This is a genomic window from Trinickia fusca (genome assembly GCF_003628145.1).
GTDB classification, from domain to species: Bacteria; Pseudomonadota; Gammaproteobacteria; order Burkholderiales; family Burkholderiaceae; genus Trinickia; species Trinickia fusca.
The window spans coordinates 1-56,630 of record NZ_RBZV01000013.1 but is presented as its reverse complement, the minus strand read 5'-3'; the positions used below and the strand labels follow the sequence as shown (position 1 = coordinate 56,630).

Sequence of the window (56,630 nt, the reverse complement as noted above, 5' to 3'; positions counted from 1 at the left end):
GAACAGCCTTCGACGGCCAACATCTATTCCAGATCGCCGGAGATCGCATCCAGAAGATCGATCCGCAGACCGGCCGCGTGCTCGCGACGATTCCGACGCCTGCAAGCGGTAGCTCGGGGCTCGCATGGGCGGAAGGAGCGCTCTGGGTGGGCCAATATCAGGACCGGAAGATCCATCAAATCGACCCGCAGAGCGGCGCGATTCTTCGCACGATCGAGTCCAATCGCTTCGTCACCGGCGTGACCTGGGTCGACGGAGAGCTCTGGCACGGCACGTGGGAAGGTGAGGAAAGCGAGCTCAGGCACATCGATCCCCGCACGGGAGAGGTGCTGGAGAGCCTTGCGATGCCGTCTGGTGTTGGCGTCTCGGGGCTTGAGTCCAATGGTGCCGATCAATTCTTCTGCGGTGGCGGGAACAGCGGGAAGGTAAGAGCGGTCCGTCGACCCACACGGGGCGACGCGGGCGGCGACGCCGAGATCCAGGTCAATTCCGCCACCGATTGAACGCAGCTTGTCTTATTCGTCTCGTACAGTGGTTTAGCTACAAGTAGGTAGATGTTGGTTGGCCGTTCTACTAACAGGAGCCTTGTCATGTCGATCGAAAAAGTTCTCTACCGTGCTAACGCCCACGTCACGGGTGGCCGCGATGGACGCGCCGTTGTACCCGAGAGCAAGCTTGATCTGAAGCTGACCACGCCGCGCGACCTCGGCGGCGCTGGTGGTGACGGTACGAACCCCGAGCAGTTGTTCGCCGCGGGTTACAGCGCGTGCTTCATCGGCGCGATGAAGTTCGTCGCGGCCCGCGACAAGATCGCCATGCCGGCTGACGCGTCGATTGACGGCACCGTGGGCATCGGTCCGATCCCGAACGGCTTCGGCATCGAAGTCGAGTTGAAGATCTCGCTGCCGGGCATGGATCGCGCCGCCGCGGAGTCGCTAGTCGAGAAGGCGCACATCGTGTGCCCGTACTCGAACGCCACGCGCAACAACATCGACGTGAAGCTCACGCTCGTTTGACGGCGCATAGATAGCACGTGAACGGTGGTCGGGCTCCGGGCATCTTTGCCGGCAGTGCTGCTCACCGCCACCGAACGCCGCACTGGCGACGCGATCAGGCGTCGGTGCGGCGTTTTGCTTTCCAGCAAAGAGCGCATGCGCCACCGCGACGACGCCAAATGCGCACCCCAAATCCCGCTTGTATGCATTCGTGCTATGTTTTGCGGCATCGGCAGCATCATGCGTCGATCAGATAGCAACGTCGCCGCATCGCCCCCGTTTTCCCGCCAGAGAGAGGAAAAACCGATGACCGCTTCCGCCGCCGTGATGGCCATCCTCGTTGCTTTGCTGCTCGGCGCGATGATTCCGGGGCCCAGCTTCGTGCTCGTCGCGCGCAATTCCATCAGCCTTTCGCGTACCGCTGGGCTCGCCACCGCGCTTGGGATGGGCGCAGGCGGCATCCTCTTCGGCAGCCTCGCGCTGGCCGGCCTTTATACGCTGCTGCAAGCGGTCGAATGGCTCTATATCGCGTTGAAGCTCGCAGGTGGTGCGTATCTCGTCTACATGGCCTCGAAAATCTGGCGCGGCGCGGCTCAACCAATGACGGCCGACGTCGACATGCAAGCGCGTTCGTTCAATGCGCGCAAGTCGTTCTGGATCGGGCTCAGCACCCAGCTCAGCAATCCGAAGACGGCGATCTGGTACGGCAGCATCTTCGCCGCGCTGCTGCCTCAACACCCTCCGCTGTGGTGCTACTTCGTGCTGCCGCCGCTCGTGTTCGCCGTCGAAGCCGGGTGGTACACGGTCGTCGCGCTGTGCTTTTCGAGCCGGCGCCCGCGCGAGCTGTACCTGCGCGCCAAAAAATGGGTCGACCGCGTGGCCGCTACCGCCATCGCTGCGCTCGGGCTGCGGCTCATCTTCGCGGCGAACAAAGTCGGCGTCTGAGTGCGCGTTCGTCAGCCGACGTACCACACACCCTTCCCGCCATCTTCCGACTTGAGGTAAAGTCGCGCGCGCCGCTTCATGCGGCGCCGATCGATCGTGCGCGGACCACACCGCAACGCAACGCGATTGACCGTTGCCGCTCGCTCTGAATTGCCCGGCCGCCCATGCGCGCCGCCGGTGACGAGGGCGCTGACCCCCGGGAGAAACCGTGCCCATGCAGGCCGCTTTGTTGAAGATGTCGTTGTACGTGTCGCTCGTGCTGCTCATGCCGGGACCGACCAATACGTTGCTGTTGTCGTCGGGGCTCAAGGTCGGCGTGCGCCGCACGCTGCCGCTACTCGTCGCTGAAGCGCTCGGTTATCTCGTCTCGATCGCGGTCTGGGGCTTCTTCCTGTGCGCGCTGGCAGCGGGCCGGCCCTGGCTGTACGCGGCGATCAAGCTGCTGAGCTCGGCCTACATTCTGTGGCTCGCGATCAAGATGTGGGCCACGAGCCGCTCACCGCAACAGCTTGCCGCGGGGCCCGTCGGCTTTCGCGATTTGTTCGTGGCGACGCTGACGAACCCGAAGGCGCTACTGTTCGCGAGCACGCTGTTTCCGCTCGAAGCCTTCACCTCGGCTGCGCAGTACGCGCGTACCGCTGCCGTTTTTCTCGCTGTGCTGGTACCGATCGGCATCGTCTGGGCCAGCCTCGGCAAGCTGATGAGCGGCGGCCGTACGGCGTCCACCGCGCGCACGCGCACGTTGCTGCGCCTGGCGTCGCTCGTGCTCGTAGCCTTCTCGGGCTTGCTCGTCTATTCGGTTCTGAGCCGCTGAGCCACTTGAGCGGCGGCGCGGGTATCAGGCTCCAAAGCCTGGCACATTGACGCCGAAGCTTTGCAGCAGCAATACCGTGTTGAGCACGACGACGGCTACCGTGCCGCCGATTGCCGCGACGCTCATGAGGGGGCCGTTGACGAACGGTCCCATGATGTCGCGTCGGCATGTGAATATGACGAGCGCGATCATCGGCACGGGCAGCGCGAAGCTCAGCACGATCTGGCTGTAGACGAGCGCATCGTTGGCATTGACGCCGAGCGCGACGACGATGAACGCCGGCACCATCGTCGCGAGGCGCCGCACGCCGACCGGGATTCGGAAACCGACGAACCCTTGCATCACCATCTGCCCGGCCATCGTGCCGACGACGGAGCTCGAGATGCCCGACGCCAACAGCGAGATCAGGAAGATGCCGGCCGCCCCCGCGCCGAGCAACGGCGTCAAGCTGCGATAGGCAGTGTCGATCGTGGCGATGTCGGCATGTGCAGGGTGAAACGCGCCGCTGGCCATCACGATCATCGCCATGTTCACGAGACCGGCGAGTGAGAGCGCGACCACGACCTCGATGTTCGAGAAGCGCAGCAGCTTGCGGCGGCCCTCGTCGTTGCGCGCCGGCGAGCGATGTTGCGTGAGCCCCGAGTGCAGATAGATCGCATGCGGCATGACCGTTGCGCCGAGTATGCCGACGGCCACGGTCAGCGCGCCCGAATCGGGCAGCGTCGGCACGAGGCTGCCGTAAGTGACGTCGCTCCACGAGACGTCGACGATCGCAAGCTCGGCGACATACGCGAGCGCAATGACTGCGATGAGCCCGCCGATGATGAGCTCGAGTGGCCGAAAGCCGCGCCTTTCGGCGATCAGAATCGCATAGGTGACGAGGCCGGTGATCACCATGCCTGCGAGCAGCGGCAAGTGGAACAGCAGCGCCAGGGCGAGCGCGCCGCCGAGGAATTCGGCGAGATCGGTCGCCATCGCAGCCACTTCGCTGACGGCCCACATGGCGTAGACGACCGGCGCCGGAAACTGCTCGCGGCTCAATTCGGCGAGATTGCGCCGCGTGACGATACCGAGCTTGGCCGACAGCGCCTGAAACAGCATCGCGATCGCATTGGCTGCGACGACGACCCAGAGCAACGCATAGCCGTACTTCGATCCCGCTTGCAGATTGGTGGCGAAATTGCCGGGGTCCATGTACGCGATCGATGCGACGACCGCAGGGCCCGCGAACAGCAACGCCGAGCGCAGGCTGGCACCGCGACCCGCGAACGCACTGCTACCGCTACCGTTTCCCGCGAGCGCATCGCCGATCGCCCGTGTCGTGCGCTCGCTCATCCCTAACTGCATTTGCGCGGTCGTCATCGCGTCCCCCTTGCTGCTTTGTCCCTATGGCAAGCATGGTGACGGGCTGCGCGAAAAAAGAACAATTGAACGTTCTGATCGTGTCGATAACTATCCGTCTGCCAAAGGGGCGCGGCGCGGGGTACGGGCCGCGCCGCGGTTTGGTTACGTCGAATCGAACCGAGCCGTGCCGGCCCGTGCCGGCCCGCACCGACTAGGCGCTGGTAGGCTTGGCCAGCGTGTGGCAGGTTGCGCGCTGCGGATCGTCGGCGGGCAGCTTCGCGCAGACACCGTCGAGTTGCGCGAGCACATGCTTGACGGCCGCGTCATGCTGCTTGCCACGGTTCCAGTCGCTCAGGCGCGTCACGAGCCGCTCGATGTTGGCGCGATTGCGGCCATAGAACGCATCGTGCGTGGCGCTGACCTCGGTCAGCACCGCGCTGGCCGCCTGCTGCACGCGTGCCTCGTCCTGTGGCGCGAGCTCGACGACGTTGCTGAAGTAGCTGACGCTCCAGCGCAGCCGTGTGGCCGGCCCGACCGATGCGTCATAGGCACGCTTGTACCAGTCGAGCGCCGAGTCCGAGTCGCCGCGCGCCTTGGCGTTGGCTCCGAGTTCCGACATCACGTAGTAGGGCGTGACCGAGCGTGTGAGCTCCGCGTGCAGCATACGGTCGGAGTCGTTGATGAGACCCGCGGCGGTCAGCGCATCGGCCGCTGCGTCGACGACTGCCAAGCGCTCGTAGCCGTTCGTCGTGACCGTGTTCGCGACCGTGGCCTGCTCGCGCACGGCATTGAGCAGCGCGGGCGGCAGCGGCGCGCCTTTCGGCGCATCGAGACGCGCCAGCGTCACGCGGCCGTGCAGCGCGCTCAGGCGATCGGTCGTCGACAGCGTCGCGTCGGCGGCGAGGGCGGTCAGCGCGCTATCGCTGGCATCGACGAGACGGCGGCGCTCCGGGGTATCCGCCGCGCTCAGGTAGCGGACGATGTCGTTCGCATAGGCGACCAGCACGTCGAAGTTCGCCCGGGCGCGGCCACGATCGGCGAGTACGGCTTCGACAGCCTGGGTCGCGGCGGCCTTGTCGATCGGCTCGCTGCGCGGTTCGGTTGCCGCGGCCGCGACGGCCTTGAGTTCGAAGCGCAGCGCCTCGTCGTCGGCATGGTCGGCGCGCGCATGGCGAGCCAGCGTTTGCAGTGTGCGTGCGACTTTCTCGTTGGCGACGGGCTGCGGCTCGGCTGGGTCCCACGCGTAATCGGCCAGCATGCGCCATTCGTCGTGTCCCAGATGCGCGCCATCCTTCAAGGCTGCGGCAAGCGTCTGCTTGACCGGATGCGCGGCATTCATGCCCAGTGAAAGCGCCTGCAAATAGCGCGCGGCATCGACTTCGCCGGGCAGCCGGGTGATTTCGGTGCCGTCGGGGCTAAATAGAATCATGGTCGGATAGCCGCGCACCTTGAACCTCTCGCTGAGCTTCTGCGCGCTTTCGCTATCGCCATCCAAATAAACGGGGATGAAAAACGACGCTCGCTCCTTGAACGCCTGCTGATTGAAGATCGTCGCCTTCACCTGGTTGCAAGGGGGGCACCACACTGCGCCCCAGTATAGAAACAGCGGTTTGTGCTGCGTCTTGGCCAACGCGAATGCGGCATCGACATCGCCCTGCTGCCATGCGATGCCCGGCGGCAGCGCATGGGCGGGTGCGGGAGGAGCCGGCGATGCCCACACCGAAGCGGTGAGCGCGAGGGCACCGATCATACCGACGAGACGAGAATTCATGACTTCCCTTTTTTTCGAAGATGAATGCGGAATGCGAATTCGACGCTGCGAGCGACGTGAGCGGCAAAAGTCGAATGCCAAATGCCGCGAACTTCGGTAAGACGGGGAAGCAGTATCGGCGAATACGCTGAAATGAAAATGCGGAAAATCGCCGGCCACGGGTTTTTGATTCTAGAAAGCCGTGTGTGCCGCTTCAACCCGACATTAATTGCAGTTTATTACGGGCCGAATAGCGGCGTCGTGAGCAGGGATATCAGTAGCCTGCGTGGCGCAGCGGCTCAGGCCGCTTGCATGGCGCGCCGGTACGCGAGCGGCGACGCGCCGACGGCGGCGCGAAAGCGATGGCCGAAGTGACTCGCGTTCGCATAGCCGCAGCGCGCGGCAATGTCCTCGACCGACAGCGCGGTCGTCCGCAGCAGCGCCCGTGCGCGCTCGGCACGCTGTGCGGCGATCCAGGCGTGCGGCGGCAGGCCGAACGAGGTGCGGAACATGCGCGAGAGATGGAATTCCGACAGGCACGCGACGTCGGCCAGATCGCCCAGCGTCAGCGAGCTGTCCAGATGCGCATCGACATAGTCGCGCAGGCGCCGTCGCGTCGCGGGGGCCAGGCCTCCTTTGACGAGGACGTCGCCGCGGCGCACGCCCTGGCTGCGCAACAGCAGGCTCAGCATCTCGTGGGCCGTCTCGTTCGCGCGCAGCTTGTCGTCGGGGGCATCCCATTGTTGCGCGGCCAGCTTGCCGCAAAGCTCGGCCAGCTGCGCATCTTCGAAATAGGTGCGATCGGCGAGCGTGAGTTCGCGCGGCTCGCGATCGAGTTCATAGACGGCGCGACGCGTGAAATGCTCGGGCAGGAAGTACAGATGCAGAAAGTGCATGTGCCCGCGCACCCACCAGCGCGATTCGTGGTCGCCCGGCAGCGTGCACAGCCGCTGCGGTGCGCCATATTGGCCCGGCAGCTTTTGCCGCTCGGTCCGATGGCCGCCGTCCAGATAGCACGAGAACGTGTGATGACCCGGCTGATCGTAGGCCGTTTCTTCCTCGATGATGTCGCGCCGCCACACGGCCGCAGCCAGATGGTCGCCGAGCCACGCGAAGCGCTCGAGCGTCGCATTGGCTTGCGCCAGCGTACGGCCGACCGAATGCAGGCCGAACGGCGTGTCGTCGTCGGCAGCTGCGGCTTCGGCAAGGCTCTCGGGGGCGAACGGGCTGGCGGTCACGGGACAGGCAAGCAATGGCGATCGTTGAGGAGCTTCGAGTATAGGGGCGATATGCGTTTTGCGTTTGGTGCGCCCCAACAAAACCGCAAACGTAGACAAGTGCAGCCACTCCGTGTGCGGCAAAGTCGGAGCCGTGATTGTTCGTTGACCGATTGACCGGATATTTGCCATGAACCTCTTGCTTTATTTCACGACCGTGCTGATCTGGGGCACGACGTGGCTCGCCATCAAGTGGCAGGTCGGCGTGGTGGCGCTGCCCGTCTCGATTGCGCTGCGCTTCATCTTTGCCGCGCTCGCGCTGCTCGTCGTGCTGCGCATCGCGCGGCGCCCGATGCGTCCGCCGCGCGCGGCCTGGCCGCTGCTTGTCGCACAAGGTCTGGCGCTCTTTTGCTGCAACTTCCTGTGCTTCTACTATGCGGAGAGCATCGTGCCGAGCGGGCTCGTCGCGGTCGTATTCTCGACGGCGCCGCTGTTCAATGCCGTGAACGGGCGCCTGTTTCTAGGCCGTACGCTGCAGCCGAGTGCGATCGCGGGGGCGGTGCTGGGTCTCGCCGGCATCCTGTTCTTGTTTGCGCCGGAGATGCTCCGACACTCGGCGGACCGCACCATGTGGCTGGGCCTGGCGGTCGCGCTGGTCGGCACGATGTGCTTTTCGGCCGGCAACCTGCTCTCGAGCCGTATGCAAGCGATGGGCCTGCATCCGATGGTCACCAACTTCTGGGCGATGGCGATCGGCGCGAGCGTGCTGACGGTCGGAAGTCTCGCCGCGGGGCTCTCGTTCAAGCCCGAGCTGACCGTGCGCTACCTCGGGGCGCTCGCCTATCTGGCGGTACCGGGCTCGGTGATCGGCTTTACGACCTACCTGATGCTGGTCGGCCGGATGGGGCCGGAGCGCGCGGCTTACTGCACGGTGCTGTTCCCGTTCGTGGCGCTGGCCGCGTCGACGGTGTTTGAGGGGTATCAGTGGTCGACGCCTGCCGTCGTCGGACTGCTGCTCGTCGTGGCCGGCAATCTGGTCGCCTTCAACGTTCTGCGCCGTTTGCCATGGCTGACGGGGCGCCGCGCCGGGCGCGCGCTCGAATAACAGTCTGCCGCTCCGTCGGGCGGGATGAGCGTCTGCGACAGCGCTCGTCCTATCTTTCCCTGTCTGCGCCCGGTCCGGCGACGTGCGCCGCTAGCCTAGCCGCTTCTCAACGCTAGCCGGCGCTCGTCGCGAGCGCGGCGGGAATGTCGCGTCATGAAAGCAAGCCGCGCTCGACGCCGCGGCGCCACGCTGCCTGGCGGCTACGACCGCCTGCTGCTGTTCGGCGGTGGCATCGTGTTGTCCGTCTCGCTCATTGCTGCTGGGGCAGTCTCGATCGCGCATCGTTTCGACCGCGGCGTCGACGAATGGCGCGCCAAGTTCCTGATGGAGCGCGACTTCGTGAAGTCGAAGGTCGAGCGCAGTCAGGCACGCCTGAGGCAGGTCGTCGAAGCCTACGAGGCACTGTGCGACCTGCACCAGCAAGACCCGGTGCCCGTCGAACGCTATCGGCAGCTGCTCGAGCAGCAAAACGGCGTCGTCGTCACCGACAACGACATCACGGCAGAGCCGTTCACGATTCTCTCCACGCTGACCCGAGCCGAAGACCGGCCGCGGCTGGCCGATTTGCTGCGGCTGATTCGCGAGATTCCGTCGGGCTCGCTGCTGTATCTGCCCGGTGTGACGCACGATGCGCAAGGGCGTCACACCGGAGCCTCTGTCGCCGGGTTTCTGTACACCGATGATCGCCGCTTCTTCGCCACCTGGCCGCCGCGCGGCGCTACGCTCGATGCGGCGCGCAACGTCGGCACCGGTGCCCTGATCGAGCGCTACGTGGCGAACGTCGATGCCGAGTTGCGCAAGCAAGGTGACGAGCCGCTGCGCGAGCAGCGCGTGTTCTGGGTCTCGCTCTACGATTCCGATGTCTACGGCGTGTCCGTCAAGCACTACGCGGCGCCGATCTATCGTGGCAAGGAGCGGATTGCCGTGCTCGTGGTGACGGTGCCGTCGGCCCAGTTCCCGCGGCTCTTTCATCCTGCGGTCAAAGATCCCGATTTTTTCGTCGTCTCACGCGACAGACGCCATGTGCTGGGGCTCGACCCGTCCAATCCGCGCGCCGCGCGCTGGACGCAGGTCGCGAGCACGGGTCTCTTCGATGCGGCCGACGAACGCGTGCAGCTGATTCGCCGTGGCCGAGAGTTCTTCGTCATGCAGCGTATCGTGGGGCCCAGTTGGGTGGCGGTCCATGCGTTCGACTGGCGCACGATCGTCGCGAACCTCGGCGAGTCGGTGTCGCTCACGGTCACGCTGGTTGGTGTCCTGCTGATTGTGCAGTGGACTTTCGTCATCCTGATCGACCGGCTCGTGCTCAAGCCACTGCGTGCGCGTGCCCGGCAGGTCTTCGAAAGCGAAGCGTTCAATCGCACCGTGCTCGCTACTGCCCCCGTGGGGCTGACCGTCTTCGATCCGGCCACGCAACGCGTCGTCATGCAGAACGGCATCGCACGCGCCATGCTGTCGGCCTCGCCCGACGAGGTCGGCCTCTATCGCCGTCTGCTCGAAGGCCGCCGGCGCGGGTGCCGTGACAAACGGCGAAGCGCGAGCCGCCGCCGCGGCTCGGGGATGCTGCCACGCCAGGTGCTCACGGACGACGTATCGGTCGCAACGCCCGACGGCCGCCGACGCACGCTCTCGGTGGCGTTCGCGCATGCGCGCTATCGGCAGCAACGCGTGGTGCTGTTCAGCCTGACCGACATCAGCCGGCAGAAGGAGACGATGCGCTTGTTGCGCCGGGCCCGGCAGACGGCCGACGACGCCAACCGCGCCAAGTCGATGCTCGTTGCGACGATCAGCCACGAGATCCGCACGCCGCTGTCCGGCGCACTCGGCAACCTCGAGCTGCTGTCCGCGGAGCCGCTCGCGCCCGCGCAGGCGGCGCGCGTCGATACCGTCAGGCGTGCGTTCGATACGGTGCTGATGCTCGTCGACGACGTGCTCGATTTGACCAAGGTCGAGGTGCGTGAGCTGCGCTTGCAGATCGCGCCGTTCCGGCTCGACGAGGTCATCGAGCGTTGCGCCCAGACATTCGCACCCGCGATCACGGCGAAAGGGGTGCGCTTCGTCTGCGCGATCGACCCGCGTCTGGCCGGCTGGTGGCGTGGTGACCATCATCGCGTGGCGCAGGTGCTGGCGAACCTCGTCGGCAATGCGTGCAAGTTCACGCGACGCGGCGCGATCGTCGTGCGTGCGGCGCTGTCGACGGACGACGCGCGCGAAGTCGTCGAGATTGCCGTCGAGGACACGGGCATCGGCATCGCGGCGCATTGCCAGGCACACATCTTCGAGCCGTTCGAGCAGGCTGACGGGTCGATCGCGCGGCGCTTCGGCGGCAGCGGGCTGGGGCTCTCGCTGTGCCGGCGGCTCGTAGAACTGATGGGCGGCCGCGTCGGCGTGCGCAGCATGGAAGGGCGGGGCTCCACGCTGACGGTGCGATTGCCGCTCGAGCGTGCAGGCAAGGCCGCCGACGACGAATGCGTCCCGTCGCCCCCGGCGTTCGATACGATCGTCGTCGCCTGCGAACATGAGGCGTGGCACACGGCCATGCTGGCGTGGGCGCACAGCCGATTTCCCGCGACGACGATCGTCGATGGCCTCGTCGAGCAGCCGGTCATTGCGCCGAAGGCGCGCACCGTGGCGCTGTTCGGCGCGCATGACGACGTGCTGCCGTCGGCTTGGCAGACCTGGCGTGCGACATGCATCGACGCGCTGGTGGTGTCCGAGCGTGGACCGCTGCATCCGCAGCGTCGCGGCGAGGCGTGGCACGTCACCGCGTTTTCGGTGGATAAGCTCGCGCTTGCGTTGACCGCATGCGGCGTCGCCGAAGCGCTGCCCGGCGCGCCGACACCGCGCCGCTTGCCACAGGCGCAGCCCGAGCATCGCCGTGCGCGCATTCTCGTCGTCGACGACGATCCGGTGAATCGCGCTTTGCTCGCGCATCAACTCGAGGCGCTCGGCTATGCGCACGTCGATTGCGCGAGCGATGGGCTCGAGGCATTGAATGTATTGATTCGCAATCCTTATGACCTCGTCGTGGCCGATCTGTGCATGCCGGTGATGGATGGCGCAGCGCTGGTGGCGGCGTTGCGCGAACAGGGCATCGGTGTGCCGGTGCTGGCGAACACGGCCGCCTCGTGCGATGCCAGCCAAGCGAAGCGTGAGGGATTCGTCGAGGTACTGCGCAAGCCCGTATCCATCGAGCGTTTGCGCCTGGCGCTCGAAGCTCTGTTCGGCAGCGTGCCGCCACGCGTGGCAGACGACGTATCGGTGACCGATGCCATGCGCGCGGCATTCGCGGCAAGCTGGCGTGCCGATGCGGTCGCTTTGCAGCAGGCTATCGGGCAGGCTGATGCCGACGCACTCGAGCGATGCCTGCATCGCGTGAAAGGAGCGCTGCTCGTGCTCGGCGAACGCGAAGCGAGCCAATGCTGCGAGGACTGGCGAATTCATCTGGGGAAGCATGGCTTCGCCGATGCCGGGCAATGGCTGGCATCGCTGCAAGCGCTGCTCGCGCACCTTACGGGCGGGGCGCCACCGCCACCTGCCGCTGCCTGATCGGGCACCGAATTTGCGCGCGCTATGTTACTCGCGCATCGCACGCTGGCGGATCGCGGCTAGCGCATTGCGTCGAGGCCGCGCAGACTACCGATCGGTACCGTCGCTCGCGCGACCGAGACAATCGTGCGAGACGCCTTCTCGGAGGAGCAAGCCATGAGTGCACAAAACGAACTCCAGGCAACCGTCGATGCGCTCGCGCAAGCAGGCAAGGGTTTGCTCGCGGCCGATGAAAGCGGCCCGACGATCGCCAAGCGATTCAAGACTATCGGTGTCGAATCGACTGAAGAAAACCGACGGGCATGGCGCACGCTGCTGCTGTCGACACCAGGCCTCGGCGAATTCATCAGTGGCGTGATTTTGTACGAAGAAACGCTGGGCCAGCAAGCCGACGATGGTGAACCGCTACCGCAGCTCGCGGCACACCAAGGCATCGTGCCGGGCATCAAGGTCGACACAGGCAAGATTCCGCTTGCACACGCGAGCGGCGATGAAATCACGCAGGGGCTCGATGGGCTCGCCAAGCGCCTCGAAGGCTATAAAGCGCAAGGCGCGCGCTTTGCAAAGTGGCGCGCCGTCTACAACGTCAGCGACACGCTGCCAAGCCGCCTGGCGATCGAGGCGAATGCCGAATCGCTCGCGCGCTATGCGGCGATCTGCCAGGAAGCGGGCGTCGTGCCGATCGTCGAGCCCGAAGTGCTGATGGACGGCGATCACTCGCTCACGCGTTGCGCGGTCGTGACCGAAGCCGTGCTGCACGAAGTCTTTCACGCGCTGAACCGCCATGCCGTGGTACTCGAGCACATGTTGCTCAAGCCGAGCATGGTGATCGCCGGCAAGGGACACGCGCTGCACGCGAGCGTCGAGCAGGTCGCGGCACATACCGTCGCGGTACTCGGGCGCACGGTGCCTCCGGCTGTCGCGGGCATCTTCTTCCTGTCGGGAGGCCAGACGCCTGAAGAGGCTACCGCGAACCTCGATGCCATCAATCGCACGGGGCGTCGGCCCTGGCCGCTCAGCTTTTCGTATGGCCGCGCGTTGCAGGAGTCGCCGCTCGACACATGGTGCGGCCAGCCGCAGAACGTACGAGAGGCACAGCTTGCGCTGCTCAAGCGTGCGCGACTCAATGCGGCCGCTTCGTTGGGATGCTACGACGCGAACGAAGAAATAGTCTGATGTATCAAGGCGCCAGGCTCATATGAGAGCCTGCTGCCCGATCAAGGCAATACTCCAAAACACCGATAAAGAGCTCAGGTGTGCTTGCCGATAAAGCTGTCGTACGCCGTATCGGTCTTAGCACGTCAACGTGAGAATCTGGAGTCATAGTGAAAATCGGGCAGCGCCTCGCGATTAGTTTCGCAGTTCTTATTTGTCTTATCTTTGCGATGTGCGTAGTGGCCGTCGTCAACATGTCGCGGATGGCGGCGGGCAGTGCCTGGCTCGTTTCGCATGACTGGGCCGCCGACAAGCAGGTGACGCGCGCGATCGACAACGAGCGCGGCAGCGTCGCACGCATCTTCCAGATCGCCTCCGATCCCTCGCCGGAGCGCATGCACGAAGCACACGATCGTCTGCGCGAGAACCAGACCGAATACAACGACGCGCTGAACAAGCTCGCGCCGTTCATGACCCAGCCGCAGGGGCAGGCCGTGCTGGCCGATGCGCGTGCGTCCGGCGCCGAGTACGACGCGGCGGCCGCCAAGGTCATCGAGCTGGCCGACGGCGGCAATCGCGACGAAGCGGCCAAGGTCGCTTACGGCGATGCGTACGTCAAGCTGCACAGCTTTGCGGACAAGCTGCGTGCCCTGAGCGATTACGAAGCGAAGCAGGCCGGCGTGACCGTCGACGACAATGACCACCTTGCCTCGTTTTCCCGCGGCGTGATGATCGGCGCCACGCTGCTCGCGGTGCTGGCCGGTACCGCGCTTGCCTGGACCGTGACACGCCGCATTACGAAGCCGCTCGCCAGCGCGGTGTCGGTGGCCAATCGCGTGGCGTCGGGCGATCTGACGGCCGAGCTGCGGGCCGACGGGCGTGACGAAATCGCCGAGCTGCTCAATGCGCTCAATCGTATGACGCAAAACCTCGCGGGCGTGCTGCGCGATGTCGCCGAAGTGTCGTCCGCGGTCACGATGGCCTCGCGCGAGATCGCGACGGGCAACCTTGACCTGTCGCGCCGGACCGAAGAGCAGGCCGCGGCGCTTCAGGAAACGGCCGCGAGCATGGAGCAGATCACGGGCACGGTGCACAACAATGCCGGCAACGCGAATCAGGCCAACGACATGGCCGCCCGCGTCTCGCGTGACGTGGGGGCCGGCACGAACGCGGTGCAGGAGATCGTCGTCACGATGCAAGGCATCGCCGACAGCTCGAAGGACGTCGAAGGCATCATCACCACGATCGAGAGCATCGCATTCCAGACCAACATCCTCGCGCTCAATGCGGCCGTCGAAGCGGCGCGTGCAGGTGAGCAGGGTCGCGGCTTCGCGGTGGTGGCCGGTGAGGTGCGGACGCTCGCGCAGCGTTCGGCCACGGCCGCGCGTGAGATTCGCGATCTGATTTCGGCGTCGGTGTCGCGCATCGGCGTGGGGGCCGATCTCGTGCGCAGGACGGGCGACACGATGGCTGCCATTCGTGATGACGTCGTGCGGGTGAGCGGTGTCATCGCCGAAATCGCGGGCGCGTCGGACGAGCAGAGCAAGGGCATCAGCCAGGTCAGCATCGCCGTGACGCAGATGGATCAGGTCACGCAAAAGAACGCGGCGCTCGTCGAAGAGGCCGCCGCCGCTGCGCAGTCGTTGTCGGAGCAGGCCACGCGCCTCCAGCAGACGCTGAGCCGCTTCAGGCTTGCGGGCGCGGCGATGGCTTGAGTGATGGATCGCGCGCGGCGGTGATGAAGCCGCGCGTCGCTACAGACGTAAAAAAGGGCGCGGCATTCGTAAGAGTGCCGCGCCCAACTTTTGACCGGGTCAGGCCGGGGCCGCTCTGGGATAGGGCGGCTGGGCCTGGTCAAACAACAGCTTGTTAGTTCGTTAGTGCATCGCCATCTGCACGACCTTGACGATGACGAGTCCGACTGCGATCACGAGATAGCCGCGCAGTGCCCCCATCCATACGCGCGTCGCCAGCGTGACATTCGGCGCTTCGAGCTCTTCGAGCGGCGGCATGCGCCAGTGGGTGCGCAGCTTGGCGCGCTTGGCCGCGTCGAGACCATCGTTCGATGCGGTGTGTTCGCGCGTGGCGCGGCGGCGCAATTCGGTGGCCGCATAGCCGGCCGCGAACACCGCGATGCCCCCTACGAGGATCTTGACGATGGCAGCGCCCGAGATGTCCGGGTAGACCGTGGCTGCGGTCAGAATGATCGACAGCACGACGAGCACGGCGATCACAGCGCCCGTGAACAGATTGAGCCGCTTCGAATTGACCCACGGCCCGAGCACAGCCTTGTCGTTGCACAGCAGGAGCAGGAATACCGTCGCGCTCGGCAGCAGCACGCCCGCGAGCGTCTGCACGGCTTCGGTCAACAGGCCCAGCGGGCTGCCAGGCATCAGCACGAGTCCGGCGGCCAGCGCGATGATCGCGAAGTACACGAGGTAGAAGCCCTTTGCATCGAGCACGCCGCGATGCAGCGAGTGACGGATGCGGAACACGTCGCCGATCGCATAGGCCGTCGACAGCGAGACCGCAGCCGCGCCGATGATCGACGCATCGAGCAGCGCCACGGCGAAGATCGTCGCCGACGTCTGGCCCACGTACTTGTGCAGCCCGGCGATGATGCCGCCTGCATCGGTGAAGTTGCCGAACTCCGGACGGCCTGCGAACAGCGCGGCCGAGAACGCCATCATCGCGACGCCGCCGATGATCACGAACACGATGCCGATCCACAGGTCGGCCTTTTCGTACTTCATGAAGCGCGGCGTGATGCGCTTGTCGACGACATAGCTTTGCTGGAAGAACAGCTGCCACGGCGCGACGGTCGTGCCGACGATGCCGATCACGAGCAGCATCACGTCGGAGAGCTTCGAGTTCTTCGGCCAGGTCGGCACGAAGAAGTCGCGAGCGATCGCGTGCACGGGCGGGTGGATCGAGACGAGCACCGGCACGAGCAGCAGGCTCAGCAGACACAGCACGATGGCGAACCGCTCGAAACGCCGGAAATTGCCGGTACTCACCGCAGCCATCGTCAGGACGGCGGCGATGCAGACACCGAGCACCTTCGAGACGCCCAGGTAGTCGAGCGCGAACGTGATGCCGATGAACTCGGTGACGATCGTCAGCGCATTGAGCAGGAACAGGTCGATGACGCTGAACGCCCCCCAGAACTTGCCGAAGCGTTCGAAGATCAGGCGGGCGTGGCCCACACCGGTCACCGCACCGAGACGCAGGACCATTTCCTGATTGACGTACAGCACCGGAATGAGCAGCGCGAGCGTCCAGAGGAGCGTCGTGCCGTAGTTCTGGCCGGCCTGCGTGTAGGTGCCGAATGCGCCGGCATCGTTGTCGCCGACCATCACGATGAGGCCGGGGCCGAGGATCGCGAGCAGCGTGCGCAGGCGCGCCATCCAATTGCCGCGCGGCGCCGTATCGTGATGCGCGATCGTGCCGAAGGCGCCTTGAATATCGCCGACATGGGCTTCGTCGAGCACGGCGGTGCGTGCCTGGGCGAGGTTTGCTGGTGTGGTTGACATGTTCTAGTTGTCCTGGTGATGCTTGATGCCTCGTACGACCTGCCTGCTATGCGCGCAAGCGCAGCGCGACAGGCCGTACGGGTGATCGATTCGGCGTCTTCAGCGCGTGAATGCGGCGAGGGCCGTGCGCAGCGCGGCAACGAGACGAGCGGCAAGCGGCGTATGCGTGCGGTGCGAGACCATGACGTTGTATTGCGCGCGAGCGTCGTCGACGTGGGGCAGCGATGAAACGAGCAGAGCGAATTGCATGGCGATTTCCTTGTGCGTTGGCGAAGCGAAAAATTCCGAGAGCGGGCGCCTGAGGGGCCTTGGCTCGTCGGTTTCGGTTCGCATCAGGCCGATTGATCGGCGTGACGCAAAGGAACGCATGCGGCCTTGGTGTCAGGCGAAGTGGACCGGCCGTGGCGTGCGGGCACGCCAGGTCGGAGATCGACTAGGGTCGGGGTCGGACACGGCGAGCTCCTTTTCGTTTTCGCATCGGGATTCGCGTACAAAGCGCAGCCCAATGGGTTTTGACGCGCGTCGCCCAGCCTGCCGGGCGTGCTGGACGCAAGGCATGCAAAGCGGCGCGAACGAGCGGCGTCGCAAGCCCGAAGGCTCGCAACGCCAGACCATTCGGACGAACGTGAGCACGGTGGCGCACGTGTCTAAACGGCGGCCATTCGAAGAGATGCGCGGGAGGTGCTACAGAAGAAATACTGCGACGCGCACCGTCTGCCTGATTGGCGAGACGGCGGCTATGGGGAAATCAGCTCGGACGTCTTGCGACTCAGGCAGAAAAACTGTTCGAAGGTCGACTACTGCAACTGTCCAAGGCATATGCCCCATTTGTGGAATTGGCTGAATTCTAGTTGCCCGCTTCAATACGAGTCAACACTAATTTGAGATGCTGTGGCGCTTTCCTCCACGAAGTGCGCGCTGGGCACCGTTTCGGTATGCAAAACGTCGCGGCATTGGGTTGTGGCATGGGTCACAAGTTCGCGGCGGGATCGAAGTGACGAATTTCCTCTTGTCTGATGAAAGGTGGCAGGCATAGAATCCGCGCTGGTTTCAATCGACGGAGTCCTTCTTGGACACACCTTCTTGTAGTCGACCTTCGATGCCGGTTCGTGCCGGCACCCACTTCGCAATCGCGCGTTAGCGACCGGTTTCCTTTCCGCCGCCGACCCGCATTGCCGGGTCAGCGCGCTTCCCTTTGCAGGCTCAACGGGCCTGCCTAGTCCAGCCCGCTCCCAAGACAGACGACCGCCTGCGCGCATGGTTTGCCGCGTGTGTGCGCGTCGCCCTTGAACGTTGTCCGCCTGCAGGCGGACTCAACGGGAGTTGCATCATGCATATCGAACGCTTTCTGCGCGAATCGCGCGTCTATTTGTTCGCGCCGCTTGCCGCGACGCGGACGTACCTCACATCCGATACGGAGCTCACGTTGCACGTGCCAGCCGACGCGTCGCGCGTGTCGCGCACCGATCGGGCTGCTTCGCGCGGCATGATCGAGGCTGAACGGGCACCCGCGCCATAACGGCAGCAAGCGGGCGAAGAAACGCGGCGCTTACCCTACGGGTCAAGTGCGTGAGCCGTCCGCGATGACCGAACGACCGAATCGACGAGCGTGCGCATGCGCTTCCAGTGTGAGCCCTCCCAGAAGATGCGCCGGCAGACGTCGCACGTGACGAACTGCGCCTGCCGCTCCAGCACGCCTTCGGGCACACGGCCGATCACGTCGCTTTTGTCGATGCGTCGCAGCGGTACGTTGCACGACAGGCAGAGCCGGAACGGATGTGCACTGCGTGCGAGATCGAGCCGGTCGAACAGCTCGCGCAATTGCACTTCTGGCTTGAGCGCGCGCACATAGCAGCCGTGCGTGATCGTGCGGCGCTTGAGCAACTCGCGATCGCGTGTCAGCACGATGCGGCCTTCGGCCGAGGCGAGTGCTTCGATTGCCTCGTCGGCGAAGTGGTTGTCATACAGCGTGTCGAAGCCGGCCAGCCGCAGCAGATTGGCGAGGCCACCGAGATGGGCGTCGGCGACGAACCGTATCGCGCGCAGCGGCTCGGCCCGCACACGCAGCAGCGGCGTCACGTCGAGCGTCTCGAACTTCGGGTAGACGGCCACGCGGTCGCCGTCCTCGAGGACGCGATCGAATCCCACCGATTCACCGTTCACGAGGATCAACTCGACTTCGGTGTGCGGCACGCCGAGCGCTTCGATCATGTGCTTGGCCGTGGCGGCGCGGGCGCACACGCAGCTGAACGCGCGCCGGCGCAGCGGCCGGGCGAGAAAATCGTTGAGCTCCTCGTAGAAGCGGAAAGTCGCGGTAACGGGCTGCATCGCTGCAGTATCGCACCGCGGCGCGCGATGCGTTCAGGACCCGTTTGCGCGGTGCCCGGCGAGCTTCGCGCATCCGTGCTCTACTCCACAGTTCTTGCGAACCGGACAGGAGCGATCGATGGATATCGGCTTTATCGGCCTCGGCGGCATGGGCCACGCGATGGCGGAAAACATTCTGAAGGCAGGACACCAGGTGCGCGTGTGGAATCGCACGCGCGAACGCGCGGAGCCGCTGGCGGCGTTCGGTGCCACGATCGTCGACGAGCCGGCTGGCGCGTTCTCGGGCGATGCCGTGCTGTCGATGCTGGCTGACGATGCGGCCGCGCGCGAGGTGTTCGATGCGGCGCTGCTCGAGCACGCGCCGCGCGATCTCGTGCATGTGAACCTGGCCACGGTGTCGGTCGCCCTGGCCGAGACGCTCGCGCACGAACATGCAGTACGCGGCATCCACTATGTGGCTGCGCCCGTGATGGGGCGCCCCGACGTGGCGGCTGCGGGCAAGCTCACGGTCATCGCGGCGGGCTCGGCCGAAGCGATCGACCGCGTCCAGCCGATCTTCGATGTGATCGGCCAGAAGACCTGGCGCATCGGTTCGCTGCCGCAGCACGCGAACGTCGTGAAGCTGGCGGCGAATTTCACGCTGGCCGCCGCGGTGGAGACGATGGGCGAGGCGTCCGCGCTACTGGCCGGGCACGGCGTCGCGATGGCGGATTTTCTCGATGTCATCACGTCGAGTGTTTTTCCGGGCCCGGTGTACTCGGGCTACGGCCGGATGATTGCCGAAGGGCGCTACGAACCGGCGATGTTCAAGGCTCGGCTCGGCCTCAAGGATGTGCGGCTCGCGCTGGCGGCCGCCGACGCGTGCTCGACGCCGCTGCCCGTGGCTAGCGTCGTGCGCGACAGCCTGCTCGAGGCGATGGCGCACGGCGACGGTGACAAGGATTTCGCCGTACTCGGCAAGGTGGCGGCGCGACGCGCAGGCCGGGAGTGATGGCGGGCGCTGGCAGGGTGGGATGCGGCAATACGAGTGTGCCCGACGGGGGCTGCCGATCGGGCGCATAATCCATGCTTCATCCCGCCACGCCACGAAAGAACAGGAGAACTGAAGTTTATGAGTCTGCACACCTGGTGGCTGTTCGTTGCCACTGTCTTTGTCGTTTGCGCGATTCCCGGCCCCAACATGCTGGTCGTGATGACCCATAGCGCGCGGCACGGCCTGCGCTGTGCAACGGCCACGATGGCGGGCTGTCTGTCGGCCGTCGTGCTGATGCTGTGCGTTTCGGCAGCGGGCCTCGGCGTGTTCCTGAAAGCATGGCCGACGATGTTCGATGCGTTGCGCCTGATCGGTGCCGCGTATCTCGTCTACCTCGGCGTGAAATCGTGGCGGGCGAACGTTCAGGACGCGGCACCCGAGGCATCGGACGAAGCGGCCGGTGGTCTCAAGGTCGTGCGCTCCCCGTGGGCGCTCTATCGCAACGGTTTTCTCGTTGGGAGCAGCAACCCGAAGGCGATCCTCTTCGCGGCCGCGCTGCTGCCGCAGTTCCTCAACGCGGCCGAGCCGACGTTGCCGCAGTTCGGCATCCTCGTTTCGACGTTCGCGGTGATCGAAGTCAGTTGGTATCTGGTCTACGCGGGTTTTGGCGCGCGCATCGGCGCAACGCTCAAGAGCGAGCGCGTGGCTCGCGCGTTCAACCGCCTGACGGGCGGCGTATTCGTCGGCTTTGGCGCGATGATGGCGCTCGTGCGGCACTGACGCGACTTCTTGTCCGATCAGCCTGAAATGACGAGGGCGGCACGGCATGACCGGCCGCCCTCGCTGTTTTGCGATACCTCAATACGCCTGCTATCTCCTGCTTATTCGTCGTGCGCCCCCGGCAGCAGGCCGAGCACAAATGCACTGGCCGCGAACGCGAGCGCGACGCCGCACACGCCGCTCCACCCGTACCAGGCCCAGCCCATACCTGCCAGCGACGCCCCTAGTGCGCCACCCACGAAAAAGATCCCGACGAACAAACCGTTGAGCCGGCCACGCGCGGCTGGATTCATCAGGTTGATGGCGCGCCGGCCCAGCGTTTGATCGGTGACGACTCCCGCGTCCAGCGTGGCCGCGCTCGCGACGAGCAGCCCGAGGGCGAGCACGCGGTGCGCATGCGCGTCGAAGCCGAACCAGTCCGCGCCTGCCATGCCGGCGGCGAGCAGGGCCGCCAGCATGCTCGCATGACCGAGCCGCAACGCGGCCGGCCCCTGTTGGCGATCGCCGCAATAGCCAGCCAAGGGCGTGACGACGACGCCGGCTGCACCAGCCAGTGCAAACCATGCGAGGTCATAGAAGCTGAACCCGAACGGCGCCTGAGCCAGCCGCAAACCGATCGCCGTCCAGAATGCGCTGAACGCGCCCATCGCCAGCGCGGCCGACAGCGAGCGCCGTTGCAGCACGCGCTCGGTGCGGAGCAGTGTCGCTAGCGAACGCAGTAGTGTCGAGTAGCGCGTGTGCACGAGCGGAACGCGGCGCGGCAGCTGCGCGGCGAGCACGCAGGCGAGCAGGGCATTGGCTGTGGCTGCAATACCGTAGAACGCGCGCCAGCCGATCGAGCCGGCCACGAGGCTGGCGAGCGGACGCGACAGCAGGATGCCGAGCATGAGCCCGCTCATCACGTTGCCGACCGCGCTGCCGCGGCGCGCTTCGGGTGCCATCGACGCGGCCATCGGCACGAGCATCTGGATCACGCTCGAACTCGCGCCGGCCAGGAAGACGGCCGCGAGGAACAGCATCCCGGAGTGCGCGAGCATCGCGATCGCGAGCAGGGCCGAGCAAGCGGCGAGCGTGCGGACGACGAGCCGTCGGTTCTCGATCAGATCGGTGAGCGGCACCAGCAGGACGAGGCCAAGCGCGTAGCCGAGCTGCGGCAGCATGGCGATCAGGCCCGTGAGACCGGGCGGCAGCGCCAGAGCGTGGCTGATCGGTCCGGTCAACGGCTGGGCCGCGAACAGGTTCATGACGATCACGCCGATCGAGGTGGCGAACAAGATCGTGAGCGGCGTCGTCAGCGGGCGCGCCGGCTCGGCGGCCGCCGCGGTGGCGTGGGTCAGTTCGGCAGGGTGATTCATCAAGCATGTCCATAAGCGTGGCGGAACACTCATCGTAGGGTTTGGACATCTATGCGACAATTGAAATATGTCTATATTGATTATGCGAGATTGTTTTGAATACGCGTGATTTGCAGGCGTTCGTGGCGGTGATCGACAGCGGCTCGATGGTGCGTGCGGCAGCCAAGCTCCATTTGACGCAGCCGGGGTTGACTCGTCGTGTGCAGAACCTCGAGACGGCACTCGGCGTGCCGCTGCTCGACCGGCAAAGCAAGCCGCTGAAGCCGACGGGCACGGGCAAGGAGGTGTATGCGCTCGCGCGCGCGGTGCTGCGCTCGGTCGACGATTTGATGGCCGTCGCCGCGCCCGACAGCGAACCGGCCGGCGAACTCAAGATCGGCGTGCCGCCGTTTTTGTCCGATTTGGCGCTTGAAGCGCCGATCGATCGGCTGCGCGCGGCGTTCCCGAATCTCACGCTGCGCGTGACGGCGGGTTGGTCGCCGGCGCTGCTCGAGCGCGCGCTGCGCGCCGAAGTCGACGCGTCGGTGGTGATGATGCCGGCGTCCTTCACGCTGCCCGATGGGGTGGCGGGGACGCTACTGGCCGTGCAGCGAACGCTGATCGTCGCGCCTCGCACGTTCGATCTGCCCGGTGTCGAGCGTGGCAAGCAGGCGGTGACGCGCCTCACGTTCGAGCAACTGTCGCGCTATCCGTGGGTGCTCAACCAGGATGGCTGCGGCATGCGCTCGGCGCTGGCACGCGCGCTACAGACGGCCGGCTTGCCGTTCGAGGTGGCCGTCGAGGCGTTCGGCTCCGAGTTGCAGCTTTCGCTCGTCGCGCGCGGTGTCGGTCTTGGCGTCGTCACGCCGGGCGCGCTCGAGCGCAGTGCGCATCGTGACTCGTTGCGGATCGTCGAGGTGCCGCAATTCGCGGGCGGGCTCAACGTATGGCTCGTGCACGGAACGTTGCCTGGGCGGCTCATGCGGCCGATCGCCATGCTGCGCGACGCGTTGGTCGACGTGCTCGCGCGGGAGGAAAGGTAAGGTAAGGTAAGGCGGGAAAGGGCGGGTTACCAGCGCCGGGCCGCCGGGCGGGACCCTGGTAGCGCGTGACGAGCGCACGCCGCGCCAGGCGCGGCGGCGTGCGCTCGCAGTCTCAGTAAGCGAAATACGGTCCGGCGCCGCCCGGCGTGCTCTGCTGCTCGATAGCCGCGTAGACGTTGCGGCCATAGAAGAAGGGCAAGCCCCAATCGAACACCGTCGAGCCGACGAACGCGGGACCGGCCAGCAGCGGCATCGCCGCATCGCCGGCCGAGCTTTGCGCGAGGGCGCTCGCATTGCCGACGCTGAACGTGACCGCGCTCGTCGTGCCGTTCACGCCGAAGTTGGTGGCGTCCAATTGCTCGGTCGACGACGGACAGTAGTACGAACTATTCGGGCTCGCGCACGTCGGGATCTGCGTCGTGGCGAAGAACAGGCCGGTCGAGCCGCTGTCGATGATGCTGTTCGTATAGCTCGTGCCGTTCTGCGTCGTCGTGAACACGCCTTTGCGTGGATCGACGCCGATCACCTGCGCGTTGCCGAGTGCATTGTTGGCCGCCGTGCCGATGCCGAAGATCAACTCTCCGCTGGCCGTTTGCGCGCCGCCGCTCGGCACGGACGGCAGGCTCACGATCACGCCGTTGTTGTCGGTGCTGAAATACGGCACGGGGTTGGCCACTTGCAGCGTCTCGGCCACGGCAATCGACGTACAGGTTCCCGCGCACGTGTAGTAGGTGCCCGCGATGGGCTGTTGTGCGCAGGCCGCACCGCAGTCGTGCTTGAACACGCCGATGCCGAGGATGCCGTTCGCGGCGAGCAGGCTCGGTGTATTGCGGGCCACCCCTGTGTTGGCGCAGCCTGCGGGAATGCTCGAGTAGTTCGGATCGATGACCTGAACCGGTAGCGAGTGCGCAGTCTCGCCCGCGATCTTCACGTCGGCTGTCCGCACGGCGCCCCACGTGTAGCCGTCGAAGAACTGCATGCACTCGGCCAACGGATTGCCGCTGCCGTCGGTTTCCTGCGGAAGGGGGACCGACGCCGGCAATTGCGAGGCGAATACACGCAGGCCCCACGAGCCCGTATCGACGAGTACATGGTCGATGGTCTGGCAATTGGCCGTGCCTGGCGTGCACACCGTGATGCTGACGAATGGCATGTTGGGTGTGCCCGACACCCCGCCATCGACGACGATGGCCGCGGTGTTGGCTATCGGCGCGACCGAGTTGGTCGTCGAGTTAGTCGTATTGCTGGTGGTGTTGGTGGTAGACGCCGGCGCGGCCGAGCCGCCTCCACCTCCGCCGCCACAGGCCGCGAGAAGGATCGCGCTCAAGCAGAAGAGGGTGGCCGAGGCGACGCGAGAGAAGTGACGCATGCTTCGTTCCCCTTTATTGAATGACGCTGACGTCGACGCCGGCCGGCACCGCCGACGGCAGGTACGCGTGGCCGGCAAACGCGCGCAGATGGCCGGCCGAATAAACGACGAGGTCGCTGTCGGCGACGGCGAGCGGGTTGGCGCGGCGGATGAGGTTCGCGTTCACGTAGCGGTCGAACGCCGCGCCCAGTGTGGCCTTGAGGTCGGGCAATGTCGGCCCGTTCCAGGCCACGCCGAACACGATGCCGGTCTGCGCGACGTATTCGCGCACGACCGTGCCCGAGGGGAGTTCGATCGTATGGACGGTGTAGGCGGCTTGCACGGCGCTGACATGTCGTATGGCGCGCATGTTGGATTCGTCTTGCGAGACGGAGGCGGCGGTTTGCCCTAGCGTTGCATGAGCTTGCGGCGCGAGGCACGCCGCACCGAGCAATGCCATAGCAATGCCCGTATAAAGACTCGGTTTCACGGCAGATTTCCTTGCAATCAAAAGCGCAGACGAAACACGTCGGCGCACAACGGAAGACGCATGTCGGCGCACGGTTCAAACGGCACCAGGCTGCGACCCCTGCGAGCTACAGCCGCGTCTACGGAGCAAGGACGCGCGAACTTTAGCGGCGCCACCGGCTGAAAGGCATGAAAGAAGAGGGGAATGCCAAACGTTTGCGTACAAGGTCGAACGAATGATTGGCTATAGACCGTTCGACATATGCAAGGAAAGCGTTGATTATTGGCGCTAGGCGCGCGGTTTCGACGTTTTATTGCGTTTGAAACGAACGACGGCATAGCGCATTGGCAGAGCGCGAAAAAAATCTTTGCAAAGGATCGGAAAATCGCCTTATTTTTAATTATTCGCTGAACATCGGCATGCGAACAGGCGTTTAATACAAAAATTCGGAGTCCGATGAAATTTTTCGTTGCGACCCTTCAGCTTCATTTGACACGTGTGGCCCGCAGCGAGGTTTGACGAAACGATGAAGACGGATTGGCATGGAAAGGAGCCGCGTCCAACGGCGGTGAAGGCAACGCAGCGCGCTGTGGCGCACTCCGCTGTCCGCAAGCAGGTTCTCGTGGCCGACCCTGATGACGAAGCGCTCACGGAACTAGTGAATCTGCTCGACAGCCTGGGCTACGAAACGATTGCCGTACACAGTGTCGAGCAAGCACTGGAATTCGCGCAGCAGCATTTGCCCGACGCAGTGCTTGTCGAGATCGCCGCGCAGCAGCTAGAGGGGCTAGAGGGCCTCGATGCAGCGCGACCGCTTCGCGAGCTCGCGGGCGGCAGCCCGTTGCTGTTGATTGCGCTGACGGGCTGGGGCCAGCCGCAGTATCGGCAGATGGCGCTTGCGGCCGGCTTCGATGTGCATCTCGTGAAGCCTATCGGCGTCGATCAGCTCAGCTTTTTGCTGTCGATGACGTTGGTGTGACAGTGATATTTGTTGCGGGAAGGCAACGTGATGGACGCTGTTGCTTGGTCTTGTTGCGTTGCACCAAGTCGTTTGCTAAAGTCCGAAGCGTCTCCTCCATGTCTCCTCTGATATGGATTCAGCCCGCCTCACAAGGCGGGCTTTTTTTTCGCAATAAAAAAGCCGGCTGATGCACCGGCTTTGTTGTGACCAATGCTGGGCAGAGCCAGTCAGCGTTGCAAGCCCGTGTCTTCGGCCGCGCCGATCGCGAGGTTCATGCACTGGATGGCCGCGCCCGAGGCGCCCTTGCCGAGGTTGTCGAGCCGCGCGACGGTCACGAAGCGCTCCTCATTGCCGAACACGAACAGGTCGACGCGGTTCGTCTCGTTGTTGGCCTGCACGTCGAAGAAACCGGCGTCGAGGTTCTGCTCCGCATCGAACGGCATCACGCGCACGAACGCTTCGCCCGCGTAGTACTCGGCATACAGCGCTTGCACGTCGCGCGGCGTCACGCGCTTGGCAAGCTGGTTCGGCGAGAAGTAGGTCGTGACGGCCAAGCCCTTGTAGAAGCTGCCGACGATCGGCGTGAATACCGGCGCGTGTGCGAGGCCCGTATGCGCGGCCATCTCCGGCAAGTGCTTGTGCGCAAGCGCGAGCGCGTAGGGGCGTGGGCTGTCCAACTTGGCATCGCGTGTGGCGGCTTCGTAGTCGGCGATCATCTTCTTGCCGCCGCCGCTATAGCCCGTGATGGAGTAGCAATGCGCGGCGAAGTCGGGCGCCACGACACCGGCTTCCACGAGCGGACGCATCCCCAGTACGAACGCGGACGCATGGCAGCCCGGCACCGCGATGCGCTTGGCCGTGCGCAGCCGTTCGCGCTGCGCGCGCGCGAGTTCGGGTAGGCCGTAGGCCCAGTCGGGGCTCGTGCGGAATGCGGTGCTCGCATCGATGAGGACTGTCTTGTCGTTCTCGACGAGGCTCGCCGATTCGCGCGAGGCGACATCGGGCAGGCACAGGAACGTGACGTCGGAGGCATTGATGAGCTTACGCCGCTCGTCGAGGTCCTTGCGCTTGGCTTCGTCGATCCGCAGGATCTCGACGTCGGCTCGTCGCGACAGGTATTCATAAATCTTCAGGCCCGTTGTGCCTTCCTGTCCGTCGACGAAAACTTTCGTGCTCATTTCGATCTCGCTGGGTTACTCGGATTGACAAATGGCGCGCGCAGGGCGCCGAAACCGTGATTTTACGGCTTTCGTGAGAGATGACGAGAAAATTGCGGTGCGTCGCAGCAAGTTGCCGTGAAAAGCGAGCGTGTACAGCCCACCGTGAGCAGCCCGCCGCGGTCGTCAACGACCGTATTCGACCGTCAGCTTGGCCGAGCCGAGCGCCGTCGTTTGGATTTCGTGGTCGAACATCACCGGCGGGCGGTCCGGCGCAAGCCGCAAGTCGGTCGTGCCGAGCGCGTAGACGGTGATCACATAGCGATGCGGTTTGCCGGGCGGCGGGCAGGGGCCGCCATAGCCGTCGGCGTCGTAGTCGTTGCGCGCCTCGAATGCATGGATGCGTTTCAGAAAGCCCGAAGCGCTGGCGTTCTCGGGCAGTTGCGTGACGCTGGCGGGGATGCCAGCCACAGCCCAATGCCACCAGCCTTTGCCCGGCGCGTCGGGATCGAACATCGTCACGGCGAAGCTCCTGGTGCCCGGTGGCGGATTCCTCCACGATAGCTGCGGCGAGCGGTTGCCGCCCGTGCAGCCGTCCTTGTCGTAGACCTGCTGCGCGTCGACCCGGCCGCCTTGCAGGCTCGTGCTCGTGACCGTGAACGACTGTGCCGCCGCCTGCGCGGCGAGCGTGGCCAGGCATGCCGCCATTGCGGCTTGGCGTGCCGGACGCCGCTTGAAAGCCGAAGATGCCGATGTCACAGCCGAGCCGTGCTTGTGCATGAGCCGGTTCCTTGTCGATGAAAACAGGAAGAGCGCGCCGCCGCTGTCGCAATTAGCCTTTCAGCCGGCTGTCCGACGCTATGATCGAGTCTAGCATTGCAATTTTTTGTGCGGTCGGGTTGGATATCGCGTGGCGTACGCCCATAGGCGAGCGAGGCGAGGCATAGTGTGGGGCGTTCGAGGCTATCGGCGGGGAAGGTCGAGCGATACAAGTATGGATAAATCAATGTCGGTTTGCGCGAACGAACTTTCAGGAAAGGAGTTGTCTGCCTGTTCCCCGGCCATGAGCAACGGTCGCCGAATTCGTGTCGTCATTGCCGACGACCATCCCGTGATCCTGCTCGGCGCGCAGCATGCGCTCGCGCAGTTTCCCGACGTCGAGGTCGTCGCGCAGGCGCGCCAGTCGACGGAGCTCGTCGATGTGCTGACCCGCGTGCCGTGCGACGTGCTCGTGACCGATCTGGCCATGCCAGGTGGCCGCTACGGCGACGGCCTGCCGCTCGTCGGCTATATCCGGCGTCACTTTCCGGCGCTGGGGATCGTCGTGCTGACGATGCTTGAAAATGCGGCGCTGCTGAAGCGTCTGAAGGACATAGGCGTGATTGGCGTCGTCAATAAGTCCGACGATCTCGCCCATATCGGGCTGGCGATCCGCTATGTGACGCAAGGGGTGGAGTATGCGAGCCCGGCTGTGCGTGCGGTGTTCGACATGCTGCGCGCCAACGCGGGCGGCCGGGTCGATGACATGCTGCTGTCGCCGCGCGAGATCGAGGTCGTGCGGCTGTTCGTATCCGGGCTGACGGTCAAGGAGATTGCGGTCCATTTGAATCGCAGCATCAAGACGATCAGTTCGCAGAAGACGCGCGCGCTGCAGAAGCTGGGGCTCGAGCGCGACTCACAACTGTTTCAGTACGCGCAGAGCGCAGGGCTCATGAATCTCTCGTCGGCAGAGGGGGCGGTGCCGGCAGGGGGCAGCGGCGAGCCGTGAGTGAGGCAGCGCGCCGCGACGCGCGTTGAGCTTATGTCTGAAAAAAACAAAGCCGCTCGTCCCAGGACAAGCGGCTTTTTTGTCGATTCATAGCGGATCGGGCAGCCCGTTTCGCGCGGGCCCGCCGTCATTGACCGACCTACTGCGTTACTGCGGCGTAGCCGTAGCCCCACCGTGTGCGGCCGACCATTCTGCCGGCGCGTGCAGGAACTTCTCGACTTCGTCGAGCGTCTTCGTATCGAAGTAGCCCGAGGCCTTGGCTACGCGCAGCACATCCCACCACGTCGCGAGCGCGTGCAGGTCGACGTCGATGTCTTTGAGCACCGACACGCTTTCCTTGAAGATGTTGTAGTGAAACAGCACGAAGCAGTGGTTCACGTGCGCGCCCGCCGTGCGCAGCGCATTGATGAAGTTGATCTTGCTGCGGCTGTCGGTGGTCAAGTCCTCGACGAGCAGCACGCGCGAACCTTCCTCGAGATGGCCTTCGATCTGCGCGTTGCGGCCAAAGCCCTTCGGCTTCTTGCGCACGTATTGCATCGGTACCATCAGGCGATCGGCGATCCAGGCCGCAAACGGGATGCCGGCCGTTTCGCCACCGGCGACGGCGTCGATCTGCTCGTAGCCGACGTCGCGCAGGATCGTCGTTTCGGCCATCTCCATGAGGCCACGACGCACGCGCGGATACGAAATGAGCTTGCGGCAGTCGATATAGACCGGGCTTGCCCAGCCGGAGGTGAAGATGAACGGCTTCTCGGCGTTGAAGTGCACCGCCTGCACTTCGAGCAGCATCTTGGCGGTGATATCGGAGATCGTTTGGCGATCGAAGCCTGTCATGGGCAAATCCTTCGGTGATAAGCGGGAGGCGGGCGGGAGCGCCCGTGGTGCAGGCACGGGGGCTGCACGCGTAACGAAGTATTTTACCCGAGTTGGCCGGCCGGCCGGCGGTCACTGAGCGTGGGGCTACGATGATGCGGTTGACGGCGTGGCCCGCATGGCAAGAGCCGCGAGCCTTCTATTTCGAGCCAGGCCGTGGCGGAGCAAAAGTTCTAGCAGCGTCACGAACTGGCTTCCCTGCGGTTGAGTGGGCCGTTCCGTTGCGATGGCGTGCCGCAAGCTTGAAACGTAGGTGACCGGGTACTGCGCCTGTTCGATCGCCGGCAAGCCTTGGTAGTGCTCGATGCACTCGACGAAAAAGCGCGTGTGTTTGCCGGTCGTTGCATACTCAGGGCCGGATCGTGCGATGGCCTGTCTACGCCAGGTTTCTTCCTGGTCGAAGGCTTCCTGCCACGCGGCATGTCGTTCGTTGACGGTAAATGCGCCACCTTCGTCGTAGGCAATGATCAGGAGTTGATGGCGCGTCATCCCTTTGAACGGGTTCTCGGCCAGACCGTGAGCAAAGGCTGTGGCTTGTTTCGCCGAGGCTGCGGACTGTGGAGCGTCGGATTTCGGAGCCTCAGCGTCGTGTTCCGGCCGATTGGAACGCCAGGGCGTGCCCATGATTTGATTGGCGAGCGCGCGGGCCTTCCGCGCGAGCGCTTGGCGATCGAGGCTGGCGTCTCGCGAGTCCGCGCGCAAGGTGGCTTCACTCAATCTCTGCGCCAGCGTCGAAATGGTGACCTCACGGTTGCCGGTGGTGGCGGATGGGGGAGTGATTTCGGCTGCGTCAAGACCCGAGTCGGTCTGAACTCGGGGCAAGCTTGGGGTATGTGCGCCGATGTGGTAGCTGCTGATTCGAAGTCCCACGGTGACTTCATGTAGAGCAATCACGAGTGTCGTTCTCCATAACGCGGTGTGGATCGGCAGAACTGTCCCGTGATGCTGTGATGGCGGTTGATATCGCGGAGGACTCCCCCCGGAAATTCGGACTAACGTAGGCTGGGCAGAGAAGCGATAGCCGGCCAGCAAGTGGTGATCGATAGCGCGCTGTCCCGCGGGAGCGGCGCCCGGTCGGACAAGCACAGATATGCTGGTGTAAGGCAACAAAGATTAGGGGGTGTACACTAGCACCCCCGCAAAACGCTCACGCGCCGTCTCGCTACCCGCGAAGACGCCGCAGCGCGCCCACACGGCGTGAAAAAAGGCTGCTGCAGTCGACACTTATCTGACATCTGACTAGCCAGGAGCGGCCCCGGCGCGAGCGTGCCGGCCCAAATTCATTACGTCTCGCAGGTCAATCATGGACGAACAACTGAAGCAAAGCGCCCTCGCGTATCACCAGAATCCGAAGCCCGGCAAGATCTCGGTCACGCCGACCAAGCCCCTGTCGAACCAGCTCGATCTCTCGCTCGCGTACTCGCCTGGCGTCGCCGCCGCGTGCGAAGCGATCCACGCCGACCCGCTCGACGCGCAGAAGTACACCTCGCGCGGCAACCTCGTCGGCGTCATCACGAACGGCACGGCCGTGCTCGGTCTCGGCAACATCGGCCCGCTCGCAGCCAAGCCCGTGATGGAAGGCAAGGGCTGCCTGTTCAAGAAGTTCGCCGGCATCGACGTCTTCGATATTGAGTTGTCCGAATCGGATCCCGACAAGCTCGTCGACGCCATCGCGATGCTCGAGCCGACGCTCGGCGGGATCAACCTCGAGGACATCAAGGCGCCCGAGTGCTTCTACATCGAGCAGAAGCTGCGCGAGCGCATGAAGATTCCGGTCTTCCACGACGACCAGCACGGCACCGCGATCATCGCCTCGGCCGCGATCCTGAACGGCCTGAAGGTCGTCGGCAAGGATCTGGCAAGCGTCAAGCTCGTGTGCTCGGGCGCCGGCGCGGCGGCCATCGCGTGTCTCGACTTGCTGGTCAAGCTCGGTCTGTCGAAGCAAAACGTGCTCGTCGCCGACTCCAAGGGTGTCATCTATGAAGGCCGCGGCAATCTCGATCCGTCGAAGCAGCGCTACGCCGCCGTGACCGACGCGCGCACGCTCGGCGATGCGATCAAGGGCGCCGACGTGTTCCTCGGCTGCTCGAGCGCGGGCGTGCTCAAGCCCGAGATGGTCAAGGAGATGGGTACCAAGCCGCTGATTCTCGCGCTCGCGAACCCCGAGCCCGAGATCCGCCCCGAGGACGCCAAGGCCGCACGCCCCGACGCGATCATCGCCACGGGCCGTTCCGATTACCCAAACCAGGTCAACAACGTCCTGTGCTTCCCGTTCATCTTCCGCGGCGCGCTCGACGTCGGCGCGACGACGATCACCGAGGAGATGAAGCTCGCCTGCGTGCGCGCGATCGCCGAGCTGGCCGAGGAAACCGATCAGGGCGATGAAGTGGCGAAGGCGTACGAAGGTCACTCGCTCGAATTCGGTCCCGACTACCTGATTCCGAAGCCGTTCGATCCGCGTCTGATCATGAAGATCGCGCCGGCCGTCGCGCAAGCGGCAATGGACTCCGGCGTGGCGACGCGCCCGATCCAGGACATGGACGCCTACCGCGAGCAGCTCGGCGCCACGGTCTATCGCACGGGCATGGTCATGCGCCCGGTGTTCGCCGCGGCGAAGGGCAAGGCCGCGCGCATCGTGTTCGCCGAGGGCGAGGACGAGCGCGTGCTGCGCGCCGCGCAGTTCGTGCTGACGGAGCGCATCGCCAAGCCGATCATCATCGGGCGTCCGGCCGTCGTCGAAATGCGTCTGAAGAAGATGGGCTCGAAGCTCAAGTGCGGTGTCGACTTCGAAATCGTGAACCCCGAGGACGATCCGCGCTTCCAACAGTGCTGGCAGGCGTATCACGAGATCGGTGCGCGCGACGGCGTGACGCCCGAGGTCGCCAAGGCCGCGATGCGCAAGTCGAACACGCTGATCGGTGCGATGCTCGTGCACCTGGGCGATGCCGACGGCCTGATCTGCGGCATGATCGACTCGTACCACAGCCATCTGAAGTACATCGATCAAGTGCTGGGCCGTGCGCACGATGCCGACCACTTCGCCGCGATGAACCTGCTGATGCTGCCGGGTCGCAACCTCTTCATCTGCGACACGTATGTCAACGAGGTGCCGAGCGCCGAGCAGCTCGCCGAAATGGCGATCCTCGCGGCGCGCGAAATCGAGCGTTTCGGCATCGTGCCGAAGATCGCCTTGCTGTCGAACTCGAACTTCGGCAGTGCGCCGACGTCCTCGTCGCAACGCATGGCCGCCGCACGCAAGCTGATCGCCGAGCGTGCCCCCGAGCTCGAAGTCGACGGTGAAATGCATGGCGATGCCGCGTTGTCGGAGGCAATCCGCAAGCAGTCTTTCCCAGGCACCACGCTCACGGGTGAGGCGAACCTGCTGTTGATGCCGAACGTCGAGGCGGCCAACATCACCTACAACCTGCTGAAGATGGTCGGCGGCGAAGGGGTGACGGTCGGGCCGTTCCTGCTCGGTGCGGCCAAGCCGGTGCATATCCTCACGCCGGCGGCTACGGTGCGACGCATCATCAACATGACGGCCGTCGCAGCGGCCAACGTGGGCGCCTGATCGTGCACGCGTAGCCATGCGTGCCGCGCATCGGCACGACCCACCGAAAGGCGGCTGTCCGTAAAGGGCAGCCGCCTTTTTTATCTGGGCTGCCGACCGTTGGTGGCAACTTCAGAAATCGTCACATTGATATGAGTAACTATCATTGGACGTTGTTTCGTTGCGGCTCTTACATTATGAGTTCTGCATAAAAATGCAGACCCATATTAAAAGCAGAGGGGGTAACTCTGCTCAATAAAAACAATGAGCCGCGAGATGGAATACATCCCTTCGATAAGAAAAGCATTCGTACTGCTAAGTCTAGTTGGCTTGTCGTCGATCACTGCGAATTCCGTCTGTGCCCAGGCCATTCCTTCCGGGGCAAGTTCGGTCAATCCGCCCCCTGCTGAAGTCGCGAGCGCACCGAGCGCCGCCAGTGCTGCGGGTGCGGTCAAAGAGAAAGAGCTCGCCCACAATGGGACGATCGGCCTCGAAAAAGTCGTTGTGACGGGCTCCCGTATTCCCCGCTCGGAAAAAGAAGGGGCGACGAGCGTTACCGTCATTACCGCCAAGGACATCGAGGCGAAGGGGTACAGAAACGTCTTCGATGCCATCGCTCAGCAGACTCAGAATACCGGCTTTACGCAAGGGGCCGATTTTGGCAATACCTTTACGCCGGCCGCGAATACGATCAGCTTGCGAGGGTTGGGACCGAACCATACGCTGGTATTGGTCGATGGGCGCCGCGTCGCCGATTATCCGGTTCCATACGATGGGAACGTCAACTTCGTCAATCTCGCGAATATTCCTTCCGAGATGATCGATCGGATCGAGATCCTGAATGGGCCAGGGTCGGCCGTTTACGGCTCGGACGCCATCGCGGGTGTCGTCAACATCATCATGAAGAAGCACATCGACGGCCTCGAGTTCAATGTGAAGGGCGGCACGACCGAACGCGGCGGCGGCGCCAATGCCCGTGTGCAGATTTCGGGCGGCAAAGAGATCGGCAACCTGAGCACGGTGTTCGGCATCGAGCTCAGCAAGACCAATCCGATTTGGGCCAGCCAGCGCGACTTCATGTCGTCGTCGACGCTCGAGGGCGAGGTGCCGACCACCATCTGGTCGCGCCAAAATCTCGACTCGGGGCAATACCTCGGTGCACCCGGCGCCTGCGGTGCCCTCACCGGCATCGGCGCATTCGGCGGGACGGTTTCGACCGTCAATAAGCAGGCTGGCTCCTACTGCGGTAGCGGCAAGGCACAGCCCGACTTCTGGACCGTGCAAACGAACAACACGAGCGAGAACCTCTACGGCGGCCTCGAATATCGCCTGAACGACAAGACGACGCTGTTCGGTTCGGTCTCGGCGGCATGGGATCAGACGCAGAACAACACACGCGGGCCGAGCTGGACCTCCGCGAAGGCGACGACGGGTTTCTTCTTCGATCAGACGACCGGCGCCAACGAGCAGTGGATGAAGCGCTTTGCGCCGGAGGAGATTGGCGGCGCGTCGACGTGGAACAAGGAATGGAACGACGCGTTCGGCAATATCACGGTCGGCGTGCGCGGGGCGATCGGCAACAGCAGCTGGAACTACGAAGCGGCTTATAACGCGTCGGGCTACCAGAGCCGTCAGACCACGCCGCGTCTGCTCTCGAGCATCGATACGTATTATCTCGGGCCGCAACTCGGCCTCACGGCGGGCGGAACGCCGATCTACGCACCGAACCCGGACCGCTTCGCCACGCCGCTCACACCGGGGCAGTTCGCGTCGATGTATGGCGAATCGGCGAGCCAGGACAACTCGTGGACGCAGAATGTGACCCTCAGCGCCAACGGCGATCTGTTCAAGCTGCCGGCCGGCATGCTCAAGGCGGCAGGGACGCTCGAATTCGGCACCCAGGGCTTCAGCAATTCGCCTGATCCGTTGATCAATCAAGGCGCGTACTACAACTCGAGCGATGCAGAACACGCGAGTGGTTCGCGCAAACGCTACGCCGCCGCGCTGGAATTCGACGTGCCGATCATCCGGCAGCTCAATGCCACGCTGGCGGGCCGCTACGACGATTACGCGTTCAGCGGGAAAAACGAAGCGCAGTTCACCTACAACGCGGGGCTCGAATTCCGGCCGGTGAATACCTTTCTGGCGCGCGGCTACTATGGCACGAGCTTTCGCGCGCCGGACATGAACTACCTCTTTCAGGGGCAGACGAAAGGCTACTATCCGAGCACGACGGACTATTACCGATGCAATCAGGCCGGCGAGCCGATCGGCAACTGCGAGTTTGCAAACGTCTCGCCGGGCGCCAACTACATTCAATCCGGCAACGATACCCTGAAGCCCGAGAAAGGCACCTCGTGGGGTTACGGTTTCGTCTTCTCGCCGACACCGGATCTCGATTTTTCGGCGGACTACTACAACATCCGCATCGACAATCTCGTGACGGTGATCGACCCGGACAATCTGCTGCGAACGGAGTCGGCATGCCGCACGGGGCAGCTCAACATCAACTCGCCCGATTGCCAGGATGCGCTGCGCCGCGTGGTGCGTAATCCCCTCACCGCGGTGCTGGACCCCGGCGCGATCAACGTGCTTCTGGTCAATCCGATCAACGCGGCCATGGAGCGCACGAGCGGCTTCGACCTGGGCGGGAAGTGGCGTTGGCGCACGCATGGATACGGCACGTTCCTCTGGACGCTGAATTACACGAAAGTCCTGAGCCACAAGTATCAGCAATTCGCGAATGGTCCCACGCAGGATTTGCTGCACTCGTTGCAGAATCCCACGGGCAATCCCGAGTTCCCCGACAAGCTGGCGGTGAGTCTGACCTGGTCGATTCCCAAATGGACCTCGACGCTTCAGGTCGAGCGCTACGGCAAGGTGCCGAACGCGGAACAGACGGCGTATCTCTCGCCGACCGCGCTGGCGAACCTGAGCGTGTCGCATGAGTTCACGAAGAACGCGTCGTTGACGCTGATCGTCAATAACTTGATGAACACGATCAAGCACGACGACTCGGGTGGCTGGCCATACTACGATGTCGGCTATTACATGCCGTATGGACGCACGTGGTGGCTGGAGTTCGATTACCGCTTCCGCTGAAGCGACACGGCCGACGTTGACGGATCGGCATCGGCTCAGACATAAATGGACCTCTCGAGAGCAAAACATAATGAAGACTCGGTCTCGCATGCTCGCACTGGCGACGCTGCTCACCGTATCGGCGGCCGGTTTTGCCGCCGCAGCACCCGGAACATCCGCTACACCGGCTACGCCCGCCGCATCGGGCGTCCACTTGCCGCCCGGCATCGCGTGGCAGCAGGGGGACGTGGATGCCGCGTTCGCGTTGGCGAAGGCATCCAATAAGCCGTTGCTGTTGTACTGGGGGGCCGTCTGGTGTCCGCCCTGCAACCAGGTGAAAGCGACGATCTTCAGCCGTCAGGCGTTCAAGGATCGCTCCTCGTTTTTTGTGCCGGTTTATCTGGACGGCGACACCGAGAGCGCGCAGAAGCTCGGCGAACGATTCAAGGTGCGCGGCTATCCGACGATGATCCTGTTCACGCCCGACGGCACGGAAATCACGCGGCTGCCGGGTGAAGTGGATATCGACCGATACATGCAGGCGTTGTCGTTGGGCTTGAACGCGGCACATCCATTCAAGCAGACATTGGCGGCAGCGCTGCAGGGCAACGCGCAGCTCAAGCGCGATGAGTGGCGCATGCTGGCCGACTACTCGTGGGACACCGACGGCGATCTGCCTGTGCCAGGCGACCGGATCGCTACGACGTTGCAGACGCTGTCCGCTCACGCGAAGGCCGACCATGCCGGCGCCGAGGCGTTGCGTCTTGAACTGAAGGCGATCGAGTCGGCGGCCTCGAACGATCCCAAGCAAAGCGGGACGCTCGACAAGGCCAGTGCGCTGGCCGCTCTTCATCAGGTGTTGCAGGATGCGAAGCTGAGTCGCGACAACTTCGACATACTCGTCGCGAATCCGGCTGACGTTACCGCTTACCTGGGCGGCCAAGGCTCGCCGGAGCGTGCTCGTTTGGCCAAGACGTGGACCGACGCGCTCGCGCGCCTGGCCACGGACGCCTCGCTGTCGACGACGGATCGACTCTCGGCCGTGCAAGGCCGCGTGGATCTGGCGCGGCTCGATGGACCGAAGGGGGCGCCGCTTGCCAAGCCGCTCATCGATGAAGTTCGCCGGCAGACGGCCGCCGCCGACAAGGCGACGACCAACGTGTATGAGCGGCAGTCGGTGGTCAGCGAAGCCGCGGACTTGCTGACCGACGCAGGGCTTATCGACGAATCCGATGCGTTGGTGAAGGCATCGCTGGCTCGGTCGCCTGCACCTTACTACCTGATGTCGAGGCTCGCGTTGAATGCGAAGGCGCGCGGCGACAAGGCGGGGGCACTTGCCTGGTACAAGCAGGCTTATGACGCGTCGAGCGGCCCGGCCACCCGGCTGCGTTGGGGGGCCGCCTATATCGGCGGTGTGATCGAATTGTCGCCGGACGACACGGCACGCGTGCAAGGCATCGCGACGAGTCTGCTGACCCAGGTCGGCCAGACGCCCAACGCGTTTTATGGTTCCAATCGCGGCGCGCTGGCGAGGGTCGTCGCGCGGCTCGCGCAATGGAACAAGGGCGGCGCGCACGAAGCGACGGTGAAGGAAGTGGCCAAGCAGTTCGAGCAAACGTGCGCCAAGCTGCCGGCCGGCGATCCGCAGGTGGCGACGTGCAAGGGGTTGATTCAGCCGCTCAAGGCTTGAACGCGCACGGCCGCGCATCGGCCCGATAAAGCAAAAGGCGGCTGTCCTCACAGACAGCCGCCTTTTTTTCAACTCGGCCACCGCCCTAGGACGGTGACCTTTACGCCTTCGACGCTACAAGCCTGACGCCTCAGGCCGCATGCCGCGTCGCACCGCCCGGCGTGCGCCAGCGCGCCAGCAGATCGTTCCACTTCACGCGCACGGCCTTGAGGTTGTTCTCCTTCACGTGGCCGTAGCCGCGAATGCCGTCGGGCAGCGTCGCGAGTTCGATCGCAAGCGCGAGGTTCTCGGCCTTGAGCCCCTTGATCAGCTCATGCACGAGCGCTTCGTACTCGTTGATCAGCGCCCGCTCGGTGCGACGCTCCTCGGTCTTGCCGAACACATCGAGTGCCGTGCCGCGCAGGAACTTCAGCTTCGCGAGCAGCTTGAACGCCGTCAGCATCTGCGGACCGTACTGCTTCTTCACGAGATGGCCCTTGGAGTCCTTCTTCGCGAGCAGCGGCGGCGCGAGATGGAAGTTCAGCTTCCAGTCGCCTTCGAACTGCGATTGCAGCTTGGCGAGGAAGGCCGGATCCGTCTGCAGACGGGCGACTTCGTACTCGTCCTTGTACGCCATCAGCTTGTGCAGGTTGCGCGCCACGGCCTCCGTGAGCGACTCCTGCGCCGCATCGCGATCGAGGGCGCGTTCGGCAGCGCGCACTTGCTCGACGAGCGTCTGATAGCGCTGCGCGTATTGCACGTTCTGATAGGCGGTCAGGGACTCGACCCGCTTGGCGATCAGTGCGTCGACCGACTTCTTCGTATGCAGCGAAATCACTGCGGCGCCTGCACCGTCCTGGCCTGCTTGCGCGGCGGCCGGGGTGGCGGCACGACGGACGCTGGCCGGATCGTGCGCTGCGCGGCGGCCCCATTCGAACGCGGCGAGGTTCTTCTCGACCTGCACGGCGTTGAGCTCGATCGCGCGCGTGAGCGAGCGGTACGACAGCGGCAGCCAGCCGCGTTGCCACGCGTAACCGAGCACGAACGGGTTCGTGTAGATCGCGTCGCCGAGCAGGGCCGTGGCGAACAGGTTCGCGTCGATGAGGTCGACGTGCTCGCCGGCCGCTGCGCGGACGTCGTTCTCCGTGCTCGAGCCCGGGAACGTCCAGTTGGGATTCTTGATGAACTCGGCCGTCGGCGTCTTCGAGCTGTTCACGACCACGCGCGTCTGGCCGAACTTCATGCGCGAGGTGCACTCGTCGCTGGCCGTCACGATCGCGTCGCAGCCGATCACGAGATTCGCTTCGCCCATCGCAATACGCGTCGCGTGAATCTCGGTCGGCGCATTGCCGATCTGCACGTGGCTCATGACCGCGCCGCCCTTTTGCGCGAGGCCCGTCACGTCGAGCACCGTCACGCCCTTTTGCTCGAGGTGCGCAGCCATGCCGAGCAGCGCGCCAATCGTCACGACGCCGGTGCCGCCTACGCCCGTCACGAGCACGCCATACGGGCGGGTGATCTCGGGCAGTTGCGGTTCGGGAATCGGCGGCAGGTCCGCCTCGGCCTTGGCGCCGACTGCCTTGGGCTTGCGCAACTGGCCGCCTTCGACGGTGACGAAGCTCGGGCAGAAGCCCTTCAGGCACGAGAAGTCCTTGTTGCAGCTCGACTGATTGATCTGACGCTTCGTGCCGAACTCGGTTTCGAGCGGCTCGACCGACAGGCAGTTCGACTGCACGGAGCAATCACCGCAGCCCTCGCAGACGGCGTCGTTGATGACGACGCGCCGTGCCGGGTCGGGGAATTCGCCCTTCTTGCGGCGGCGGCGCTTCTCGGTCGCGCAGGTCTGGTCGTAGATGAGGATCGTCGTGCCTTCGATCTCGCGCAGCTGGCGCTGGATATCGTCGAGCTGATCCCGGTGATGCACGGTCACGCCCGGTGCGAGCAGCGTCGTGCCTGCGTACTTCTGCGGCTCGTCGGTGACGATGACGATCTTCTTCGCGCCTTCCGATGCCAGTTGATGCGTGATCTGCGGGACCGTCAGCACGCCGTCGACAGGCTGGCCGCCCGTCATGGCGACCGCATCGTTATAGAGAATCTTGTAGGTGATGTTGACCTTCGCCGCGATGGCGGCGCGGATCGCGAGCAGGCCCGAGTGGAAGTAGGTGCCGTCGCCGAGGTTCGCGAACACATGCTTTTCGTTCGTGAACGGCGCCTGGCCCGTCCAGGGCACGCCTTCGCCGCCCATCTGGCTGAACGTGCTCGTGTTGCGGTCCATCCAGGTCGTCATGTAGTGACAGCCGATGCCGGCCAGCGCACGCGAGCCGTCGGGCACGTTCGTCGACGTGTTGTGCGGGCAGCCCGAGCAGAACCAGGGCTTGCGCTCGGCCGTGATGCGCGGCTTGGCGAGCGCCTTTTCCTTCGCTTCGATGATGGCGATACGCGCCGCGATGCGCTCGCGCACGTCCGAGGGCAGGTCGAATTTCTCGAGCCGCGTCGCGATCGCCTTCGCGATCAGCGCCGGCGACAGCTCGTAATGCGCGGGCAGCAGCCAGTTGCCCATCGGCACCGACCATTCGCCGCCGGCGCCGTCCTTTTCGTCGAACTTGCCGAATACGCGCGGGCGCTGGCCGTCGGGCCAGTTGTACAGCTCTTCCTTGATGGCGTATTCGAGGATCTGACGCTTTTCCTCGACGACGAGAATTTCGTCGAGCCCCTGCGCGAACGCGTGCGCACCTTGCGCTTCGAGCGGCCAGACGCAGCCGACCTTGTAGAGGCGGATGCCGATGCGCGAGCAGGTTTCGTCGTCGAGGCCGAGGTCGGCGAGCGCCTGGCGCACGTCGAGGTAGGCCTTGCCGGCCGTCATGATGCCGAAGCGCGCATGCGGCGAGTCGATCTCGACGCGGTCGAGCTTGTTCGCGCGCACATAGGCGAGCGCCGCATACCACTTGTAGTCGAGCAGCCGGGCTTCTTGCACGAGCGGCGGGTCGGGCCAGCGGATGTTCAGACCGCCCTCGGGCAGGACGAAGTCGGTCGGCAGCACGATTTCCGTGCGATGCGGATCGATGTCGACGGAGGCCGACGATTCGACCACGTCGGTCACGCACTTCATCGCGACCCACAGGCCCGAGTAGCGGCTCATCGCCCAGCCGTGCAGACCGAAGTCGAGGTATTCCTGCACGTTCGAGGGGAACAGCACCGGCACGCCCGATGCCTTGAAGACGTGCTCGGACTGGTGCGCGAGCGTCGAGGACTTGCAGGCGTGGTCGTCGCCGGCCAGCACGAGGACGCCGCCGTGCTGCGCCGTGCCGGCCGAGTTGGCGTGCTTGATGACGTCGATGCTGCGGTCGACACCGGGCCCTTTGCCGTACCACATCGAAAACACCCCGTCGTACTTGGCGTCGGGGTACAGATTCACTTGCTGGCTGCCCCAGACCGCAGTCGCGGCGAGGTCTTCGTTGATACCGGGCTGGAAGACGACCCCATGCGAAGCCAAATGCTTCTTCGCTTTCCACAGTGAGAGGTCGAGGCCGCCGAGCGGCGAGCCACGGTAGCCGGACACGAAGCCGGCCGTATTGAGCCCTGCAGCCTTATCGCGCTCCTGCTGAAGCATCGGCAGACGGACCAGCGCCTGGATGCCGCTCATATAAGCGCGGCCGCGTTCGAGGGTGTATTTGTCGTCGAGCGTGACGGAAGACAACGCGGCTTCGAGCGAGGCTCGCTGGCCAGCGTCTAGCGGGGCATTCATTGTATGGACTCCTCCAACCCTGTTTGGGATCACCAAAGCTACCGAGCATCGGCATCTTTTGAATACGTCAGCCGGGGCCGCCATATTGACGGTATTTGGGCGATGGTAGCACTGGTAGAAACCCGTCGCAGCCAGTAAAAAAATGCTGTGCTGTGATACAGGGCCAGCTATTCCAACTGCTGGGAGGCTTACAAAATGTCAGCTGATTGCGATTTGTAGTCAGACGGTTGCGATCTGTAACGCGCGTAACGTCATGTGTGAAAGCTGGAACATGACCCGCTCGTGGGGTCTAATCGGTAACTCGTCTGACAAGCGAGCCGTTGTCAGTGGTTTGCATCCGCGATCCACGCAGTAGATGCAGTTGTTGAAAGGAGCCCGAATGAATACACGACACGTCCAGAGTTTCCTCATGGTGTCCACCGCATTCTTCGCGATGAACCTGCCGGTCCGTTCGGCAGACGCCAGTACCCTTGCGGCCGCGGTGTCGCACACGACTCGTCTGGAGTCGGTGGGCGTAGGCGGCGAGCCCGCTGCGCCGGACACGCCGGCCGCAGACGAACGAAAGCTGCGCGCGCGCCGTTGATCGGGCCGCGCTAATTGAAAAAAGGGCGAAGCGCTGGTGAGGCGCTTCGCCCTTCGTCTTTCTGAGGCGGCGTTGATTACTTGTCCTGGACGACGCCGCGGCGGATCTGATCGAGCTCGATCGATTCGAACAGCGCCTTGAAGTTGCCTTCGCCGAAGCCCTGGTTACCCTTGCGCTGGATGATCTCGAAGAAGATCGGTCCGATCTGGTTCTCGGTGAAGATCTGCAGCAGCAGGTCGTCCTTGGCGCCGTCGATGAGGATCTTGCGTTTCTTCAGCTCCTCGAGCGACTCGCCATGGTCCGGCACGCGGCGATCGACGAGTTCGTAGTAGGTGTCGATCGTATCGAGCAGCTTGATCTCGGACGCACGCAGACCGTCGACGGTCGCGTAGATGTCGTCCGAGCCCAGCGCGATGTGCTGAATGCCTTCGCCATGGTAGGCGTCGAGGTATTCCTGGATCTGGCCGGGCGTGTCCGAGCCTTCCTCGTTGATCGGGATGCGGATCTTGCCGCACGGCGAGGTCATCGCCTTCGACTTCACGCCCGTCACCTTGCCTTCGATGTCGAAGTAGCGGACTTCGCGGAAATTGAACAGGCGCTCGTAGAACCCGGCCCATTCCTGCATGCGGCCGCGGTGCACGTTGTGCGTGAGGTGGTCGATATAGGTGAGGCCATGGCCGACCGGGTGCTGATCGGCGCCTTCGATGGGCACGAAGTCGACGTCATAGATGTCGATGTCGCCGATGCTGCCCGGCGCCGCGCCGTTCTTGCCGCGCCAGCGGTCCACGAAATAGATCAGCGAATCACCGATGCCCTTGATGGCCGGGATGTTGAGCTCCATCGGGCCCGTCTTGTTGTCGAAGCCCCAGGCGCCGAGTTCGAGCGCGTGCTTGTAGGCCTTCGCGGCATCCTGCACGCGAAACGCGATCGCACAGATCGACGGGCCGTGCAGGCGGGTGAAGCGCTGCGCGAACGAATCGACTTCGCCGTTGACGATAAAGTTGATGCCGCCCTGGCGATAGAGCGTCACGTCCTTGTGACGATGGCGCGCGATGGCGGTAAAGCCCATGCGCTCGAAGAGCTTGCCGAGCGCCTTCGGGTCCGGTGCCGTGTATTCGATGAATTCGAAGCCGTCGGTGCCGACGGGGTTGTCCCAGCCTTGAAACTGCATGCTTGTCTCCTGAATGGACCCGTTGTGCTCGGCGCCTGCCGGCCTTGGGAATAAGCGCAAGTGTATAGCCGCGACGTTGATAAAAACTTGCGAAGTGGGCCGCGGCTACATACGATGGCGCAATTTACTGCCAACGACTGCCGCTTTGGAGTGAGAAAATGGCCGAGATCGAACTGGACGCCGTAGACCGCCGCATTCTCGCGATCCTTCAGGAGAACGGACGCCTGTCGAATCAGGAAATCGCCGAGCGTGTGAATTTGTCGCCGAGCCCATGCCTGCGGCGTATCCGGCGGCTCGAGGAGAGCGGTGTGATCCGGGGCTACGTGGCTTTGCTCGACGCGCAAAAGCTCGGGCTCGGGCTGTTGGCCTACGTCAACGTGCGCCTTGAAAAGCGCGGCGGCGCGACGGGACGAGCCGGCACGACGCACGCGGAGCTGTTTCGCGCCGCCGTGCAGTCATGGCCTGAAGTCGTCGCGTGCCACGCGATGACGGGTGAAATGGATTACCTGCTGCGCGTGCAGGTCGAGGATATGGTGCACTTCTCGCGCTTCGTGCAGGACCAACTGCTGCACCATCCGTCGGTGATCGACGTGAAGACGAGCTTCGCGCTCGAGAGCTTCAAGGAGACGACGGCGTTGCCGATCCTTTGAGTGGTGCCGCTCAGGCAGCCACCTCAGCGCCCATCATTGCCTCGACCAACTGCGTCGTGCGGCGCACCTGGCGCTTGATGGCGTAATCGAACACGGCCGCCTGTTCCTGCAACATCTCGGCGATGATGCTGGTCTGGTCGGCTGGCGGCAGCGTCAGGTACGCATCGGCGTTGCCATACGCGTATTCGATCTTCATGCCGGCCTTCTTCGCGATGTGCATCATCGTCGTATTGCGCGACAGGCAGTACATATACAGCGTCGTCACGTGCGTATTGCGGCTGCGGATCGCGGCGCGTTCGAACAACTTCGAGCCGATGCCCATGCCGCGCGAGCGCTCGAGCACCGAGACGCCGAACTCGGCCGTGCGCTTGTCGCCCTCGGCCGGCAGATAGGCCAGGTGACCGACACCGGCGAGCTCGAGCTCATGATCGAAGACGCCGAACACCGTGTCGCGCGTGAAGTCGATCGAGCGAACGTAGTTCTCGATGACGGCGTTGCGCACAACTTGACCGAAACGCAGCAGGCGATCGTCGTCGCCGAGCGCGAGAAAATGCTCGAGCAGTTGATCGCGGTCGATGGCGGTCAATTCCCGCACGAGAACGGAAGTGCGGCCGAGATCCTCATCGACCATGGCGGCGGCGTGGGGGCGGTGCGTGTTCATCGTTGGGTTCTCCTGTTCGTCCTGCGTGCTCTGTTGCAGCGCAGTGCAATTTTAGCCGAAGCGCATGTTTGACTATAGGGAAAACCCGAATCGATGCTGGAGTGCGGCCTCTATTGATCGCTTGAATATCGATCAACCTATTGATAGGTAAGGGTTTGTTGGTGGTGTTGCACCGGTGCAACCATAGCCTGAGGCACACCTTGCTGTAGGTGTGTCATGCTGCATTGCGGCATTGATCAGGTGTCGGTGCGCAGTCCGTGTTCGAGCACGGCGACCACTTGGTCGGCGAAGTCCCGATAGCTGAGCGGGCCGCCAGGCTTGAGCCACGTGAAGGTCCAGTTGATCATCCCGAAGACCATCATGGTGAGCGCGGTCTGGCTCTCCTTGGCCGCGCGCTCGGGATAGGCGCGTGCGAGCTGCCGCGCAAAGGCCGCGACGATATCGCGCTGCCGATCGAGAATGACCTCGCGCTGCGTTTCGACGAGGTACTTCACGTCGTTGAGCAGCGCGACGTGCCGGCTGTGCGAGGTCTCGTATTCGGCGAGGAACGCGCGCACGAGCTCCGCGAACGTCTCGCGCTCGGACAGGCCGCGCCGCTGACTCGAGCCTTCGACCTCGGCGATGATCAGCATCAGCCGCTTCGTGTAGCGGTCGAGCAGGTCGAACAGGATCGCTTCCTTGCTCTCGTAGTAGTGGTAAAGACGCGCCTTGGAGGTGCCGCTTGCCGCGGCGAGCTCGGCCATCGACGTGCTGGGATAGCTCGTCTGGGCGAATTTGGCGGCAGCCAGATCGAGAATCTGCTCGCGCTGCGTTTCGTGATCGGGTGCTCGTGTACGGGCCATGACAAATTAAAAAGCGCGCGCCGGGCCGCGCTTGACGTTCGCCTCGGTGGCGCGAATTTGCAGCGTGCGCCAGCTGCCGTAGCCGTCCGGCTCGCCGCTCAGTTCGACGAGCCCGGCCGCTGCCGCTTGCCGGCACCGCCAAAAGGCGATCGTGTCGCTAACCAGAAAGCCGACATCGGCCACCATGAGCTCGCCGGCCACGCGCGCCGCGTTGCGCCACTCCGTGCTCGCATGTTCGGCCACGAGCGCGTCGAGCTCGGCGAAGGTGCCGCGCTTGAACGTGTTGTCGCGCCAGGCACGCGTTTCGGCATTGACCTGCTTGACTTCCTGCCACTCGAGCGCCAGCCGACCGATGCGCAGCACCGAGATCGGCGCCGCATCGGCGAGCTTGGCGAGCAGTACCTCGGGCGCGAACATGCCGACCGCCGTGGCACTGTCCGCGCGCGCCGAAGCGCGGGCCTCGGGCGGCAGATCGTCGGACGAAAGCCGGACTTCGTTGAGGCGCTGCGGCTCGTTGCGCAGGTGATAGGCCACACGGCGCAACATCAGTTGATTGGCCGCGCTCTGGCCATGCCAGATGACGACGGGCGCATCGGAGTCGACGAGCGCTTCGAGGCGGGCGGCCTCGTCTTCGAGTTCGCGGGCGAAGTCGATGTCCGAGTCGCCAAGGACGTTCTGCCAGAACGTCGCGCGTACGCTCGGTAGTTCGTCTGCGCCGCGCAGCGGGCCGACGGCCAGATCGTCGCGAAGCTCGACCACCTGATCGGGGCGTTTGGCTCGCGCGAGGGCCTCGCGCAAGGAGTCGGCGGCGGCGCCGCCAGGCGTGATGTGTTGGGTGCTCATCGGTTTGCCGCTGTCGCGGATCGCGTCCTGCGTCTTGCGTCTTGCGTCGTCAATGGATACGCCCGACAACGCGCGTGCTTGGCTCGCGCGTTGCGGACGTTACGCGGGCGCTAGTTTACGCGAAACATGCGGCTCGCCGGCTTATCGCTCGTCGTAACTGACGACGACACGATCGCTGACGGGGTGGCACTGGCACGTCAGCACGAAGCCGTCGCGGATTTCCTGTTCTTCGAGCGTGTAGTTCTTCTCCATGCGCACTTCGCCTTCGACCACCTTCGCGCGGCAGGTGCAGCACACGCCGCCCTTGCATGCATAAGGCAGCGCGAGGCCCGCGCGCAGGCCGACGTCGAGCAGGCTCACGCCTTGATAGGGCAGACGCAGCTTGCGGCGCTTGCCGTCGAGGACGATCTCGAGGTCGGCGGCTGGCGCCGACTCATCGATTTCGACGGCAGGCGCGCCCGCTTGCGGCAGCGGCGTGCCGAAACGCTCGACGTGAATCTTCTCGCTGGCCACGCCTGCTGCGCGCAGCGCTGCCTCGGCGGCGTCCATCATCGGCGCGGGGCCGCAGATGAACGCTTCGTCGATGCCGGCGGCCGGCACGAGCGTATCGAGGAACGCTGCGCATTTCGGCTGATCGAGCACGCCATTGAAGAGCTCGACGTCCTGCAGGTCGTCCGACAGCACGTGATACAGCACGAACCGGTCCATGTAGCGGTTCTTCAGGTCCTCGAGCTCTTCCGCGAACATGATCGCGTCGACGCTGCGGTTGCCGTAGATCAGCGTGAACGTGCTGCGCGGCTCGACGTCGAGCGTCGTCTTGATGATGGCGAGCACGGGCGTGATGCCCGAGCCGCCCGCGAACGCGACGTACTGCTGGCCTTGTTCGGCGTTCAGATGCGTGAAGAACCGCCCGTCGGGCGTCATCACCTCGATCATGTGGCCCGGCTGGAGCGTATCGAACGCGAAGTTCGAGAAGCGCCCGCCGCGCACGCGCTTGATGCCGATCCGCAGTTCGCCGTCGCGGTCGTAATCGGTCACGCCGATGCAGATCGAATACGAACGGCGTGTCTCGACGCCCTCGATATGCGTCTTGAGCGTGACGAACTGACCTTGCGTGAAGCGATACTGCTCGCGCAGCTCCATTGGCACTTCGAACGAGACGGAGACTGCGTCTGCGGTTTCGGGCCGCACGTCGCGGATGCGCAACGAGTGAAATTGCGGGGTGGCCATATCAGTAGGGTTTGAAATAGTCGAAGGGTTCGCGACAGTCGATGCAGCGATAGAGCGCCTTGCATGCCGTCGAGCCGAATTGCGCGAGGCGTTCGGTGTGCGCCGAGCCGCAGCGCGGGCAGGCCGGCGCCGCAACGGGACGCGGCACGAAGCGGATGGGCTGCACGTTGCCGTTTGATGCTGGCGATGCGCTCGCGCAGCGTCCGCTGGGCGGCGCAATGCCGTAGGCGCGCAGCTTCTCGCGGGCCTCGTCGGTGATCCAGTCGGTCGTCCAGGCCGGCGCGAGGACGGTCTCGATGCGATACGGCGAGAGCTCGGCATCGTCGAGCGCGCGGGCGATGTCCTCGGCGATCTGCGACATCGCCGGGCATCCCGAGTAGGTCGGCGTGATGACGACTTCGAGCGCGCCGTCCGTCGCACGGTTGACGGCGCGCAAGATGCCGAGCTCGCGAATCGATACGACGGGGATCTCGGGGTCCGGCACCGCCTCGAGCACCGACCAGGCGCGAGTCAGCGTCTCGTCGGCGCTTAGTGGGTGAGCTGCGAGGGCGTTCATCGTCTGACAGTTCGTTGTCGGTAATGGTCGCGGCGCCCGCCGCACGATGTCGGCGGGCATGGCCTTACCAGGTCGCGCCCGGATGCTGACGCGCCAGGCTTTGCATTTCGGCGAGCAGGAAGCCCATATGCTCGGAGTGTTCGCCGTGCTTGCCGGTGCTGACGTGCTTGACGGGCTCGGGCAGCGAGAGCGTCGCTTCGGCGAGCGCTTCCTTCACATCGTCCAGCCAGGCCGCTTCGAAATCGGCGGCACGCACACCGAGGCCCGCTTGCACAACGGCATCTTCGACGGCATCGGCCGCGAAGAACTCACGCGTGTAGGGCAGCAGATAGTCGAGCGCGGCTTGAGCCCGGCGATGCGACTCGTCGGTGCCGTCACCGAAGCGCACCAGCCACTCGCGCGCGTGGTGCCAGTGGTAGCGCGTCTCCTTGATCGATTTCGAGGCGATTGCCGCGAGCTGCGTATCTTGCGACGTCTCGAGCGCTGTCCAGACGTGCGCCATCAGCGCCGCGTAGAGGAAGTTGCGCACGATCGTCACCGCGTAGTCGAGGTTGGTCTGCGCGGTGCCGCAGAGCGGCCCGTAATGCGGCAGCTCGGCGAGCGTGTAGTTGGCGAATTCGCGTTCGGTGCGGAAGTACGCGTAGTCGTCTTCGGTCTTCTTGGTGCCGGTCAGCGTTTCCTCGAGCGTCGCCGCGTGCGTGTAGAGCAGCCGTGCCTGACCGATCAGATCGAGGCTCATGTTGGCGAGCGCGATGTCCTCTTCGAGCACGGGGCCGTGGCCGCACCATTGCGCATTGCGCTGACCGAGGATCAGCGCGCTGTCGGCCAGGCGCAGCACGTAGGCGAGATGTTCGGGCGTGGTCGTCATGACGGGCTTACATGTGGTTGACTGCGTCGGGCAGCGTGTAGAACGTCGGGTGGCGGTAGATCTTGTCGCCGGCCGGCTCGAACAGCTCGGCCTTCTCGTTGGGATCGGAGGCGGTGATCGCCGACGACGGCACGACCCAAATGCTCACGCCTTCCTGACGGCGCGTGTAGACGTCGCGCGCCATGCGCAGCGCCATCGACGCGTCGGCTGCGTGCAGGCTGCCGCAGTGCTTGTGGTCGAGGCCTTGCTTGCTGCGCACGAACACTTCCCAGATCGGCCATTCCTTGTTCATCGAATCTCTCCTGAATACCTTGCGAAAGCGCGGATGCCGCGGGCAATCACGCGGCTTGTTGCTGCGCGCGCTGGCGCTGTTTTTCGGTGTGGGCAAGGGCGGCTTCGCGCACCCATGCGCCGTTGTCGTAGGCTTTGACCCGCGTGGCGAGGCGCTCCTTGTTGCAGGGGCCGTCGCCGTTGACGACGCGCCAGAACTCTTCCCAGTCGATCACGCCGTAATCGTGATGGCCGCGCGCCTCGTTCCACTTGAGATCGGGGTCCGGCAGCGTGACGCCGAGCACTTTGGCCTGCTCGACCGTCGCATCGACGAATTTCTGCCGCAGGTCGTCGTTCGTAATGCGCTTGATGCCCCACTTGGCCGACTGATTGCTGTGCACGGAGTCCTTGTCGCTCGGGCCGAACATCATCAGCACGGGCCACCACCAGCGGTTCACGGCCTGCTGCACCATCGCGCGCTGCGCTTCGGAGCCTTGCATCATCGCCAGCAGCGCGTCGAAGCCTTGGCGCTGGTGGAACGATTCCTCCTTGCAGATGCGGATCATCGCGCGCGCATAGGGGCCGTACGTGCAGCGGCACAGGGGGATCTGGTTCATGATCGCGGCGCCGTCGACGAGCCAGCCGATCACGCCGACGTCCGCCCAGGTCGGCGTCGGGTAATTGAAGATGCTCGAATACTTGGCCTTGCCGCTGTGCAGCGCTTCGATCAGCTGATCGCGCGAGACGCCGAGCGTTTCCGCTGCGCTATATAGATAGAGACCGTGGCCGGCTTCGTCCTGCACTTTGGCGAGCAGGATCGCCTTGCGCTTGAGGCTCGGCGCGCGCGAGATCCAGTTGCCTTCGGGCAGCATGCCCACGATTTCCGAGTGCGCGTGCTGCGAGATCTGACGCACGAGCGTCTTGCGATAGGCGTCGGGCATCCAGTCCTGCGGCTCGATCTTGCCGTCGGCGGCCATGACTGCGTCGAAGCGGGCTTGCTCGGCCGAATCGGCGCCGGGCTCGAGCGGTGCGACATTGCCCGGAATGTCGAGGGATTGCGTGTACATGGGAACGCTCTCTTGGTCCGAAGTTGTACGTTATCGCGAAGTATAAACCAACCGACCGGTCGGTTAATAAATTATTTTATGGGGATGTATCGAGGGGTGGCATGCACGATCGAGGCGCTGCGGGTCGAATGGCGGGGCTGGACTAACGTGGACTCTGCGCGACCGTTCGGACAATGACGGAGGTCAACGTACCTGGCTTGTTTTCTGGCAGAAACATCGTCGGCCGAGGTTGCCAACTCTGGACGACGAATTCATCCGGCCGCACGGTTGGGTCACCCGCCAGTTCGCGGTATCGTTCGACGGCATGGTCTGTCCATTGAATGTCGGTGTGGTCGCCTGGATCGCCGTCGACGACGACGCCATAAGCGATACCGGCCTCATGCAACCGAGTCTTCCAAACGGCCAATTGCGGTTTCCAATTGTTCTGCCAGATCAGATCGGCCTGCAGGAACGACAACCGCCGTCCCGTCTTCTCGCCGAATAGCTCGGCAAATCGAAGAATTTCCGCGAACCGGCCGGGGGTTTGATCCGAGACGGGTTCGATGTCACCGAACTTGACGGCGGGAAAGGCAGCCACGAAGACCTCGATATTGGGGGTGATGTTGTCTACGACTTCCTCGGCGGTGTATTGGCAAGCGCCCGCGCGATGGGCGAAGTGTCCCCATGTCATGGGCTCGTCGAAGGCGACGTACGCGATTTCCCCGCCCATCTGCGAGACACGGCGCACGGCCTTCTGGATAACTGCTGCGGTCGTATAGCCTGGCACGCCGTTACCGCACTTCACACTGGTCGTCAGGATCTCCGCCTCCATCGCAAGCGCGATGTGCCGGCGACGCAGATCTTCAATCACGGCCCTCAATTGCGAGTCGCTGGCCCGGTGCAGAAACTGCGTAGAGACCTTGAATATCTGTATCGAAGCGGCGGACCTTTGCCACGCGGCATCCGGGTGGAATAGGTCCATGAAATCGTTTCCGGCGACCGTTCGTGCAGGAACTTGTGTCGACGCCGCGCGATCGGCCGCTACCACCGGATCGACCCCGGACAACCAGACTTGTTGCGACCGGCACGCCGAAGAGAACATCAATGCCGCGATGACACCAAGCCAAATCGCTCTGCCGTGCATCCTTTCCCTCGCCTGATCATGTTCACGATGCTTCAGCCCTGCGGAGGAAGCAGCACAGAAGCACCGCGTAGCCGTTCGTTCCCCGTGAAGCGAGCCCGGATGGTCGGCTTCGCTCCGCCCGCGAATGTATTGCTCAACGTGTAAGAGAACCGGCCGTCGGCATCGGTCTGCGCGGCGCCGAGGATCAGTTCGGTCGGCTCGAGACTGATCATCCGACGCTGCACTTCGTGTCCTGCCGCATCGACGAAGAGCACGCCCACGGAGCCCGCGCGTTCGGCTTGCGTGCTCACTGCCAGCGGAATCTCGAAGGTGAACGAAGCCCCGGGTTGCACCGGAAATTGGGGGGAGTTCGTCGCAACGGACTGTACGGCCGTCACATCGACCCGGCTCGGGGGGAAGCGCCGTACGTTGTCACTGCCCTCACTATAGAGAGCCGATCCGAGACGCGCCGTGACAGCGCCCGCACAGGTCGCGCAGTTCAACTCTCTATTTGCGCGTATCGCGAGCACTGCCGCATGCGCGCTGGCCGGCACACGGCCGCTGATGCGCTGTTGAACCGTCGCGTCATCTTGGGTGTCGCCGATCGTGCTGAACAGAATGGCAACGTTGGCAACCGGCGCACCGTCGAGATCGATTAGCCGCCCGACGAGCTGCGTACCATCGCGCCTCGAGGTGAGACTGGTTCGCGGCTGAAGGTAACGCAGCGCGATGTGGGTGAGGGTGTCGCTTGCCGTTTCGGGTAACACGCGAGTCGGAAATTTTTCCCAGGTCTGGAACAGCGCATCGTCGGGATGCAAGCCAAGTTCGGTTTCCGCCGCGTCGGCATGTCGGATAGCTGCTTGCGCCCACGATGCGTCGCTCGTTCCTTGCGGGCCCGCGTTATAAATCACCCCGAAGCGAACGTGTCGACGTTTGAGAAACCCGGCAAGCGGGACGAGGTTCCTCATGGCTTGCGGCGACCAGCTCTCGTCCGCGTGGAAGAACGCGAGTGGTGTGCCCGTCGATTTGGCGAACGCGTCGACCCACTCCTGAGTGGCATCGACGAAATCAGTCGAGTAATAGACTACCTCCACGTCGCCGATTTTGACGCCGGGGAAGATGCGCCTGGCGGTGACGATGTTGGGCGCGATGTCTTGCGCGAGTTGTGCGGCCGGCAGCTTACAGGCATCGGGGCCGGCATATTGATGGCCGTAATAGAACGGTTCGTCCATCGCGAGGTAGTCTAGATTGCCCCCCAACCGCTTGATGCGCAGCAGAATATGCTCGACCAAGCCGGGCTCGCCATATGCCTCCGTTTTTTCGCGGCAATGATCGGAGATGCTCAACATGCCGATTTCCAGCGCGAGCGCGATATGGCGTTCACGCAGGTTGGCGAAGAGTTGCCGCAAGTCCTCCTCGCGCCCTTGTGAGGCGAAACCGGGCCCGATCTTGAACACGCGCGTTTGCCTGGCCACCGTAGGCCAAGGCGCGTCGGGGCGGAACAGATCCATGTAATCGGCGCTTGCGTCCCATCGATGCGCCTCGCGGACAACGGGATCAACCGGGGCAAGCCAGATATCCGTGGCATTGACGGCTTGGGGAATGGCGCTCAACGCCGCACATACGATCAATCCGATGGACGCGCTCAGGCTGCGTCGGGATTTCTCCTGTGGAACCATGGGGTACCTCCAGTGAGCCCACGCAAACAGGGAGGATGGAACCGTGCTGCCACGCATAGCATAGTCAAAACACGGTAGACGTCCGGAGGAGTTTTCTTTTCAGGCGATTACGGAGCGGGCCGCCGGCGCGACGGCTATTGACTAGACTGAAAGGACCGCCCTTGTTGCCTCACAACGTGATCATGACGACCATCTACTTCGTGAAGACCGGCGCGCACTACCTCTGTCCCGGAGAGGACGGCGATGTCGGCATCACCCCCTCGATCGAAGAAGCCGGGCATTTTCTTTCGTATGAGGAGGCAGAGCGGGCAGCGCGCGAGCACGCCGACCCCGGCTACCAAATCATCACCACGATCCTGGAACAGGGGCCGCTGGGAAAAGCTTAAAAAGCGGCTGGGGCCAGGGCGATCGTTATTTCGCCATGCCCCACGAGACGAGCACGCCGTGAATGCTGCGTGCGTATTGGTCGCGCAGCGTAGGTGTCTCGGAGTGATAAGCGCCAATGGCCTGCCACGTGTTGCCGTAGCGGATCATCTTTTGTTTGACCATCCACGCGGCGACGTAGATGTTCACGCAGGCGTCCTTGAGCGCGCTGGGCGGCACACCGTAGCGACGCAGTTCACTGAAGTGAACGGAGTTGATCTGAGTCTGGCCTACGTCGATGCTGCCGTCCGCGTTGCGATGGACGGCATCGGGGTTGCCCTTCGATTCGAACCAGGCGATGGCGCGCAGGATCGTCGGGTTCACGCCCTGGTAGGCGCCCGCGCGCGCGAAGCAGTCGTCGTCGGAAGCGTGTGCGGCCACCGGCAGCCCCGCGAGGCAGGCGGCCATGAGCAGGGCAAGCCCGGGGCGGGCACGGTGAGCGTGCTGCTCGGGCGATGTCGGACGCTTCATCATGGCGAGCGGGTCCTTTCTGGCGGTTGGGCGCCTTAGCGCGTCATGGCTAGCGATACGGCGTCGGTGGGTACGCGCGCTTCGCGGGTGGAGCCTTGCATGACCTCGTCCAGCTTGCGCTCGACGGTCGCGAGGTAGGTATGCGATTCGTCGCTGACGACCACGCGCACGGAGGTTTCCACCACCGCCACTTTGTGCGCGGGCCCGCGACGCGACTTCTTCGAGCCGTGGCGGGTGGTGGCCGGTGTGGCGGGGCCGTCATCGGCTTCGTCCGCGCCGGAGCCCGGCAGCGATGCGAGCGACGGCAACGGCGGAAACAGTTGGTTGGGCGCGGCCGATTCCGTCGGCTTGGCGGTCAAAGCCTTCGAGGTGGCGAGCGAGAAGGCCTGCCCGTCGGACGCTGGCGCGCAATAGGCGCTACCGCATGCGACCACGGCGACGAGAGCGGTTGTGAAGCGAAGCATGAGTCGTCTCCGAGGTTAGTCGCTAGCCCTAACCTGAACGCTGTATGGCTGGCAGCTACCGACCGTCACGTTCTCGAGGTGCACATTGCCGGTGCGCCCGGCCGGAATACCGCGCCGCACCGATTGGTTCAGATAGGGAAAGTCCTGCGCGAGCGCCGCGATGACGACCGTGGCCGGCCGCGGCTGTTTCGCGGCGATGGCGCCGGCTTTCGCGAGCACTTCCGTGAGGTGCGGGTCATGCGCCCCGAGCGCATCGGCCGGAATGACGAAGTCGGCGATCTTGGTCGATCCGGCCTGCGTATCCGGACGCGGGCTGCCGTCCGAGCGCATGGCTTGCAACTGAGCGCACCCGGATAGAGCGGCCACGATGATGAGACTGGTGAACAGTTTCAAGGTTGTCTCCTGCACTGAGAACTGCTTTATCGGCAAGGAGTCCCAAATGATTTACCCCGGTTCGCGAGAAATACCGGGAAAACGAGCAAGTCGATTTGCTCAGACAATTCTGTTGAGGAGCGGGCGCTTATCCGCTGATGATAATTAGTCATTCTTACTATTTAGTGACCCATCATCGGCGAGTTAGGTTTCCGCCTGGCGTTCCGTTGACGGACGCTCGGCGGCCGTCGATCTATCGCAGTGGTCGTGACGACTGCGGACGCAGACGAGATTTTTTGAACGTATAGGAGCGTGCGCGATCGTAGTCCTGTTCGAAGCATTGATTTAGGAACTCGGAACACTGGCATGACTGTGCGAGCGCTCGTTACGTCGGTCGCTGCCCTGTGCGGCGCTGCGTTGATATTCGGAGGCGCGGCGACCGGCGCCCTCTCGGCCCCGACAGGCTGGGTGACGTCGTGGGCCACCGGGTTGCAGTCGATTCCCGAACTGACCGATCCGCCCATGCTTTATCGAGCGCCCGACGTCGGCGGGCGCACCGTACGCGAAATCGTTTATCCGACGTTGTCGGGGCGGGCTGTGCGAATCCGTATGAGTAATATTTATGGACGCACGCCGCTCGAGGTCGCCGACGTCCGTATCGCGCAGTCGGCGGGTGGTGCGTCGGTGCGGTCCGGCACGTCGATGCCTGTCACGTTCGGCGGGCGTACTTCAATCGTCGTCGCCCCTGGGCGTGAGGTCGACAGCGACCCTATAGCGATCGACATGCATGCCGGTGTGCCGTACGCGATCAGTATATTGGCGGGCGCGCAGCAACGCGTCACGGCTTGGCATCGCGTGGCGAATCAGATCAATTACGTTTCCACGCAGGGCGACCATACCACCGACATCGGCGCCGGCGCGTTTTCGAAGCGATTCACGGAGCACGCATGGGTGAGCGCGCTGACGGTGGATGCCGTCGCGCCGGCCGCCGCGGTCGTGGCGATCGGCGATTCCATTACAGATGGGTTGCGCTCGAGCCTGAATCGCAATCGACGTTGGCCTGACGTACTCGCGCGGCGTATCGGTGAAGCAGGGGATCGCACGACGGCCGTGCTGAACCTTGGCATCAGTGGCAACCGGCTACTCAGCGATTCGCCTTGTTATGGCGAAGCGCTCGAGCGTCGCTTCGACCGCGACGCGCTGAGCCAGCAGGGCGTGAAGACGATCGTGCTCATGATCGGCATCAACGACATCAATTTCGCGGCGATGCCGCCACGGGTTGGGCTCGACTGCGACGCCCCCCATACGACTGTGACCGCTGGCGACTTGATCGCGGGCTACCGGCACCTCGTCGATGCCGCGCATCGTCGCGGCGTGCGCGTGATCGGCGCGACCATGACGCCGGCGGCGCTGCCGCCGGAGCGTGAGCGCATCCGTACTGCGGTCAACGAATGGATTCGCACGGGCCGTGCGTTCGACGGCGTAGTCGACTTCGATGCAGTGCTCCGCGATCCCGCGCAGCCCGGTCAGCTGCGGCGCGACTATGACAGCGGCGACCGCATTCATCCGAACGATGATGGCTATGCGGCGATGGCAGTCGCGGTGCCGCTCGCTTGGCTGACGGCCTCCGGACGCGGTTCTTAAAAAAGTGCGTCATAGGCTTGTCATGCGCGTCTGCTTGGTCTATTATTCGCCTCCTCTTAACGAGGGACGAAGTGAGAGCAGGGCTGCGCGGGAGTTGAAGTAGAGCGCGCGGCACGTTTGATCGAAGACTGGTTTTGAACGCTGAGTGAAGTAAAACGAAGCGAAGCGAAAAAAACAGTTGACGAATGAAAACGAAGTCTGCATAATCTCGTTTCTCTGCTGCTGACGCAGCGACGCAAGACGGTAGC

General features: G+C 64.2%; 51 protein-coding genes (1 of these 51 running past the window's edge). 22 read left to right on the top strand and 29 right to left on the bottom strand.

The features are described 5' to 3' along the window. The 4 genes from D7S89_RS22675 to D7S89_RS22660 form a co-directional block, all read left to right on the top strand. Positions 1–503: the 3' portion of a Vgb family protein gene (locus tag D7S89_RS22675; protein WP_121281126.1), read on the top strand. The gene continues 178 nt to the left of window position 1, outside the view; the window shows 503 of its 681 coding nt (coding positions 179–681); the start codon falls outside the window, past its left edge; it ends in the stop codon at positions 501–503. 87 nt (positions 504–590) lie between these two features. Beyond that, entirely contained in the window at positions 591–1,016 is a 426-nt protein-coding gene (locus D7S89_RS22670; RefSeq protein ID WP_121281125.1) for an organic hydroperoxide resistance protein, read from the top strand. A 285-nt stretch (positions 1,017–1,301) separates the two neighbouring features. Beyond that, positions 1,302–1,940 (top strand): LysE family translocator, encoded by a 639-nt coding sequence (locus D7S89_RS22665; RefSeq protein WP_121281124.1) that lies wholly within the window; start codon positions 1,302–1,304, stop codon positions 1,938–1,940. Between the two features lie 208 nt (positions 1,941–2,148). Further along, positions 2,149–2,754 carry a LysE family translocator gene (locus D7S89_RS22660; protein ID WP_183085314.1) on the top strand — a complete coding sequence of 202 codons (606 nt, stop codon included), beginning with the start codon at positions 2,149–2,151 and terminating at the stop codon, positions 2,752–2,754. Between the two features lie 24 nt (positions 2,755–2,778). Here the strand turns inward: D7S89_RS22660 and D7S89_RS22655 are convergent, their stop codons facing one another. The 3 genes from D7S89_RS22655 to D7S89_RS22645 form a co-directional block, all read right to left on the bottom strand. Next, entirely contained in the window at positions 2,779–4,116 is a 1,338-nt protein-coding gene (locus tag D7S89_RS22655) for an Nramp family divalent metal transporter (RefSeq protein ID WP_121281122.1), read from the bottom strand. Between the two features lie 193 nt (positions 4,117–4,309). Continuing rightward, a complete protein-coding gene (locus D7S89_RS22650) occupies positions 4,310–5,869 on the bottom strand; it encodes a thioredoxin family protein (protein ID WP_121281121.1) in 1,560 nt (519 codons plus the stop codon). Positions 5,870–6,147: 278 nt separating this feature from the next. Further along, positions 6,148–7,086 (bottom strand): helix-turn-helix domain-containing protein, encoded by a 939-nt coding sequence (locus D7S89_RS22645; RefSeq protein ID WP_484419721.1) that lies wholly within the window; start codon positions 7,084–7,086, stop codon positions 6,148–6,150. A gap of 169 nt (positions 7,087–7,255) precedes the next feature. On the opposite strand from D7S89_RS22645, the gene D7S89_RS22640 reads away from it, so the two are divergent. From D7S89_RS22640 to D7S89_RS22625, 4 genes are all read left to right on the top strand, one after another. Then, complete coding sequence (locus D7S89_RS22640; RefSeq protein WP_121281119.1) at positions 7,256–8,170, top strand: DMT family transporter; 915 nt, start codon at positions 7,256–7,258, stop codon at positions 8,168–8,170. Between the two features lie 153 nt (positions 8,171–8,323). After that, positions 8,324–11,719, top strand: a complete 3,396-nt coding sequence (locus tag D7S89_RS22635; protein WP_121281118.1) for a hybrid sensor histidine kinase/response regulator — start codon at positions 8,324–8,326, stop codon at positions 11,717–11,719. 156 nt (positions 11,720–11,875) lie between these two features. Next, positions 11,876–12,895 (top strand): class I fructose-bisphosphate aldolase, encoded by a 1,020-nt coding sequence (locus D7S89_RS22630; RefSeq protein WP_121281117.1) that lies wholly within the window; start codon positions 11,876–11,878, stop codon positions 12,893–12,895. 149 nt (positions 12,896–13,044) lie between these two features. Then, the gene (locus D7S89_RS22625) at positions 13,045–14,589 is read left to right on the top strand and encodes a methyl-accepting chemotaxis protein (protein ID WP_121281116.1); all 1,545 of its coding nucleotides are present in this window, start codon (positions 13,045–13,047) and stop codon (positions 14,587–14,589) included. A 162-nt stretch (positions 14,590–14,751) separates the two neighbouring features. Here the strand turns inward: D7S89_RS22625 and D7S89_RS22620 are convergent, their stop codons facing one another. Continuing rightward, the gene (locus D7S89_RS22620; protein ID WP_121281115.1) at positions 14,752–16,407 is read right to left on the bottom strand and encodes an NRAMP family divalent metal transporter; all 1,656 of its coding nucleotides are present in this window, start codon (positions 16,405–16,407) and stop codon (positions 14,752–14,754) included. A 99-nt stretch (positions 16,408–16,506) separates the two neighbouring features. Next, on the bottom strand, positions 16,507–16,656 hold the full coding sequence (locus D7S89_RS27570) for a hypothetical protein (protein WP_183085313.1): 150 nt from the start codon (positions 16,654–16,656) through the stop codon (positions 16,507–16,509). A 1,081-nt stretch (positions 16,657–17,737) separates the two neighbouring features. Here D7S89_RS27570 and D7S89_RS22610 point away from each other — a divergent pair. Further along, positions 17,738–17,926 carry a hypothetical protein gene (locus tag D7S89_RS22610; RefSeq protein WP_121281113.1) on the top strand — a complete coding sequence of 63 codons (189 nt, stop codon included), beginning with the start codon at positions 17,738–17,740 and terminating at the stop codon, positions 17,924–17,926. A 35-nt stretch (positions 17,927–17,961) separates the two neighbouring features. Here the strand turns inward: D7S89_RS22610 and D7S89_RS22605 are convergent, their stop codons facing one another. Beyond that, positions 17,962–18,735, bottom strand: coding sequence for a Mut7-C RNAse domain-containing protein (locus tag D7S89_RS22605; RefSeq protein ID WP_121281112.1), 774 nt, complete (start codon positions 18,733–18,735; stop codon positions 17,962–17,964). 118 nt (positions 18,736–18,853) lie between these two features. On the opposite strand from D7S89_RS22605, the gene D7S89_RS22600 reads away from it, so the two are divergent. Together D7S89_RS22600 and D7S89_RS22595 are read left to right on the top strand one after the other, a co-directional pair. Further along, positions 18,854–19,726, top strand: a complete 873-nt coding sequence (locus tag D7S89_RS22600) for an NAD(P)-dependent oxidoreductase (protein WP_121281111.1) — start codon at positions 18,854–18,856, stop codon at positions 19,724–19,726. A gap of 120 nt (positions 19,727–19,846) precedes the next feature. Further along, the gene (locus tag D7S89_RS22595) at positions 19,847–20,488 is read left to right on the top strand and encodes a LysE family translocator (protein WP_121281110.1); all 642 of its coding nucleotides are present in this window, start codon (positions 19,847–19,849) and stop codon (positions 20,486–20,488) included. A gap of 101 nt (positions 20,489–20,589) precedes the next feature. Here the strand turns inward: D7S89_RS22595 and D7S89_RS22590 are convergent, their stop codons facing one another. Continuing rightward, positions 20,590–21,843 carry an MFS transporter gene (locus D7S89_RS22590; RefSeq protein WP_121281109.1) on the bottom strand — a complete coding sequence of 418 codons (1,254 nt, stop codon included), beginning with the start codon at positions 21,841–21,843 and terminating at the stop codon, positions 20,590–20,592. Positions 21,844–21,938: 95 nt separating this feature from the next. Here D7S89_RS22590 and D7S89_RS22585 point away from each other — a divergent pair, with 95 nt between their 5' ends. Then, positions 21,939–22,865: a LysR family transcriptional regulator gene (locus tag D7S89_RS22585; RefSeq protein WP_121281108.1), complete on the top strand. Its 927-nt coding sequence runs from the start codon at positions 21,939–21,941 to the stop codon at positions 22,863–22,865. Between the two features lie 112 nt (positions 22,866–22,977). Here the strand turns inward: D7S89_RS22585 and D7S89_RS22580 are convergent, their stop codons facing one another. Continuing rightward, positions 22,978–24,234 (bottom strand): DUF3443 domain-containing protein, encoded by a 1,257-nt coding sequence (locus D7S89_RS22580; protein WP_121281107.1) that lies wholly within the window; start codon positions 24,232–24,234, stop codon positions 22,978–22,980. A gap of 13 nt (positions 24,235–24,247) precedes the next feature. Then, positions 24,248–24,703, bottom strand: a complete 456-nt coding sequence (locus D7S89_RS22575) for a DUF2844 domain-containing protein (RefSeq protein ID WP_121281106.1) — start codon at positions 24,701–24,703, stop codon at positions 24,248–24,250. A 601-nt stretch (positions 24,704–25,304) separates the two neighbouring features. On the opposite strand from D7S89_RS22575, the gene D7S89_RS22570 reads away from it, so the two are divergent. Then, complete coding sequence (locus tag D7S89_RS22570; RefSeq protein WP_245983149.1) at positions 25,305–25,661, top strand: response regulator; 357 nt, start codon at positions 25,305–25,307, stop codon at positions 25,659–25,661. Between the two features lie 209 nt (positions 25,662–25,870). On the opposite strand, the gene argC is transcribed toward D7S89_RS22570, so the two are convergent. Then, entirely contained in the window at positions 25,871–26,821 is a 951-nt protein-coding gene (gene argC / locus D7S89_RS22560; protein WP_121281103.1) for an N-acetyl-gamma-glutamyl-phosphate reductase, read from the bottom strand. Positions 26,822–26,986: 165 nt separating this feature from the next. Next, positions 26,987–27,580 carry a YbhB/YbcL family Raf kinase inhibitor-like protein gene (locus tag D7S89_RS22555; RefSeq protein WP_121281102.1) on the bottom strand — a complete coding sequence of 198 codons (594 nt, stop codon included), beginning with the start codon at positions 27,578–27,580 and terminating at the stop codon, positions 26,987–26,989. A gap of 283 nt (positions 27,581–27,863) precedes the next feature. Here D7S89_RS22555 and D7S89_RS22550 point away from each other — a divergent pair, with 283 nt between their 5' ends. After that, entirely contained in the window at positions 27,864–28,568 is a 705-nt protein-coding gene (locus tag D7S89_RS22550; protein ID WP_121281101.1) for a response regulator, read from the top strand. A gap of 147 nt (positions 28,569–28,715) precedes the next feature. Here the strand turns inward: D7S89_RS22550 and D7S89_RS22545 are convergent, their stop codons facing one another. Together D7S89_RS22545 and D7S89_RS27975 are read right to left on the bottom strand one after the other, a co-directional pair. Continuing rightward, positions 28,716–29,402: an orotate phosphoribosyltransferase gene (locus tag D7S89_RS22545; protein WP_121281100.1), complete on the bottom strand. Its 687-nt coding sequence runs from the start codon at positions 29,400–29,402 to the stop codon at positions 28,716–28,718. 126 nt (positions 29,403–29,528) lie between these two features. After that, entirely contained in the window at positions 29,529–30,335 is an 807-nt protein-coding gene (locus D7S89_RS27975) for a hypothetical protein (RefSeq protein ID WP_147426744.1), read from the bottom strand. A gap of 409 nt (positions 30,336–30,744) precedes the next feature. Here D7S89_RS27975 and D7S89_RS22535 point away from each other — a divergent pair, with 409 nt between their 5' ends. The 3 genes from D7S89_RS22535 to D7S89_RS22525 all read left to right on the top strand — a co-directional run bounded on the left by D7S89_RS22535 (position 30,745) and on the right by D7S89_RS22525 (position 37,762). After that, positions 30,745–33,012 carry an NADP-dependent malic enzyme gene (locus tag D7S89_RS22535; protein ID WP_121281098.1) on the top strand — a complete coding sequence of 756 codons (2,268 nt, stop codon included), beginning with the start codon at positions 30,745–30,747 and terminating at the stop codon, positions 33,010–33,012. 309 nt (positions 33,013–33,321) lie between these two features. Next, positions 33,322–36,093 carry a TonB-dependent receptor gene (locus D7S89_RS22530; RefSeq protein WP_245983147.1) on the top strand — a complete coding sequence of 924 codons (2,772 nt, stop codon included), beginning with the start codon at positions 33,322–33,324 and terminating at the stop codon, positions 36,091–36,093. A 70-nt stretch (positions 36,094–36,163) separates the two neighbouring features. Further along, complete coding sequence (locus tag D7S89_RS22525; protein WP_121281096.1) at positions 36,164–37,762, top strand: thioredoxin family protein; 1,599 nt, start codon at positions 36,164–36,166, stop codon at positions 37,760–37,762. 130 nt (positions 37,763–37,892) lie between these two features. Here D7S89_RS22525 and D7S89_RS22520 read toward each other — a convergent pair whose 3' ends face one another. Beyond that, positions 37,893–41,486, bottom strand: a complete 3,594-nt coding sequence (locus D7S89_RS22520) for an indolepyruvate ferredoxin oxidoreductase family protein (protein ID WP_121281095.1) — start codon at positions 41,484–41,486, stop codon at positions 37,893–37,895. 379 nt (positions 41,487–41,865) lie between these two features. Between D7S89_RS22520 and D7S89_RS22515 the strand changes: the two genes are divergently transcribed. Then, positions 41,866–42,069 carry a hypothetical protein gene (locus tag D7S89_RS22515; protein ID WP_147426743.1) on the top strand — a complete coding sequence of 68 codons (204 nt, stop codon included), beginning with the start codon at positions 41,866–41,868 and terminating at the stop codon, positions 42,067–42,069. Between the two features lie 76 nt (positions 42,070–42,145). Here D7S89_RS22515 and hppD read toward each other — a convergent pair whose 3' ends face one another. Next, positions 42,146–43,240 (bottom strand): 4-hydroxyphenylpyruvate dioxygenase, encoded by a 1,095-nt coding sequence (gene hppD, locus D7S89_RS22510; protein ID WP_121281093.1) that lies wholly within the window; start codon positions 43,238–43,240, stop codon positions 42,146–42,148. Between the two features lie 158 nt (positions 43,241–43,398). Between hppD and D7S89_RS22505 the strand changes: the two genes are divergently transcribed. Continuing rightward, on the top strand, positions 43,399–43,890 hold the full coding sequence (locus tag D7S89_RS22505) for an Lrp/AsnC family transcriptional regulator (RefSeq protein ID WP_121281092.1): 492 nt from the start codon (positions 43,399–43,401) through the stop codon (positions 43,888–43,890). Positions 43,891–43,900: 10 nt separating this feature from the next. Here the strand turns inward: D7S89_RS22505 and D7S89_RS22500 are convergent, their stop codons facing one another. The 9 genes from D7S89_RS22500 to D7S89_RS22460 form a co-directional block, all read right to left on the bottom strand. After that, the gene (locus D7S89_RS22500) at positions 43,901–44,551 is read right to left on the bottom strand and encodes a GNAT family N-acetyltransferase (RefSeq protein WP_121281091.1); all 651 of its coding nucleotides are present in this window, start codon (positions 44,549–44,551) and stop codon (positions 43,901–43,903) included. Between the two features lie 236 nt (positions 44,552–44,787). Then, positions 44,788–45,393, bottom strand: a complete 606-nt coding sequence (locus D7S89_RS22495; protein ID WP_121281090.1) for a TetR/AcrR family transcriptional regulator — start codon at positions 45,391–45,393, stop codon at positions 44,788–44,790. 6 nt (positions 45,394–45,399) lie between these two features. After that, entirely contained in the window at positions 45,400–46,236 is an 837-nt protein-coding gene (locus D7S89_RS22490) for a DUF1835 domain-containing protein (protein ID WP_121281190.1), read from the bottom strand. Positions 46,237–46,377: 141 nt separating this feature from the next. Beyond that, positions 46,378–47,466 (bottom strand): 1,2-phenylacetyl-CoA epoxidase subunit PaaE, encoded by a 1,089-nt coding sequence (gene paaE, locus D7S89_RS22485; RefSeq protein ID WP_121281089.1) that lies wholly within the window; start codon positions 47,464–47,466, stop codon positions 46,378–46,380. Between the two features lies 1 nt (position 47,467). Beyond that, on the bottom strand, positions 47,468–48,022 hold the full coding sequence (gene paaD / locus D7S89_RS22480) for a 1,2-phenylacetyl-CoA epoxidase subunit PaaD (RefSeq protein WP_121281088.1): 555 nt from the start codon (positions 48,020–48,022) through the stop codon (positions 47,468–47,470). 64 nt (positions 48,023–48,086) lie between these two features. Continuing rightward, positions 48,087–48,890, bottom strand: coding sequence for a 1,2-phenylacetyl-CoA epoxidase subunit PaaC (gene paaC, locus D7S89_RS22475; RefSeq protein WP_121281087.1), 804 nt, complete (start codon positions 48,888–48,890; stop codon positions 48,087–48,089). 7 nt (positions 48,891–48,897) lie between these two features. Further along, a complete protein-coding gene (paaB, locus tag D7S89_RS22470; RefSeq protein WP_121281086.1) occupies positions 48,898–49,182 on the bottom strand; it encodes a 1,2-phenylacetyl-CoA epoxidase subunit PaaB in 285 nt (94 codons plus the stop codon). Between the two features lie 46 nt (positions 49,183–49,228). After that, positions 49,229–50,227 carry a 1,2-phenylacetyl-CoA epoxidase subunit PaaA gene (gene paaA, locus D7S89_RS22465; RefSeq protein ID WP_121281085.1) on the bottom strand — a complete coding sequence of 333 codons (999 nt, stop codon included), beginning with the start codon at positions 50,225–50,227 and terminating at the stop codon, positions 49,229–49,231. A gap of 142 nt (positions 50,228–50,369) precedes the next feature. Continuing rightward, entirely contained in the window at positions 50,370–51,188 is an 819-nt protein-coding gene (locus D7S89_RS22460; protein ID WP_147426742.1) for a hypothetical protein, read from the bottom strand. Between D7S89_RS22460 and D7S89_RS27675 the strand changes: the two genes are divergently transcribed. Then, on the top strand, positions 51,187–51,366 hold the full coding sequence (locus D7S89_RS27675) for a hypothetical protein (RefSeq protein WP_147426741.1): 180 nt from the start codon (positions 51,187–51,189) through the stop codon (positions 51,364–51,366). The genes D7S89_RS22460 and D7S89_RS27675 overlap by 2 nt on opposite strands. Positions 51,367–51,382: 16 nt before the next feature. Here D7S89_RS27675 and D7S89_RS22455 read toward each other — a convergent pair whose 3' ends face one another. Further along, the gene (locus D7S89_RS22455; RefSeq protein WP_147426740.1) at positions 51,383–53,008 is read right to left on the bottom strand and encodes a hypothetical protein; all 1,626 of its coding nucleotides are present in this window, start codon (positions 53,006–53,008) and stop codon (positions 51,383–51,385) included. 182 nt (positions 53,009–53,190) lie between these two features. Between D7S89_RS22455 and D7S89_RS22450 the strand changes: the two genes are divergently transcribed. Next, positions 53,191–53,394, top strand: coding sequence for a hypothetical protein (locus D7S89_RS22450; protein WP_121281189.1), 204 nt, complete (start codon positions 53,191–53,193; stop codon positions 53,392–53,394). A gap of 25 nt (positions 53,395–53,419) precedes the next feature. Here the strand turns inward: D7S89_RS22450 and D7S89_RS22445 are convergent, their stop codons facing one another. The 3 genes from D7S89_RS22445 to D7S89_RS22435 all read right to left on the bottom strand — a co-directional run bounded on the left by D7S89_RS22445 (position 53,420) and on the right by D7S89_RS22435 (position 54,759). Further along, positions 53,420–53,839, bottom strand: coding sequence for a lytic transglycosylase domain-containing protein (locus tag D7S89_RS22445; RefSeq protein WP_245983164.1), 420 nt, complete (start codon positions 53,837–53,839; stop codon positions 53,420–53,422). 98 nt (positions 53,840–53,937) lie between these two features. After that, complete coding sequence (locus D7S89_RS22440) at positions 53,938–54,366, bottom strand: hypothetical protein (protein WP_121281081.1); 429 nt, start codon at positions 54,364–54,366, stop codon at positions 53,938–53,940. A 15-nt stretch (positions 54,367–54,381) separates the two neighbouring features. Beyond that, on the bottom strand, positions 54,382–54,759 hold the full coding sequence (locus tag D7S89_RS22435) for a hypothetical protein (protein WP_121281080.1): 378 nt from the start codon (positions 54,757–54,759) through the stop codon (positions 54,382–54,384). Between the two features lie 345 nt (positions 54,760–55,104). Here D7S89_RS22435 and D7S89_RS22430 point away from each other — a divergent pair, with 345 nt between their 5' ends. Beyond that, complete coding sequence (locus tag D7S89_RS22430) at positions 55,105–56,382, top strand: SGNH/GDSL hydrolase family protein (protein WP_121281079.1); 1,278 nt, start codon at positions 55,105–55,107, stop codon at positions 56,380–56,382. Positions 56,383–56,424: 42 nt separating this feature from the next. Here D7S89_RS22430 and D7S89_RS27670 read toward each other — a convergent pair. Continuing rightward, the coding region (locus tag D7S89_RS27670; RefSeq protein ID WP_220702194.1) for a hypothetical protein at positions 56,425–56,630 on the bottom strand (206 nt) is incomplete at its 5' end.

Bases quoted from the DNA above. Each gene is read 5' to 3' on its own strand.
- D7S89_RS22535 (WP_121281098.1), top strand. From the start codon at position 30,745: ATGGACGAACAACTGAAGCAAAGCGCCCTCGCGTATCACCAGAATCCG.
- D7S89_RS22450 (WP_121281189.1), top strand. From the start codon at position 53,191: ATGACGACCATCTACTTCGTGAAGACCGGCGCGCACTACCTCTGTCCC.
- D7S89_RS22605 (WP_121281112.1), bottom strand. From the start codon at position 18,735: ATGCAGCCCGTTACCGCGACTTTCCGCTTCTACGAGGAGCTCAACGAT.
- D7S89_RS22550 (WP_121281101.1), top strand. From the start codon at position 27,864: ATGAGCAACGGTCGCCGAATTCGTGTCGTCATTGCCGACGACCATCCC.
- D7S89_RS22595 (WP_121281110.1), top strand. From the start codon at position 19,847: ATGAGTCTGCACACCTGGTGGCTGTTCGTTGCCACTGTCTTTGTCGTT.
- D7S89_RS22440 (WP_121281081.1), bottom strand. From the start codon at position 54,366: ATGCTTCGCTTCACAACCGCTCTCGTCGCCGTGGTCGCATGCGGTAGC.
- D7S89_RS22490 (WP_121281190.1), bottom strand. From the start codon at position 46,236: ATGAGCACCCAACACATCACGCCTGGCGGCGCCGCCGCCGACTCCTTG.
- D7S89_RS22495 (WP_121281090.1), bottom strand. From the start codon at position 45,393: ATGGCCCGTACACGAGCACCCGATCACGAAACGCAGCGCGAGCAGATT.
- D7S89_RS22640 (WP_121281119.1), top strand. From the start codon at position 7,256: ATGAACCTCTTGCTTTATTTCACGACCGTGCTGATCTGGGGCACGACG.
- D7S89_RS22500 (WP_121281091.1), bottom strand. From the start codon at position 44,551: ATGAACACGCACCGCCCCCACGCCGCCGCCATGGTCGATGAGGATCTC.
- hppD (WP_121281093.1), bottom strand. From the start codon at position 43,240: ATGCAGTTTCAAGGCTGGGACAACCCCGTCGGCACCGACGGCTTCGAA.
- D7S89_RS22610 (WP_121281113.1), top strand. From the start codon at position 17,738: ATGCATATCGAACGCTTTCTGCGCGAATCGCGCGTCTATTTGTTCGCG.
- D7S89_RS22635 (WP_121281118.1), top strand. From the start codon at position 8,324: ATGAAAGCAAGCCGCGCTCGACGCCGCGGCGCCACGCTGCCTGGCGGC.
- paaA (WP_121281085.1), bottom strand. From the start codon at position 50,227: ATGTACACGCAATCCCTCGACATTCCGGGCAATGTCGCACCGCTCGAG.
- D7S89_RS22590 (WP_121281109.1), bottom strand. From the start codon at position 21,843: ATGAATCACCCTGCCGAACTGACCCACGCCACCGCGGCGGCCGCCGAG.
- D7S89_RS22600 (WP_121281111.1), top strand. From the start codon at position 18,854: ATGGATATCGGCTTTATCGGCCTCGGCGGCATGGGCCACGCGATGGCG.
- D7S89_RS22445 (WP_245983164.1), bottom strand. From the start codon at position 53,839: ATGGCCGCCTGCCTCGCGGGGCTGCCGGTGGCCGCACACGCTTCCGAC.
- D7S89_RS22665 (WP_121281124.1), top strand. From the start codon at position 1,302: ATGACCGCTTCCGCCGCCGTGATGGCCATCCTCGTTGCTTTGCTGCTC.
- D7S89_RS22650 (WP_121281121.1), bottom strand. From the start codon at position 5,869: ATGAATTCTCGTCTCGTCGGTATGATCGGTGCCCTCGCGCTCACCGCT.
- D7S89_RS22515 (WP_147426743.1), top strand. From the start codon at position 41,866: ATGAATACACGACACGTCCAGAGTTTCCTCATGGTGTCCACCGCATTC.
- D7S89_RS22555 (WP_121281102.1), bottom strand. From the start codon at position 27,580: ATGCACAAGCACGGCTCGGCTGTGACATCGGCATCTTCGGCTTTCAAG.
- D7S89_RS27675 (WP_147426741.1), top strand. From the start codon at position 51,187: ATGAAATCGTTTCCGGCGACCGTTCGTGCAGGAACTTGTGTCGACGCC.
- paaB (WP_121281086.1), bottom strand. From the start codon at position 49,182: ATGAACAAGGAATGGCCGATCTGGGAAGTGTTCGTGCGCAGCAAGCAA.
- D7S89_RS22460 (WP_147426742.1), bottom strand. From the start codon at position 51,188: ATGGACCTATTCCACCCGGATGCCGCGTGGCAAAGGTCCGCCGCTTCG.
- D7S89_RS22520 (WP_121281095.1), bottom strand. From the start codon at position 41,486: ATGAATGCCCCGCTAGACGCTGGCCAGCGAGCCTCGCTCGAAGCCGCG.
- argC (WP_121281103.1), bottom strand. From the start codon at position 26,821: ATGAGCACGAAAGTTTTCGTCGACGGACAGGAAGGCACAACGGGCCTG.
- D7S89_RS22525 (WP_121281096.1), top strand. From the start codon at position 36,164: ATGAAGACTCGGTCTCGCATGCTCGCACTGGCGACGCTGCTCACCGTA.
- D7S89_RS22620 (WP_121281115.1), bottom strand. From the start codon at position 16,407: ATGTCAACCACACCAGCAAACCTCGCCCAGGCACGCACCGCCGTGCTC.
- D7S89_RS22455 (WP_147426740.1), bottom strand. From the start codon at position 53,008: ATGGTTCCACAGGAGAAATCCCGACGCAGCCTGAGCGCGTCCATCGGA.
- D7S89_RS22670 (WP_121281125.1), top strand. From the start codon at position 591: ATGTCGATCGAAAAAGTTCTCTACCGTGCTAACGCCCACGTCACGGGT.
- paaC (WP_121281087.1), bottom strand. From the start codon at position 48,890: ATGACGACCACGCCCGAACATCTCGCCTACGTGCTGCGCCTGGCCGAC.
- D7S89_RS22505 (WP_121281092.1), top strand. From the start codon at position 43,399: ATGGCCGAGATCGAACTGGACGCCGTAGACCGCCGCATTCTCGCGATC.
- D7S89_RS22655 (WP_121281122.1), bottom strand. From the start codon at position 4,116: ATGACGACCGCGCAAATGCAGTTAGGGATGAGCGAGCGCACGACACGG.
- D7S89_RS22630 (WP_121281117.1), top strand. From the start codon at position 11,876: ATGAGTGCACAAAACGAACTCCAGGCAACCGTCGATGCGCTCGCGCAA.
- D7S89_RS27570 (WP_183085313.1), bottom strand. From the start codon at position 16,656: ATGCAATTCGCTCTGCTCGTTTCATCGCTGCCCCACGTCGACGACGCT.
- D7S89_RS22580 (WP_121281107.1), bottom strand. From the start codon at position 24,234: ATGCGTCACTTCTCTCGCGTCGCCTCGGCCACCCTCTTCTGCTTGAGC.
- D7S89_RS22545 (WP_121281100.1), bottom strand. From the start codon at position 29,402: ATGACAGGCTTCGATCGCCAAACGATCTCCGATATCACCGCCAAGATG.
- paaE (WP_121281089.1), bottom strand. From the start codon at position 47,466: ATGGCCACCCCGCAATTTCACTCGTTGCGCATCCGCGACGTGCGGCCC.
- D7S89_RS22430 (WP_121281079.1), top strand. From the start codon at position 55,105: ATGACTGTGCGAGCGCTCGTTACGTCGGTCGCTGCCCTGTGCGGCGCT.
- paaD (WP_121281088.1), bottom strand. From the start codon at position 48,022: ATGAACGCCCTCGCAGCTCACCCACTAAGCGCCGACGAGACGCTGACT.